The organism is Arthrobacter sp. UYCu723, assembly GCF_054059215.1.
The window spans coordinates 1,871,175-1,927,424 of sequence record NZ_JBSSBW010000001.1 but is presented as its reverse complement, the minus strand read 5'-3'; the positions used below and the strand labels follow the sequence as shown (position 1 = coordinate 1,927,424).

Below are 56,250 nucleotides of genomic sequence, written 5' to 3'. Positions count from 1 at the left end.
GGAGATCGACGGCGTGATGATCCGGCCCGGTGCCATGATCTGGTGCGACCCGGACGGCATGCTCGTCGAACGCTGAGAACGGGGGTTGCTGAGCGCGGGCTGAAGACTGAGGCGCTGGCGGAAGCTGGGAGGTGGCCGTCATCTTTGCTGCAACGGTGGTTGCGGGAACAAAGCAGCACCTCAGATAGTTACTGAAAGCAACTTTCATGCTTGAACCCAAAAACTTCCCCCTGGAGCAGCCATGTCCAAAACCAGCTCTGCACGCTCGGCCGGAGAGGTGCTGACCCACCGTCAGACCATCACCGTCATGGTGGGCCTCATGCTCGGCATGTTCCTGTCCTCGCTGGACCAGACCATCGTGTCCACCTCGATCTACACCATCGCCAACGACCTCGACGGTCTCTCGCTGCAGGCCTGGGCCACGACGGCGTACCTCATCACGTCGACGGTGAGCACCCCGCTGTACGGCAAGCTCAGCGACATCTTCGGCCGGCGCCCGCTGTACCTCGCCGCGATCCTGATCTTCCTCGCCGGTTCGCTGTACGCCGGATCCGTCCACTCGATGACCGAACTCGCCATCGCCCGCGGCATCCAGGGCATGGGCGCCGGTGGCCTGCTGGCCCTCGCCCTGACCATCATCGGCGACATCGTGGCCCTGAAGGACCGGGCCAAATACCAGGGCTACTTCATGTCCGTGTTCGGCATCTCCTCGGTGCTGGGCCCGGTGGTGGGCGGTGCCTTCGCCGGTTCCGCGAACATCCTGGGCTTCGACGGCTGGCGCTGGGTGTTCTTCATCAACCTGCCCATCGGCCTCGCCGCCCTGGCCGTGGTGTTCCTGTACCTGCACCTGCCGGCCAAGCACGTGAAGCAGAAGATCGATTACTGGGGCGCCGCGGCCATCACGCTGGCGATCGTGCCGCTGCTGCTCGTGGCCGAACAGGGCCGCAGCTGGGGCTGGACCTCCGTGAGCTCGCTGCTCTGCATCGGCCTCGGCGTTGTGGGCATCGTGGCGTTCCTGCTGGCGGAGAAGCGCGCGGGCGACTACGCCCTAATCCCGCTCCGGCTGTTCCAGAACCGCACCTTCGGCCTGTCCTCGCTGCTGAACTTCATCATCGGCATCGGGATGTTCGGGGCCATCGCGATGCTGCCGATGTACCTGCAGCTGGTCAAGGGCCTCACCCCCACCGAGGCCGGCCTGATGATGATCACTTTCACGGTGGGCATCCTGACCGGTTCCATCACCGCGGGCCGGACCATCTCGGCGTCGGGCACCTACCGGGTCTTCCCGATCCTGGGCACCGCCGTCCTGACCGCGGCCGCCGCAGTCATGGGCCTCTCGCTCGGCGTGGACACCCCGCTCTGGGTCCCGGGCGCCATCGCGGTGTTCTTCGGCCTGGGCCTGGGCTTCTGCATGCAGCCGCTCACCCTGGCCATGCAGGTCTCGGTGCCCGCGAAGGACATGGGAGTGGGCACGTCCTCGGCGGCGTTCTTCCGCTCCATGGGCGGCGCCGTGGGCACGGCCGTGTTCATCTCCATGCTGTTCAGCATGGCCGCGGACAAGGTCGCCAGCGGCATGAAGGACGCCATGCAGAACGCTGACTTCCTCAAGGTCCTGAAGGACCCCGCCGTGGCCGCCGACGCAGCCAACGCCCCGCTCTACGCCTTCTTCAAGAACGGCGCGAGCAACGATTCGCTCAATGACACGAGCTGGCTGCACGCGGCGAACCCCACCCTGACCCGGCCCATCACCGAGGGCTTCGCCCAGTCGATCGACGCCGTCATGCTCACCGCCGCGGTCCTCACCGGCGTCGCGTTCCTGATCAGCTTCGCCCTGCCGAACAAGAAGCTCACGGACCCGAAGGCCGCGGCGAAGGCCGGCGCCGAGTCCGTGGCCACGCACTAGGGCGGTTCCCTACCCAAGTCACGTCACGGCAGGCAGTCTTTTGGACTGCCTGCCGTTGCGCACCCCCGGAAATCCGGGCCGCCACGGTTCAGCGCCGGTGAAAGTCTGCGTGATGTGACGGCTCACCAGAAACGTTAGAAACGTACGACGGCGGGTGGCCCCCGCAGCGGCGACGCTCACCGGACGCAGGGCTCGCCGTCGTCGCCCTTGTCCGGAAATGAAGTGGAACCGCCGGCGGTGACGTGCCACACTGTTTAGCGCGTGTGCGCCGGCCAGCAGGGCCGACTTCCGACGACGACGTCCGCACAGCACAAACCCAACCCACCCCCAGGGAGCCCCATGTCCATCGCCAAGGAGCAAACCACCGCCAAGATCCCCCAGCGGGTGGTGTGGCTTGCGCTTGCCGGTGCCGTGGGCGGCTTCCTCTTCGGATTCGACTCCTCGGTGGTGAACGGTGCCGTTGATGCCATCAAGGACGAATTTGCGTTGAGTGAAGCGGTCACCGGATTCGCCGTGGCCATTGCACTGCTCGGCTGCGCGGCGGGGGCCTACCTGGCCGGCAAGGTCGCCGACCGCTACGGCCGGATCCCCGCGATGAAGATCGGCGCGCTGCTGTTCCTCATCAGCGCCATCGGCACCGGCTTCGCCTTCGGCGTCTGGGACCTGATTTTCTGGCGCCTGGTCGGCGGGCTGGGCATCGGCCTGGCCTCCGTGATCGCCCCGGCGTACATCTCTGAGATCTCGCCCCGCCACGTCCGCGGACGTCTGGCCTCCCTGCAGCAGCTGGCCATCACCTCCGGTATCTTCGCCGCTCTCCTCTCCGACGCCCTGTTCGCGAACTCGGCCGGCGGCGCGGACCAGAACCTCTGGTTCGGCATGGAGGCGTGGCGCTGGATGTTCATGGCCGCGGCCGTCCCCGCCGTCGTCTACGGCTGGATCGCCTGCACGCTGCCCGAATCACCGCGTTTCCTGGTCTTCCAGGGCAAGGACGAGGAGGCCCTGAAGGTCTTCAAGTCGATCGCCCCGAACGAGGACACGGACCGCCACCTGCGCGATATCAAAAATGCCATCGACGAGGACAATCTCGCGGGCCAGAAGGGCTCCCTGCGCGGTAAGGCCCTCGGCCTGCAGCCGGTGGTCTGGATCGGCATCATCCTGTCCGTGCTGCAGCAGTTCGTCGGCATCAACGTGATCTTCTACTACTCCACGACGCTGTGGAAGGCCGTGGGCTTCCAGGAAAAGGATTCGCTCACCATCTCCGTGGCCACCGCCGTCACCAATATTTTGGTGACGCTCGTGGCCATCGCCCTGGTGGACCGGATCGGCCGCCGTCCCATCATGCTGGCAGGCTCCATCGGCATGGCCCTCTCGCTGGGCACCATGGCGCTGGCCTTCAGCTCCGCCGCCGGATCCGGGGACGCGATCTCCCTGCCCGGCGCCTGGGGCCCGGCCGCGCTGGTCGCCGCCAACGTCTTCGTCATCAGCTTCGGCGCCTCCTGGGGCCCGCTCGTCTGGGTTCTCCTCGGCGAGATCTTCCCGTCCCGCATCCGCGCCCGCGCCCTGGGCCTCGCCGCAGCCGCACAGTGGATCGCCAACTTCGCCATCACCCTGAGCTTCCCGGTGATGGCCGCCGCCTCCCTCCCGCTGACCTACGCCATGTACGCACTGTTCGCGGCGGCGTCGTTCTTCTTCGTGATGTTCAAGGTGCCGGAGACCAACGGCATGTCCCTGGAGCAGGCCGATACCCTGTTCGTCCCGAAGGGCTCCGCCAGGTCCTGACCTTTCCACGACCTCCCGAGCCACCCCCGAGGCGACAGTTAACGCCCATGTTCCTGCCGAGCATGGGCGTTTTCCGTCAGCGTTTTATTGCGCCGGCTGCAACCCTAATGACGACGTTGCCCCTCTTGCGTCCCGCGTCGACAAAGCGATGGGCTTCGACGATGTCGGAAAGCTCGTAGGTCCGGTCGATGACAGCCTGGTACTGGCCCGCTTCCGCGAGGCTGACGAGGAATGCCAAGTCGTCAGCGGTGTACTTGATGTTGCCCGCGGTGACCAGTTTTCCGCTTCGCCGGCTCCGGCCGGACGCGAGAAGGATCGCCCTGAGGTCGGCGATGACGAGCAGCAGAGCCCCGCCCCCGGTTGATGGACGATTCGACCCGCTCGAAAGTGGCGTTGCCGACACAGTCCATGATCACGTCGTAGGTCTGTGTCCCGGCGGTGAAGTCCTCTGTGGCGTAGTCGATCACCCGTTCTGCGCCCAGTGACGTGACCAGGTCCCGGTTGGCGTCGCTGCATACCGCGGTGACGCGCGCGCTCAGGTGTTTGGCGAGCTGTACCGCAGCCGTACCCACGGCACCGGAGGCCCCGTTGACGAGGACGGTGCCGCCGGGCCTGATGGCTGCTCTGGTCAGGAATCCGTGTGCCGTGAGTCCGCCGAAAACCAGTGTCACGGCCTGCTCGAAGCCCATGTTGCGGGGTTTGGACGTGATGGCCCCGTCCTGCGGAACCGACACGTACTCGGCATGGCCGCCGAACCTGGCGCCGAGCATCGCGACCACGTCATCGCCTAGCGTGAATGCGCTCACGCCCGGGCCCACGGCCTCTACTACGCCGGCAACATCCATTCCGAGGACACGGGTCCGGGGCCTGAAGATGCCGAGGGCCAGTGCGGCCAACGCCTGAAGTCCTTTGGGAACGCTGCGGCTGCGGGCGCGGCGGTCTGCGGCGCTGAGCGTGCTGGCATGGACTTTGATGAGCACTTCACCGGGGCGCGGTGCGGGTTTGGGGGTCTCCTCGATGCGGACGACCTCCGGAGGGCCGAACTGCCGGTAGGTGGCGGCCCTCATCGTGAAACTCCTGCGACGACGGCGGTACCGGCCCGCGGGGTGCTGATCCCGGCTAGAGCCGAGGGGGAGAAACCTTTCAGAATGAGCCAGATTGCGAGGGAGACCTCCCAGGCGAACACCGGAAGCGCCACCAGGAACCCAAAGGTGGAGAGCTGTTCGTATGCTCCGAACATCACGGCGATTGCCGAGACGGAGACCAGCGCGCCACCGACGAGGCCCAGCACGGCGATGGTGCGGGGCACGAGGCGGGACGTAAACATCAGGGTCGCCAGCAGCAATGTGGCGGTTCCCAGCGCGAAGTTCGGCCCGAACAGGAAGGTCCACTCATGGATGGCCAGGAGTGACCTGCCGACGGTGACGAGCGTGGCTGCATCGGCGTCGGCCGTACCGGCCAGATCCTGTTTCAGAGTCACGACGGTGAGGAGGCTGATGATGCCGACAACGATGACGGCGGCCTCAAGGAGGCGGGCGCTCAGGTAGCCCAGGGCGAAGGACTCATTGTGCCGCCTGACGACCGGGTACACCGCAACCGCCGTCCCGACGTTGGAGATGGCCAGGATCACTTCGAAGAATGCACCCAGCAGCACGTTGGTGTCGTTGCCCGTGCTGACGATGTAGTCAGTCCCTGTCAGCAGAGGACCGTAGAGGATCATGCCGGCGATTGCGCCGATCTCGGTGAGGAGGAAGAACACGCCGGTGACGACGGCGGCTCGCCTTGTTGCTTTCATGGGAAACTCCTTAGTTCGCGCCTGAGGTGTACGACGTACACCTAGTGAATATGACACTAAGGTGTATGACGTACACCTGTCAATGGCGTAGATTGGAATCGACGGGAAGTGGGGAAATTGGCTCAGCAGATTGAAGTGGGACGGCGAGTGCGCCTGAACCGGGACCGGGTGCTGCGGGCAGCCGTCTTGCTCGCCGACGAGGTGGGTATCGGCCCGCTCAGCATGCGCAGGCTCGCCCAGGAACTCGACGTCGTACCGATGGCGCTCTACAAGCACGTAGCCAATAAGGAAGAACTTCTCGATGGCATGGTTGAAGTCATCGTCGGCGAGATCGATCCGGCAGTCGGCGGTACAGACTGGAGGAGCGCAGTCCGGCTTAGAGTGCTCTCGGCGAGGTCCATGCTCCAGCGCCACAAATGGGCCCGTCAGGTCCTCGAGACCCGCACCAATCAGACCCCTGCCGTACTTGAGTACATGGACTCGTTCATTGGCATGTTCCTGGCCGGCGGCGTCTCGGTCGATCTCACACACCACGTCATGCATGCCATCGGGAGCCGGATGTGGGGGTTTACGCAGGAACTGTTCGATTCGACAGCTAGTCCGGACGGTGAAGCTCAGGCTGAGATGCCGCCGGATGTGCAGGCCGTCAGGTTCCAGCAGATGTCCGTGCTGTATCCGAACATTCTGCAGATTGCCACGGCCGCCAGGCACGACGATGACTCGGTCGTCGGACACGGCTGCGATGACCAGTTTGAGTTCGAGTTCACTCTCGATCTCCTTCTGGACGGATTCGAGCGACTCCACAGGCAGGCCTGGACGTCGAAGCACGCGAGGCCGGAGCGGGGATAGCCTGTGGTTCCCAGTCTCACGCCTGGAAAACGGTGCGGACTATATCTGCTAGGAGAAGCGATTGAGATGCCGCAAGATGTGCTCCGCGGCCTGATCCGGCGCATGTTCGGGAATCCAGTGGCTGATCCCGCTGAGTACTTCGAGTTGGTAGGGTCCGCTGACGAAGCGTTCGGTTGCTCGTGCCCCGTACTCCCCGAGCGCCCGGTCGAAGATGCCCGAGCCGCCGGGGTCCAAGGGCCAAGGTGCTCAGAGGACCAGCTTCATCCCCTCATGGCTTGCCGTGAAGCCCAGCCGCTCGTAGAACCGGTGGGCGCCCGTGCGGGATTTGTCCGTGGTGAGCTGCATCAGGGAACAGTCTCGGCGCCGGGATTCGTCGATGGCCCACTGCACCATCGCGGCGCCCACGCCGTGGCTCCGCAGCTCCCCCGCAACCCGGACGTCCACTCCCCCACCATCAGCAGGTGGGCCGGATCGGCGTCGATCGCCTCGAACGCGGCCACGTACGGGGTGAGATCGGACGGGTCCTCGCGGCGCGACCCCAAGCGGTCTTCGGCCAGCAGCCGGAGAATGGCCGGCAGGTCCTCCCGTTCCGCGGTGCGGAGGCGGAACGATCCGCCGTCGGCGTCCACGAGCGGGCCGAATGCTAGCAGGGCGGGCCGGTCACTTGAATTTGAAGTCACCTGACCAGCCTGCCATCACGGCCTGGCGAACGACGGCGACGCCCCCAAGCTCTTCGGCCGGCTCTCCACCCGCAAGGTCCCGCAGAACGCCCTGTTCCTCACCTGCGTGCTGCTGCTCGCCGGCGTGGCCCTGCTCTACGCCGGCAAGGACGTCGGCGTCGCGTTCGACATGGTCACCACCGTGTCCGCCGTCTGCTTCATGTTCGTCTGGTCCATCATCCTGGCCAGCTACCTCGCGTTCCGGAAGCGCCGGCCGGAGCTGCACGGGGCATCGCCGCTCAAGATGCCCGGCGGCATCCCCATGGTCTGGGTGGTCTTCGCGTTCTTCGCGTTCCTGATCTGGGCCCTGACCACCCAACCGGACACCCTCACCGCGCTGCTGGTCACGCCGGCCTGGTTTGCGGTCCTGGGCGGAGCCCACGCCGCCGTCCGCCGTACGCCGCTGCACGGGGGTCGAGGACCATTCCGCGGAAAAGTAGCGCTAAGGAGCGTTACTGTTCGGCGACCGCGACATCTCGAAGAGCGTGGCCACCGGCTTCCAGCCCGGCACGGAAACGCAAACCGGTTACAACCGGAGGCGCGCCCGCGTAACCTGAGGAGCTCAGGCAGCACTTCGGCCCCGAGTTCCTGAACCGTGTTGACGACGTTGTGGTCTTCCCCCAGCTGACCCAGGACGAGATCATCGAGATCGTGGACAGTTCGTCGGACGGCTGGAGAAGCGACTGGCGGACAAGGACATGGGCATCGAGCTCACGACCGCGGCCAAGGTACTCCTGGCAACCCGCGGCTGCGACCCCGCGATGGGTGCCCGGCCGTGTCGTTCCCGTTAAACTGACGGGCATGGGACAACGCACCGTGTTGATCTGCGGGGCGGGCATCGCAGGCCCGACCCTGGCATATTGGTTGGCGCGCCACGGGTTCCAGCCGACGGTCGTCGAACGCGCCCAGGCTTTGCGCTCCAGCGGCAGCCCGGTGGACGTGCACGGCGCGGCCACCGAGGTGGCCCGGCGGATGGGCGTCCTGCCACGCTTGCACGAGGCCGCCACGCACGCGCCGGGCTTGGTTTTCGTGACCGCATCCGGGCGTCGGGCCGGCCCGCTGCGGCTCGGCCGGCCCCGGGGCGATGACGTTGAGATACCCCGGGCCGACCTCGCGGCCATCCTTTGTGAGGCCGCGAACGATGATGTCGAGTTCCTGTTCGGGGACTCGATCACCGCCCTGCGGGCGGATGACGGCGGCGTCGACGTCACCTTTGAGCGGGCGGCCCCGCGTCGGTTCGACCTGGTCGTCGGCGCCGACGGACTGCACTCCACGGTGCGGGCCCTGGTGTTCGGCCCCGAAAACGGTTTCGTCCGCCATCTCGGCCTCTACATCGCCACGCTATCGCTCGGTCGCCCCGCTGCCGACCCCGGAACGGTGCTCATGTACAACCAGCCGGGCCTGTCGCTGACCATCCATCCGGTACGCGGAACCGCCGGGGCCGGCTTCATCTTCCGCGGCCCGCCCGGCCTGGACTATCGAGACACCCGGACCCAGCAACGGATCGTTCTCGACGCCTACACCGCGCACGACTGGCCCGTGCCCGAGCTGCCCGACCTGCCCGAGCAGGTGCGCACCGCCAAGGACCTGTATTTCGACTCCGTCAGCCAGGTCCGGCTGCCTGCCTGGTCCCGGGGGCGGGTGACGCTGCTGGGTGACGCCGCGTCCTGCGTATCGTTGTTCGGCGACGGGTCCAGCCTCGCCATGACCGGCGCCACCACCCTGGCCGACGCCATGGCCGCTACCCCTGAGGACCCCACCACGGCGCTGCGCGGATACGAAGCCCGCCACCGCAAGCTGGCCAGCTCGCGCCAGCGCGGCCATAATCTGGCCGCCGCGCTGCTCGTCCCCGCGACCCGCACGGGCCTCATTGCCCGCAACCTCACCGCCGGGCTGCTCCCGCGCTGAGGATCGCACCCCCAGTCGCGACCGTCATCTAGGGATACTGTCCTGTTCTGAATGGGACGTGGAGTGGGTGCGGCGGGTCATCTGGCGTGCCGCATCAGGTGTCAGCCGATAATGGGTCGTTCTTCGGGGAGTTGGTACAGGCGGGGCCGTGAGGACAGTGCGAGGGCGGAGGCGACGGTGATGGTCCCGATGCGCCCGGTGAACATGAGCGCCATGAGAACCCTGCGGCCGTATGGTTTTGTGAGACAGCTTGTTAGGAGTCCTTTCTCGCATGACCGAACGTAAGAAGTACACGCAGCAGTACAAGGATGATGCCGTCGAGCTGGTGATCTCCTCGGGCCGGCCGATCGCTCAGGTATGCGTCGATATCGGCGTCAACGAGGGAACGCTGGGGAACTGGGTGCGGACGTACCGGGCGGATCATCCGGAGCGGTTCAGCGGGGAGGAAAAGGCGCCGGTGTCCTGGGATGAGCACCAGAAGGCGTTGGCCGAGATCGCCAAGCTGAAGCAGGAGAACGATTTCCTGGGAAAAGTCAGCGCCTTCTTTGCAGCGAAGCAACGGTAGAGGATTTCTACGAGTTCATCGAAGCTCAGAAGGCGAACCATCCGATTGCCTGGTTGTGCCGTGCCCTGAAGGTTTCCCGGGCCTCGTTCTACCGGTGGCGCAACCCCAAGGGCCCGTCCCCTCGGGCGGTGCGTCACCAGAAGCTGGTCACCGAGGTCACTGACCTGTTCAAGAAGGAAGAAGGCCGGGCCGGCAGGGACCAACTGGCCCTGATGCTCAACGCGAAGGGCGTGGCAGTATCCGCGCCCACGGTCGGGGCCATCATGCGTGAGCACGGTCTGCGGGCCGCCCGGACCCGGGCCTGGAAGAAGACCACCGAGCAGGATCCGCAGGCGAAGACCGCGCACATCCGCAACCACATGCTCGACGAAAACGGTCAACGCGATTTCACGTCCACGGTGCCCGGGACCCGCTTGTGCGGGGACATCACGTACCTGCGCACCGGCGAGGGATGGCTGTACCTGGCCACCGTGATCGATCTGTGCACCGGCATGGTCATTGGCTGGTCGATGGCCGGACACATGCGCGCCAGCCTGTGCACGGATGCCCTGGCCATGGCCCGCGATCACGGCCGCCTCGCTGCCGACGGAGCAGTCTTTCACTCCGACAGAGGCTCGCAGTACACCTCGTCCGAATTCCAAAAATGGTGTGGCGGGAACGGCGTCACCCAGTCCATGGGCGAGGTCGGCGTGTGCCTCTTAACCGGCTAATCGGTTGTTTCGGAGCGGTTCTGCTGCGACACGCCGGCGGGGATGTCGCCCGTTTCGGTCGGGACGGAGCGGATACTTCTGTGTCATGGAGACCGGCAGGGATTTGCGGTTGGAACCCGGTGACGGGCAGTGGCGGCTGGCAGGAGCCGGCGCCGGTCGTTTCGGTCCGGTCAACGAGTATCTGGGATATCTGGGCGACCGGAACTACTCGCCGCGAACCGTACGGACCTACGGCTATGATCTGCTCGCTTTTTGCCGTTGGCTCAGGGAACAGGATATTGAGCTCTCGTCTGTTGGCACCGATGACCTGCTCAACTATTTATCGGCGTGCCGCCAGGCCCAGGTTCCCGGCAGACCAGGCCCTAACGTTGTCACCTTGCAGGGCCGGCGGCCGGACAGGTACGCGCCCACAACAATCAACCAACGCCTCGCCGCCATCTCAGGCCTCTACACGTTTCTGATCATGCGCAATCCGGAGCTGAAGAACCCGGTCCCGAGGGGCAAGGAGGCCCGCCGGCCGGCTGCCGGGGAACGCAACGGGTTGCTCGCCCACGTGGCAAAGCCGAAGCCAAGGTCCGTGTTGCGGCTCCGCGAACCACGCCGGCTCCCACGGGCCCTGAAGCGCAGCGAATCCGCGGACCTTCTGGCCAGCCTGCACTGCTGGCGGGACCGTGCCATTGCCGGGCTGATGCTCTTTTGCGGGCTGCGCTCGGCCGAGGTGCTTACCTTGCAGGTGGGCGATGTTGATATCGGCGGCCGCTGGCTGCTGGTCCAGGGCAAGGGCGCCAAGGAGCGCCGGGTTCCTCTCGATGTCGACGTCGCCGGGGTGATCCAGACCTATCTGCTGGCCGAACGGCCCGAAACCACAAGCCGTTACCTGTTCATCGTGGCCAAGGGACCGACCCGCGGCCAGCCACTGACGGCTGCCGGGTTGCGGACCATCTTCCGGTACCACCGTGAGGTATCCGGTGTTCAGGCCGGAAATCCACATGCCCTGCGCCATACTTTTGGCACCGCTCTGGCAGAGGCCGGCGTGGATCTTGCCGTGATGCAGGCCCTGCTCGGACACACCCATGTTGATACCACCGCCCGCTATATTCATCTGGCCCCCACCCATGTGAAAGCCGAATATGATGCTGCCCGCGCCCGTCAACATCAACGCGACTGATCCGCCGGCTGCACTGTTGGCCTCCTACGCCGCTCACCTTTCCCTGACCGGGCGGGGAAACACTGCTTACACCACCGCGGCCAAAACGTTCGTGGCCCGCTGGCCCCACGTCCAGGACTGGGCGCTGCGGCCGCTGCACCTGCAGCTGGCAGCGAACAACGCCACGAAACCGTTCGTGACCTTCCTGATGGTCAGCGGCCGCCTGCGGCCGGACTACGACTACCTGTTGGCCCGTAAATTCTCCAGCCTCTGGCGCGAAGTCATCGGCACCGGGCTCGAGACCGATTTGGCCCGGTTCAGGACTGCAGCCGGCGAACTGGGATTCAGCGACAGGGTCGCCTCGGCACTGGCCTCACAGGTCATTGGCCGCCTGCTCATCCATACCGGCCGGACCCTGGACACCCTCACGGATGCCGACGTCGACGAGCTTGAAAAGGCCTGCCACGAGCGCCAGGACCGCACCGGCCGCAGCGCGCGCTCCTACCGGGGCCTGATCCAAAGCACCCGGCAAATACTCTTCCATCAGGGAGTGCTGCCGGCACCGGCGACCCGGCCCAACCCCAGGCTGCCTTTCGATAAGCGTATGGCCGCTGTCCCGTCACCGCTCCATGAGGTGTTGGTCCGCTATTTGCAGCGCAAGTCAGTGACCTGCGTCCCCGCGACCGTCAGCGGTATCGCCACCCGGCTGGCCCATTTCGGCCGTGTGATCAGTGACCTGGACCCGGCCCTGACGGGACCGGACGGCCTGGAGCGCTGCCGCCATATCGAGCCATATCTGATCGCCCTGTCCCTGGCAGAGAACACCAAAAGCGGCGGAAGGCTCTCGATCGCCGAGCAGTCCCGAAGGGTAAACGCCGTGGCCAACTTCCTGACGGAGATCACGGAATGGGGCTGGCCCGATGCGCCAACCCGGCGGTTGCTCTTCCGCTCCGACATCCCGCGGCTGCCGCGGCCCCTACCGCGTTATCTGCCCCCGGATGCGGACCGCGCCCTGACCGCCGAGCTCATCCGCTCGCCAAACCGGCTCACCGCGGACGCACTGCTGCTCCAACGCGCCGCCGGGCTGCGGATCGGGGAACTGCTGGACCTTGAAATGGACTGCGTGCACGAGGTCCCCGGCCAAGGGTCCTGGCTCAAGGTCCCGCTGGGCAAACTCGCCACCGAGCGGATGGTCCCCCTTGACGATGATGCATTGGAAGTGCTGGACCGGATCAGCATCACCCGCTCACCGGGCAGGCCCATCCCACACCCAAGGACCGGACGGCCGGCGGATTTCCTCTTCACCCACCACGGCCACCGGCTGGGGCAAAACGCCCTCCGGACCGAACTGGCCCGTGCCGCCCAGGCAGCCGGACTCGGCCACATCACCACTCACCAGCTCCGCCACACCTATGCCACCGCCCTGATCAACGCAGGGGTCTCCCTCCAGGCACTGATGGCGCTGCTGGGGCACGTCTCCGCCGAGATGAGCCTGCGCTACGGCCGGCTTTTCGACAGCACGGTCAGAACCGAATACGAACGCGCCCTGGACATGGCCAAGGCCCGGATCGGCCCGTTGCCCACCGGACGCAGGACATTGCCTCTGGTCGATATCACCAACGGGGACTGGCGCGAGACCCCCATGATCAAAGCGCGCATGGCCGGCGGATACTGCCTGCGCGCACCCGCCCAGGAAGCGTGCCCCTACGCCAACATCTGCGAGCACTGCCCCAGCTACCGCACCGACAACACCCACCTGCCGGTACTCACCGCCCAACGCAACGACGCCGAAATACTCGCCCGCGACGCCGCAGCACGCGGCTGGAGCAGCGAAGCCCAACGGCACCAAAAACTCGTCGAACAGCTGGACATCCTCATCAGCGAAGCCCACACCGGATGAGCCAAAACACCTTCGTGGCCCGCGTCGAACAAGCCCTCGAGCAGAGAGTGGCAAACGGACAACCCGTGACGTTCACCGCCACCGCGGCAGCGACCGGGATTTCCCGGGCGACCCTCTACCGCACCCCGGAACTGCGGGCCCTGATCCAGGAATACCGGCTCCGTGGTGTTCAAGGACCAACGCTCTCCGGGCTGAGCATCGAGATCGCCCAGCTGCGCGCCAGCCTCGAAGCCGTAGCCGACCGCGCCCGGCAACACGAGGAACGCCTCCGCCGGCTCGAACGAGTCAACACCACGACCAAGACCAAAAAATAGCGACCAAAAAAGGACGACAGCGGACAATTCCAGACCCGGATTAGCCGGCTAGTGGGTATCCGGTTAGCTCAGGTAGACTGCGTAAATGTCGAGACCGGACTTTCCGAAGACGATTCTGGAGTTCCAGGCGAGATTCGGCGACGAGCAGGCTTGCCTGGGCTATCTGTTTGAGTGCCGCTGGCCGGATGGCTATTCGTGTCCCCGGTGCAAGGGGGAGTCCGCCTGGCCCGTGGCGGCGCGGGGGCTGTGGGAATGCGCCGCATGCCGTTACCAGGTTTCGCTGACAGCCGGTACCGTGCTCCACAAGACCCACACTGCACTGCATTTGTGGTTCTGGGCGGCCTACCTGATGACGACGGGAACTCCGGGGATCTCGGCCAGGCAGCTGCAGCGCCAGCTCGGACTCAGCCGCTACGAGACGGCCTGGACCATGCTCCACAAACTGCGCCGCGCCATGGTCAACCCCGAACGCACCCTGCTGACCGGCGAGGTAGAGGTGGACGAATGCGAAGTCGGCGGCCCGGAGGTGGGCCGGCGCGGCGGCAGAAATCTCACGGCCCGGGCCGCGCAGATAGTCGTGGCGGTGGAGGTGCGTGGTCAGGGCTCCGGACGCGTCCGGATGAAGGTGATCCCCAACGCGTCCGGCGACACGTTGGGCACTTTCGTGACAGACACTGTGGCTCCCGGCGCCATCGTGCACACCGACGGCTGGATGGGGTACGTCCCGTTGAGGAACAAAGGCTACGACCACCGCCCGCGATCCCAGCGGGCCGCCAAAAGAGCCGGCGACCCCGACCTTGTCCTTCCCCGCGTGCACCGCGCCATCAGCGGCGGTGTCATACCGTCGTAGCAACAACATTGGTTTGAGCGGTGGGAGTTGCTGGTGGTTCGCAGGGCGTTGGCGATGTCTGACAGGGCGGATATTGCGGTAGGCATCAAGGCGGGCTGGACGGACCGGCGGATCGGTGCGGATATTGGCCGTGATCACACGATCGTGTGGCGGGAGCGACGCCGCAATTCCACGAAGACGCGGGCATACCGGCCGGTCACGGCGGACGTGAACGCGGAGAAGCGGAGGTCGCGTCCGCAGACACGGAAGATCGATGGGAATCCGGTGCTGGAAGCCCGGATTCGCGCTGATTTGAAGAGGTCGAGAACGCCACGGCAGATCGCTGGGCGTTTGCAATTGGAAGCGTCAGAGCCCAGCGTTGAGATCATGACCAAATCCCCTGATGCCGACGGCGCTACCGTCTCCCACGAGGCCCTCTACAGGTGGATCTACGCCCTGCCTAAAGGCGAGCTGGCCAAGGCCGGGATACTGCTGCAATCCAAGCGCACGAAGCGGAAAAGCCGTAAGCCCCTGGGTGAGCGGACCGGCGGCCGGATCATCGGGATGGTCAGCATCGATGACCGGCCCGAGGAAGCGACCGACCGGCGTATTCCTGACGCGTGGGAGGGGGATCTCATCGTGGGTAAGGGCGGTAAATCCGCTGTGGCAACGCTCGTGGAACGATCGAGCCGGTTCGTGATCATGCTCGGCCTGCCCGAAGGTAAGAAGGCACACGGCCTGGCGGACGTTCTCATTGACCGGGTCCACGATCTGCCGGCCCTGATGCGTGGCTCCCTGACGTGGGACCAGGGTACCGAGATGGCCCGCCACGCCGCCTTGACCGTGGCAACGGATCTGCCCGTCTACTTCGCCCACCCGCATTCACCATGGGAGCGGCCAACGAATGAGAACACCAACGGGCTCATCCGCGAGTACCTCCCCAAGGGCACAGAGCTGACCAGTCACCAGCCCTACCTGGACTCCATCGCCGACGAACTCAACGACCGCCCACGAAAAGTTCTAGGCTTCTACACGCCACGGGAAGTATTCAACAAGCTACTCAACGACAACGTTGCTTAGACGAGTTGACACCGCCCATAGCTGCGGGGAACCCACCGCTCCGTGGGCAATGAACACCTGCAGGTGTACCTCGACGAGTTCACGTTCCGCTACAACCGGCGCAGCACACCCATGGCGGCCTTCCAATCCCTGCTCGGTCTCGGCGCACAGCAGGCGCCAGCCACCTATCGCCAAATCGTCGCCCACGGTCCGGGGTCGAAAAGCACAACCTGAGCTAACCGGATACCCACTAGCCGGCTAATGCTGGGACAATGCCGTGGCCGAAAATTTCTTCTCGCACCTGAAGACGGAGATGTACCACCACCACACCTTCGCCAGCAGGCTCGCGGCCAGGACCGCAGTCATGGACTACATCGAAGGCTGGTACAACCGCCGCAGGCCCAACCGCCGGGCCGGCGGCATACCACCGGCCAGAGCTCTCGCAAATCATCAGACCGCCGACCACGAACCCGTGGCCGCGTAACCCGAATCAACGACGAAACTGTCTCAAAAACTTGACGAACGCATGGTACCTTCACTATCTTCTGGGCTGGCCGGCTTGTGAGGGGCCGCACCGTCGTTTCTCTTCCCTATCGCTGCAATCGAGGCCATGGTACGTTCAGCGTGATCACGATGTCCTAACGCGGTCCCTCTCCAATCCGGCTCCTGACGCAACTTCAGAAAGCAGAGGCAACGATGCCAACAATAATGATCTTCCACGAGGTCGACGACGTTGAGCACTGGCTCAGCTCACCAAAACGGGAAGAACTCTTCGGGCCTCTGGGCATCACGGTTCGAACGTTCATCGACCCGGCGAAGACCCACCGTGTAGGCCTAATCGTCCAAGTCCCCGACATGGATACGTTCCAGCGAATGATGGAGTCCGAAGCTGCAGCCGATGCGATGAAGTCCGACGGCGTCCGCCCGGAAACAATCCTGACGCTCGTCGAGTCCTAGACACCACCGGGCCGCGTTTGAGGGGAGATAATCCGCCCCGAGTCCTCGAACTCGGCGCTGCGGACGTTCACGTTGCGCCGGAACCCGCTGGCCACCCACTGGCTCCTGGAAAACATCAGCGACGGGCTGCAGCTCCCGCACAACTACTTCACCCTCTGGATGGTCACCCCATCCAGGAATCTGGCCGGAGCCCGCCCCGTCGACCTACTCAAGACCGGCCCCGCTCCCCTGCTTCGCGGGCTGGAATCCTTCTTCATGCGCCCCAAAAGTAGCCCTCGAATCAACCGCCAAGGACCTCACCGTGGGTATCCCCGGGGAATCATGTCAAGATGCCCGCCTGGGCTGATTCGTGGAATCATTTGATTTTGCCCGGATGGCCGGCTGGGTTTTGGGGCCCTGTTTTACGGTGGTCAGGGTCAGCAGTTCAGCGCAGAACGCCTGCACCTGACGTTGAATAGCCGCTGGATTCAGGGGCCTGTTTTCCCTCGTCAACCGGGCCTTCACGCCCTGGCGGACAGTGCCCGTATCGGCCAGGATGCGCTGGTACGGGGTCGCCGGCAGGTCGTACTTCTTGCTGATCTTCGCGCCGGTCCTGACTTTCTTGACGAGTTTTTGCTGGGGCCCGAAGTGGTTGCCCAGCTGCCCCTGCAACGCCCAGATATGGTTCAGCAGCTCCAGCTCTGCCGCCGTGTCGTAGCGGTGGTAGCCGACGGTTTGACGGACAACATGCCAGTTCTTCTGCTCCACGTGCGCTCCGTCGTTTTTGTTCCCTGACCGGGACCGGGTGAACGTCAGTTTCTCCTGTTCGCACCAGCGCAGCAGCTCCCAGTTGATGAACTCGCTCCCGTTGTCCGAATCGATCCCCAGGACCGGAAACGGGAACGCCGCGGTGGCTTCCTTGATGGCGGCGAACACCCACTTCTGCGCCTTGTTCTTCACGGGCCTCGTTTCGGTCCACCCCGTGCAGATGTCGGTGATCGTCAAGGTGAAACAGAACTCTCCCTTGCTGTTTCCGCCCTCGTGGCCGACCAGATCAATCTCCACAAACCCGGGCACCGCGTCATCCCACTCCGCCCAGGTCCGCATCGGGATCGAGTCCTTCAGCAGCGTTCCGGGCTTGGTATGGGACCGCCCCCGCGGATCCAGTTTGACCCGGTCCGCCGCCAGCCGGCGGTCGATGGTCGCCGGGGCGATCTTCAGCAGCAGCGCCGCCGTCCCGTCGTCGATCTGCAGCTCCTTGAGCCGGCGCAACCGCGGCACCAGGTCCGGCAGCGCCGCCGCCAGCAGCCACCCGCAGGGGGTCCCCTGGACGGCCCAGATGAACCGCAGGGCCTCGATCACCGGCTCCCCGTAGAGCGGAGGCCGTGGTGCCCGGGGTGTGACCTGCTTGAGGACCAGGGCCCGCCTCAGCGCCTTGCGCGTGTGGTCGCGGTGCCAGTGCGTCAGGGCGCACAGCTCGTCCAGGATGGTTTTCTTGGCGGCCCGGTCCGCGCGGGCATACCGGAGGGCGGTGGTCTTCGTGACGGCTCTGCGCTGGCTCATCGAAAGCTCCATGGCTCACAGTGCCGGTCCGGCGGGCGCCGTCCCGGCAGACGCGCCGCTACGCGGGCATTGTCAAATGATTCTTCGATAGCAGCTACGCGGGCATCTTTGATGAGTCAATGCGGTATCTGTCATTCTCTGATCGCCAGGGGTACGCTGAGCGTGATCCGATTCCAGGTACCTGGCGCTCCGGCCGTGGCCTGCGCAGGAAGGCAGTATCGATGGAGATGAACCTCAGGGACAACTGGCACAGGCTCAGTGCCGCCACGCGGCAATGGCTTAGCGATAACCCCGGTTGCCTGATCCTGCCGCGGACACTGGTCGCCACCATCTGTGAGGAAACCGGCCTGAGCCCCGACTGCGACCGGCACGGCGAAACCACCCTCTCCCAGGAGGACCGCGACTTTATCCAGGCCCAGGCCAATCCGGCCCCGCCAACCGGGCCGGAGCATCGTTTCTTCGACGCAAACCAGCCTTGAGCAGCGCGTCCGGCCCGATACCGTCCCGGCTTCGGTGCGCTGCGTGCCGCACGGTCACCGCAGGCAAAGGCCCCAGGTGAGCCTCACCCGGCGGCGCCGGGCACCCGGCGGCGCCGGGCACCCGGTCCAATGCCCCGCGTCGCCCGGATGGGCCGGACCCTGAATCGCAGCCGGACCGGACCCGGCGTTCTGCAGTTCTCTACGGTGGGACCGGGGAACTGGACGGGGAGAAGATCCTGGTCCGCACCGACAGCGCCGGCGCGTCCCGGAAGTTCCTCTGGTACCTGCATTCGCGGGGCGTGCAGTTCTCCGCCTCGTACCCGGTGCCGGTCGGCAAGGCCCACATGATCGACTGGATCAACGACAAGAAATACTGGCAGCCGGCCCTGGACCAGGACGGGGTCGAACGCGACAACGCCTGGGTCATCAACGCCACGCAGGTGATCCCGCTCGATGACTACCCGCCGGGGACGAAGATCTTCCTGCGCGCCGAACCGCTGCACCCCGGCGCGACACCGACCCTGCTCGACATCGACGGTCACCGTGTAACAGCGTTTCTGACGAACTCCCCGCGCTGGCACGGACCTTTTCTGGATGCCCGGCACCGGGCCCGCGGCCGGGCCGAGAACCGCATCAAAACCCTAAAGAACACCGGGCTCGGAAAGCTCCCCTTCTTCGATTTCGCCGCCAACCAGGCCTGGGCCAACCTCGCGGTCCTGGCCGCGAACCTGGTCTCCTGGCTCCAGCTCACCGCCCTGCCCGACGGCCAAAAAGCACGGGGCTGGGACATCAAACGCTGGCGCTACAGGCTCTTCGCCACCGCCGGGAAAATCATCACCCGCGCCCGCCGGAACCACCTGCTGCTGCCCGCCGCCGCGCCGGAGCAACCCCTGATCAGCGCCCTGCTCGAAGCCATTGAACGGATCGCCGCAGCCGCGAACCGCCCCGCGGTCCTCCTGCGGGCCTGACACCGCACCCCCCCCCGTCAACCAACGAGCAGGAAAGAAGAACACCAACGGGAACAGTGGAAGCCCGCGCACAGCCCGGCGCCCCCGGGTCCATCAGCCACACCCGAAATCCGATTCAGCCCGCCGGGACGGCAAAACCCGCACCCAACGCCCCGACCGCCGTCCGATGAAAAATCCGGGTTAGCCCGGACACGCTAAGTTATGCCCTGACCTATGGCGGAACGCTTGTCCTGGCGCTGCTGATGTTCATCGGCCAACTGACCGCGGTAGGGATCCTATTGGTTCTTGCCGGCATTACCTGGCTGGCGGCGTACCCGACCCAGGCAATCGCGCGATCGTTCAGCCGACCTGATGTTACGCGTCGCAGTGTTTGGCGGTGTGGGCGTCTTGGCCGGTGACGATGCTGGTTTTTGCTGTGGGGTCTTGATTTCGTGTCGTCGGCGGCGTCAGGCTGACGATGACCGGATTAGACGAACGGCCCGGCGGGAGGTTTCGAAGGTTCACGCCGGGCCGTTCTGACGCGTAAGGCCGCGCTGATGCTCACGGTAAATCATGATGGTGTCTCTGTCGAGTCGGACCTGGCCGGTGGGCGTCTGGTCTGCCCTGGTTGCGAGGGGGTGCTGCGTCCGTGGGGCTGGGCGCGGGAACGACTGATCCGCCACGGCGCCGGGGTGCGACGGTCCCTGGTGCGCCATCGTCCGCGCCGTGGACGCTGCAGCGGATGCGCGGCCACGCATGTGCTGCTCGGTATCGGGCTGGCGGCCCGGCGTGCCGATTCGGCCGTGGTGATCGCTGCCGCCGTCGAGGCCAAGGCGGCCGGCGGGGCAGGGCACCGGCCGATCGCGGCGTGGCTGGGCCGGCCGGTGTCCACGGTCCGCGGCTGGCTGCGCGCCTTCGCCGCTTCCGCCGGTGCTATCGCCGAAGAATTCACCGCCCTGGCCCACCGTGATGGCGCGGACGCGGCCGGGCTCTGGCCTGCCCCGGCGCCGGCACCGGCCGGCCGGGCACTGGCCGCGGTAACGGCGTATGCGGGTATGCTTGCTGCCCGGTTCGGCGTCGCCACCCTGGCGTGGCAATCGGCCGGGCTCACCGTTGCGGGTCCGTTCTTCTTCAGCGCCGGCCGATGGCAGGGTCGGGGCCAACACGGGTTGGCCCTTATGCCCGGTAACCGGGACGGCAAGGGTGGGAAAAGCGCCGACTGATCCTGCCGGGGCCACCGTTTCCTGACCTCTTGAAAAGGACAATGACCCATGACGGAATCCGAACCGCAGCGCGGACCCCTGGCGCGCAAGGACCGGGCGGAAAAGACCGCTTTGTTCCGCTACCAGCTCATCCGCGATGCCGCGGACAAATCCCTGACCTCCCGCCAGCGCGGGCCCATGGTCCGCGCCCTGGCCGCCGCAGAGCACACCGGCCCTTCCGGGCAGAGCGTGCGCTACTCCCGGGAGACCCTGGACCGGTGGATCAGTGCTTGGCAGCGCGAGGGATTCGACGGGCTCAAGCCGCGGGAAAGGGCCGCCGGCCCCGTGACCCCGGTGACCGTCCTGTCCCTGGCAGCGACGCTGAAGCTGGAGCGCCCGCACCGCACCGCGGCGCAGGTGCGGCGGATCATGGCCGAGACCCTCGGCGACGCCCCGTCCGAGTCGACGCTGCTGCGCCACTTCCGCACCCTGGAGATCCCCACCGGCACGCACGCGCAGGCCACCGGCCGGTTCGAAGCGGCCCGGCCGAACGAGATCTGGGTCGGCGACGGGCTCCACGGGCCCCGGATCGGCGGCCGGAAGACCTACCTGTTCGCGTTCCTGGACGACCATTCACGCCTGGTCACCGCCGCGCGCTGGGCGTTCGCCGAAGACGCCGTCAGGCTCTCGGCCGCGCTGCGGCCGGCCCTGCAGACCCACGGAATCCCCGACGCAGCCTACGTCGACAACGGCTCTGCCTTTGTCGACGCGTCCCTGGCCAGGATCTGCGCGAGACTGGGCATCAAGCTGATCCATTCCCGGCCCTACCGGCCCCAGGGCCGCGGCAAGATCGAGCGCTTCTTCAATACGGTGACGTCCCAGTTCCTGTCCGAGATCACAGTGCTCGACGCCCCGGTCCAGACGACCGTCCCGGGCACCGGACCGGCCGGGGAGGATCCTGCCGGGACCGCGGTCGCCAGTCTGGAGGAGCTGAACGCCTTGTTCACGTCCTGGGTGCAGATGGTCTACCACCGCACTGTTCACTCCACCACCGCGATGACGCCGCTGGCGCGCTGGGACGCGGGCTGGGAAAACCGGCGCCCGGACCGCCGGGATCCCGACGTGATCGCCGAAGCGTTCCGCTGGTCCGCGACCCGGAAGGTCACCAAGACCGCGACGGTGTCCCTGCAGGGCAACACCTACCAGGTCGACCCGGGCCTGGCCGGCACCCGCGTCGAGCTGGTCTATGACCCGTTCGACCTGGCCGGGCCCGTCGCGGTCACCGCCGCCGGCGGTGTCCCGGCCGGGGAAGCGGTCCTGCTGGACATCCGCCGGCATGTCCACCCCAAGGCCGTCAACGCCTCCAAAGACGCCGACGCCGGAGCGAGGAACGCCGCCTCCGGGATCGATTACCTGCGCCTGGTCCAGACCCGCCACAAAACCGCGATGACCGGCGCCCCGATCAGCTTCGAGAAGATGGCCACCGGCGCCGGCGCGACCGGAACCAATGGAGGAACCCCATGAGCATCGAGAACCTGCAAACGCACTACGGCTTTACCCGCATGCCCTTCGGCCGCTCCATCCCGGTCCAGGCCCTGCACCCCCACCCCGGGCACCGTGAGGCCATCGCCCGGATCCAGTGGTGCATCAGTCAGCGCCAGATGGGGGTCATCACCGGGGAAGTCGGTGCCGGCAAGACCGTCGCCGTCCGCGCCGCACTGGCCCAACTCGAGGCCTCCCGGCACCAGATGATCTATATCGCGGACCCCACGATCGGCATGCGCGGCATCCAGTCCCAGATCGTCACCGCCCTGGGCGAACGAAGCTGCAGGAAAAAGCACCGAGCGACATGGTCGGAATCCAGCGCGCTCCCCGGGGCGCTTTCCACGGGGGTCAGCAAACCCTCATCATCGGCGGCATGCCCCTGGACGAAGCCGCGAATTTGCCCCGGGATCCGCAGGCGCTCCTAGACGTCATCCATGAGCGGACAAAAGGCGCCGGCAAGTCCCCGGAGATAAAGGCCCTGGGTACCATCACGGCTGCCCTGCGCACCGGAGTTATCCCCGCCGACCTGCGCGCTGCCTTCTACAAGGCAGCCGCGCTTATCCCCGGAGTCACCGTCGTGGATAAGCAGGCAACAGTCGACGGAAGGACAGGCATCGCCATCGGCATCCCGTCCCCGGATGGAGGATCCCGGCAAGAAACCATCATCGATCCGACCACCGGACTGATGATCGGGGAACGGAACGTCCTGCTGAAGGACTATCCGGGCTTCCCCGCCGGAACAGTCACGACCTGGACCTCCGTACGGACGTCCGTGGTGAACACCGCTCCCTAAGCTCCTGACGACCAGGGTGGCCGCGCTACGCGGCCACCCCTTGGTCAACACTCGCAGGGTCATCGTTCAACCACAGTTGCAACGGCCGGTCACCATTGGGGGTTACCGGCCGTCTCTTGACTGCTCTAACTCCACGGGAAACCGCCACTATGAACTGCCATTTAACCGCCATTCTCGGCTAACAGTCACAGGGGTCAGCTCCGCATAATCCTCGTCCACCTCTTTCGGCCCCCTTACTTTGACTTCATACACGGACCCCAGCGCATGGCCCTTGTAGGGGTGGCTTGTGAAAAAGTGAAATATCCGACGCTAGGGTTTTGCCGTGCGTCGTAGCGGCTCCGACCCCCGCCCCCGCCCCCGGTAGGTTGTAGCGCTGTACGGGACGGGAATCAATCGTCAGGGGTGCAGGCCCCAGTTGCGCGCACAGCCCTGAACGGTACGTTCGGCACCGGCGCTCGGAGTGCGGCATCATGCCGCGTTTCATGGAAACCATCGAAGGATCAGAGGCGCATTCATAACATCGAATGGCGGCGCCCCGGAAGTTCAGTGAAAGCGGGCTGAATGCATTTTGACTGCGCATGATTGTTCTGTCTTACCCGACTTGAACCGGGTGGGGCCGAGTTTAGGCGGGTGGGTCAACTGTAGGGAGACGGAATGAATGCCGGTGTCTCACTACAGCTGACCCAGATAGCTCAATCCTGTCTTGGTTAGCGGGCGGAGGTAGCTGATTTCTGGTGCTTGTCCCAGGCGGCGTAGCTGCCGTCGAGTTCGACGACATCGAAGCCGGCCCGGCGCAGGGCGCTGGCCGCGACGGAGTTGCGGACGCCGCTCTGGCAGTAGGTGACTATGGTTCCTTCGGCCGGGAGCTGGTCCAGGTTCCAAATGACGTTGCCGCCGCTGAGCTGGGTGGAGCCGGGGATGTGGCCGGCTGTGTGCTCTGTGCGGTTGCGGACATCGAGCACCATGGCGGCGTTGAAGTCTGCCAGTTCGGCGGGCTGGATCAGCCTCGGGGTGAACGAGGGCAGGCCTTCGAGACTGGTGACGTAGCCCGCGACGTTATCGATGCCGACGCGGACCAGGTGGTCCCACGTGTCCTGCGCGGCGGCCTGGGTAGGGGCCAGCAGGACGAGGGGGTTCTTGTCGGTTTCCGGGTTCACGACCCAGGCGCCGTAGCTGGCAACGGACTTGCCGGCCGGGATGTTCAGGGAGCCGGTGACGGTGCCTTCGTGGACTTCGACATTGGGCCGGGTGTCGATGAAGGTGACTTTGTCCTGGGCGAGGTCCTGGGCGACGGCGGCGGTGTCCAGTTCCTGCAGCGGGGTCCGTTCGCCCATGACGGCGGGACCTTCACGGTTTTCGCGCTTCATCCGGCCGAAGTAGGCGTGCGCGTCCGGCTGGCCCTCAAGGAGCTCGTTGATGAAGCTTTCCTCGTCGTTGGCGGCCAGGTAGGGGCCCCACCAGGCGTAGAGCCGTTCGTAGCCGACGGTGGAGGAGGGAATGGCACCCAGGGCCTTGCCGCAGGCGCTGCCGGCGCCGTGGGCCGGGTGGACCTGGACGTGGTCCGGCAGGGTCAGGAACTTCTCCCGCAGGCTGGCGAACAGCTGCTTGGCGCCCTTGAAGCGGGTGTCGGTGCCGCCGGCTGCCTCATCGAGCAGGTCCGGGCGGCCCAGGTCGCCGGAGAAGACGAAGTCACCGGAGAGCATGTAGCCGGGCTGGTCACTGAATGCGCCGTCGGTGACCAGGAAGGACAGGTGCTCGGGGGTGTGGCCGGGGGTGTGCAGGGCCTGGATGGTGATGTTGCCGATGGTGATCTTGTCACCGTCGTAGAGCCTTTCACCGTCGAATTCGTACTGCCAGTCCGGCCCGCCCTCACCGGAGACGTAGATCTTCGCGCCGGTCGCGGCCGCGAGTTCCCGGGTGCCGGAGAGGTAGTCGGCGTGGATGTGGGTCTCGGTGACGGCCACGATCTTCATGCCGTTCTTCTCAGCCAGATCCTGGTAAACCGCGATGTCCCGTCGGCCATCAACCACGACGGCGGTACCGTTGGCCTGGCAACCGATCAGGTAGCTGGCCTGGGCGAGGTCTTCATCGTAAATGCGCTCAATAAGCATGGGTCCTCCTGGTAAAAGTATGGGGACGGTTTGTGGTGCGGTTCTTCGGCTGCTGTCCGGGGCGCGGATGCGGCCGGGGTCAGCTTTGCTGTTGGGCGGCTTCGGCGCGCAGGGCGTCCACGTCCAGGTTTTTCACGGCGTCGATGACCTGCTCCAGGCCTGCGGCGTTGAGCGCCCCGGGCTGGGAGAAGACCAGGGTCTTGTCCTTGAAGGCCATCAGGGTCGGGATGGAGGTGATGTTCGCGCCGGCAGCCAGAGCCTGTTCGGCTTCGGTGTCGACCTTGGCGAAGGTTATCTCCGGGTGCTTCCCGGCGGCGGCACTGTAGGTCGGGGCGAACAAGCGGCACGGGCCGCACCAGCCGGCCCAGCCGGCCCAGAAATCAACGAACACAATCTCGTTGCTCTCCAGGGTTTCAGCGAAGGTCTTTTCGGTGATGTCGATGGTTGCCATGACTAAATTATATACCCCCCAGGGTATCCGGTAAAGCTGGTTAGGTTGCGGTCCTCCACAAGGGAGGGGCGGTAGGTGGCGGGAAGGCCGGCGCGGGTCCAGGCGGTCATGCCGCCGGCCATGGTGTCGGCGGTGTAGCCGGCGGCGTTGAGGGCGTCGGCTACGGTGGTGCTGCGGTTGCCGCTGCGGCAGACGGCGATGACGGGAACTGCCGGGTCCAGTTCGGACAGGCGGGCCTGCAACTGGCCCATGGGGATGTGCAGGGCGCCGGGGATCATGCCGTCGGCGACTTCGAAGTTTTCGCGGACGTCAAGGATCCGGGCTGTGGTGCGGCGCTGGTTGGTTTCGGTGACGGTGATTTCTGCCATTGTTTTCTCCTTCTGCGGGGTGTTGGTGTTTCGTTACTGTTCAGCGGACGGGTTCGCCGGCCTGGCGCCAGGCGCCCATGCCGCCGCGCAGTGAGTAGGCCTGGTAGTCCTGGGCGGCGAGGAGCCGTGCGGCGGAGGCCGAGCGGATGCCGGAGGCGCACATTGCGACGACGGGCCGGGTTGTCCGGATTCCGGTTGTGCTGGTCTGCAGCCGGTCCAGGGGGACGTGCTTGGCCTGGGGTGCCCGTCCTGACCGCCATTCGGCGGCGGTGCGGACATCGATCAGGGTGGCACCGGAGGAGATGAGTTCCTTCGCTTCAGCCACGGAAACGGTTTTGTAGGGTTTGCTGAATGCCTTTTTCAGGGAGTTGATCAGTCCCATGGGGTTCTCCTGAGGTAATAGTGGGCGTGTTAGGCGGTGAGCGTGCCGGCGGTGACCCAGGCCGCGACGGCGAAAATGAGGACCGCGAACGAGACGCGGACGTGCTGGTCCTTGAGGTGGCGGGCAAACCTGGCTGCGATGACCGATCCGAGGATGGCAGGGACCGCGAAGGCCGCCGTGGTGGCCCAGTTGATGCTGAATCCGGCGGCGTGGGCGCTGAAGCCCGCGGCCGAGTTGATGACGATGATCGCCAGTGACGTTCCGACGGCCTGTTTCATGCGCAGGCCCAGGAAGATCGTCAGGGCCGGGGTGATCAGGAAGCCGCCGCCCACGCCCAGCAGACCGGTCAGGAACCCGACGAGCAGTCCCACCCCCACGGCCTTGGGGGCGCAGGAACGGAAAGCCCGCGCGGGTCCGGTGCTGCAGAAGCCCTCGGTTTCGGTAGTGCCGGTGAGCATCCGGATTCCGGCGATCACCATGATGGCGGCGAACGCCAGCATGAGGATGCCCGGGTCCAGCAGCCTGCCCACCGCTGCGCCGGCCCAGGCGGCCGGGATGCCGGCCGCGCCGACCAGGAGCACCACGGGCCAGTTCAGGCCCTCCCGCACCCGGGGCAGCAGCGCAGCGAGGGAGGACAGGCCCACCACGATCAGCGAGGTGGGGATGGCCTCGGCCGGGCTCATGCCCACCCCGTAGACCAGGGCCGGGACGGCGATGATCGACCCGCCGCCCCCGACCACGCCCAGCACGGTCCCTACGAGGAGCCCCAGTGCCAGGGCCGGGATCATGCCGCTTGGGTCTCTTCGGACGCGCCGCCGCGGACGGGAAGCTGCAGGATGGCCGTTTCGCGGGTGGGCTCCTTGGCTGCCTTGTTCCACGGCATCACCGAGAGGGCCTTGCCCATCGCGCAGGTATTGGTCGCCGCGGAGAACGTCAGGCCGGTGCCGATGGCCCCGGCGAGCAGCCGGACCTTCGGGGAAACGAACCTGCCACCGGCCAGACCAAGGACAACGAGGGATCCGGCTGCCAGGCGGACCTGGCGTTCGAGGTCCCAGCGTCCCTGGCCCCGGATGACGTCGCCGCCGGCGGCGGCGAAACCAGGGGCGCCGCCGGTGAGCACGTATGCGGTGTCGATGCCCGCGGTGGCCAGGCGCTGGCGGGCCTGTTCGGCACGCACACCGGACTGGCAGACCAGGACCACCCGGTTGCCCAGGCGGGCGGCGAGCTCTTCGGTGTGCTCCGAGAGCAGCGGCAGCGGCACGTTGTAGGAACCGCGGATATGCATCGACTCAAACTCGGCAGCGGACCGGACATCAATCACCATGAGGTCCTGGTACTCCCGGAACCAGTCCCGCAGGGTCGCCGGTGCCAGGGACGTCACGGCCAGTGAGGAAGGCGAAGCGGAAGTGGAAGGGGGTGTCATGAAGGTCCTCTCAAAAAATGTGAACAGCGCGATACCCTACCGAGTATCACAGATACCCCCGGGGGTAGTCAAACACCCCCCAGGGTATCTGCTTGTGTAGAAACTTCCCCGGAATTGGAGATCCCCATGCAACTCGACACCACTGAGCTGACCCCGGTCGTGAACCGGCTCAAGCGCGCCCAGGGCCAGCTCGCCGCCGTCACCCGCATGCTGGAGGAGGGGCGGGACTGCAAGGACATCGTCACCCAGCTCGCCGCCGTCTCGAAGGCACTGGACCGGGCAGGCTTCGCGATCATCGCCAGCGGCCTGGAGCAGTGCATCAGCCGCGAAGACACCAGCCTGGACAAGAAGGACTTGGAAAAGCTTTTTCTCTCCCTCGCCTGACCCTGCGCCGGCACCAGATCGGCCAACCGAGCATCAGAAGTTCCGCAGGGGCTGCACACCGTCGCCGTCCCTCTGGGACGGGACGAAGCAGTTCATCGCACCCCCGGGGCCCTCAGTGAACAGGGCTTCGGCATCCTCGCGGAAGCGTCCGTACCACTTTCGAGGCCAGGCTCGGAGCCGATGCTGCAGAGACCGTCGGCGACTACGTGATCCTTGGCGCCGGCAACCCCGCTCTGGCCAGCCGCGTCTCCGCCGCCGAACCTGAGCTCGGTGCGCGGCTTGCGTGCAAAGCCGCTGTCCGCCGCGGCATGATGGGGGCAAGACCGCCCTCGCTGCCGTGATCGCCGCCTACGAACGGACATCGATCGCACGAGCTGGCGGAACCGGTACGGCGATACCCCCGAGGGTAAATCAGCATACCCCAGTGGGTATATGATTGGCGTCATGAGCAACCCCTATTACATATCGAAAGAGCGGTTCATCGCAGCCTCAGCCGATGACATCTTCGACCTGCTGGCCCGCCCCGACATGCACTCGGTGATTGACGGATCAGACACCGTGCGAGGACCACAAGCCGGCGCGGCCGAGCGACTGAGCCTGGGCGCACGCTTCGGCATGGGCATGAACATGGTCGTTGGCTACAAGGTGGTCAACGTCGTCTGTGAATTCGAGGAGGGTCGCCGGATCGCTTGGGAGAATGCCGATAAGAACATCTGGCGCTATCTCCTGAAGGCTGTCGACGGCGGCACCGTGGTGACGGAGGAATGGGATGCCCGAAAGAGCCCCCGGCGGTTCTTCATGCGTCTCATGCGATTCCCGGCCCGCAATGCGGCCGGCATCGAGCGCACCCTGGCCAACCTCGAGACCCAGATGACCACGTCGGTATAGTCCGAAAGAGCGCAGGGCCAATCATCATCCCGGACAGCACCGAGGGCTGCAACCGAAAACCGTGATGGTATTGATCCCGTTCTCCCGCAGCCAGGCTTCGAAGTCGGTGCCGGCGAAGACGCTGGCATAGTTCTTGACAATGTGCTTCCAGGAATCCTCGCGGCGGGAGGAAATCTCCGGGTGCAGCTTCCATCCCTCGGGGCCCTCGGCGAATACCGGCGCCCCGGCAGGGTATTCATCATCTGGGCTGCGGCATTAGAAGGCAGGCCCGGGCCCGGACCGGCGACGGCAAGCTGGAAACTACCTTCACCGACTTCAATCATGCCGCTCAGCAACGGAACCCACGTCCTCGACGCCGGTGTGGTCGCCAGAAAACCTGTTGGCCCTAGGTTGCTCCCAACCCATCTGCGAACCCAGCAGGCGCATGTCTGTCGAAACCGTAGGCGCCGGCGCTCCTCGTTGGTGGTCTTTTAGGTCAGGATGGAGTGGAGGATTTCGTCGGCTGCCCGGCGCCCGGAGCGGATCGCGCCGTCCATATAGCCATTCCAAGTCGAAGAAGTCTCCGCGCCTGCCCAGTGGATCCGGTCCACGGGGGCTGCGAGGGCTTTTCCGTACTGTGTCCAGGCGCCGGCACCAAGCCGTCCGCCGTAGCAGCCGCGAGTGAATTCCTCAGCTGTCCAGTCCTGCTCAACGATGTCGAACGGTTCTGCGGCCTTTGGTCCGAAGTACTTCTCCAGCGTCTGGAGGACGAGCCCGCGGCGTTCCTCTGCGCTCATCATACTGGCGGTGCGGGCGTGGGAGCCTTCAAGAAAGCCGACCAACACACCACAGGAGCCATCATGCGGGCTGTTGTCCAAAACGACATTGAACGCGTCGTCAAAACTCCACACACTGCCGCTGAGTCCATCCTCGCGCCAGAACGGTTTGTCGTAACCGATTTGGAACTTAATGACGGCTCCGGCCGGCATCTGCTGGGTGAGACCGTCACGAAGCGCGGGAAGAGGCGGGACGTAGCGCAACCGACCAGCCAGGGTTTGCGGAACGGCGACGATGACGTGCTGCGCCGTGATGCTACCGCCTTCATACTCGACGACGACGCCGGTCCCATCCTGACGGATCGTCCGGACCACGCTATTGAGCCGTACCGCGTCGCCCAGTGCGGTGGCCATCCGTTCAGATATTAGGTGGGTTCCGCCAATGACTCGCCTTTCCTGAGCGCCCCCAGTGGTGTTCATCAGTGAATCCAAGCTGGTTCCGGATTTGACGTAGAAAAGAAAGTGCAGGAGTGAAAGTTCGGGAGACTCAGCCGAAAACAGGGCCGGGACGAGGATCCGGAAGAACCGCCGAGCTAGGCTATCTTCCGTGTGGGAAACAAGCCAAGAATCAAGAGTCTGTCGGTCCAGATCCTCCGCTCCCGCCGTTTCCCAGGGTTCTCCAGTCGCTACCGTTGAGGACAAGACCTCCAGCTGTTCCCAGAGCTGGCCGACCTCCACCGCCGACTCAGGCGGAAGACCATACGTCCTGTCCGAGAAGCGAACGATGTTGCCGTCGAAAACGCTCAGGGCATCGCCCTGATCGAAGCTGCGGAACGTCTCAAGGCCTAGTTCCTCGATGAGCTCAAGTACCACGTCCTGTGTAGGACCGACCCATTGGCCACCCATCTCCACTGGAACTCCGTTGCTGAGAAAGCCTCCCATATTCCGGCCCGCCACCCGGTCACGCGCCTCAAGCACGACCGCTGTCTTACCAGCCGCTACCAACTTTCGGGCAGCACTGAGACCGGCGAGGCCCGCGCCCACAACCACTACGTCCACATCGAACATTCCAAGATCCTCCAAGTAAAAATTTGGGCCTACGACCATGGCCAAGGACACGATCGGTTTCTCCGCCGTGCAAATATGCGAACAATGTCATTGCCCCGAGACCCAGGGCAATGACATTGCATCGATCAGGCGACCGGCGCGAACGCTGCCCGGCCCTGGACGGCCGAGGTGCCCAGGTCGTTCTTGGGTACGGCGGTTCCGGCCTCGACGGCCTTGACCCACGCGTCCGTGGTGGCCACCGCGGCGAAGTTGGAATGCAGCAGCACCAGCAGGGTTTCATGCAGTTGCTGGGCACTGACCGCTCCGGCTTCATTGGCCAGGTGGATCGCACCGCTGGCATCGGACAGCAACTCAACAGCGATGCCCAGTGGTTCGGCCGCGGCGGCGGTGGCGAGGTCGCAGTTGTTCGTCATGTAACCGATCACCGTGATGGTATCGATCTCGTTCTCCCGCAGCCAGGCTTCGAAGTCGGTGCCGGCGAAGACGCTGGCATAGTTCTTGACAATGTGCTTCCAGGACGGCTTGACCCGGGATTCGATTTCCGGGTGCAGCTTCCAGCCCTCGGACCCTTGCGCGAACACCGGCGCCCCGGCAGGGTACTCGTGCTTGACCACCGCGAGGGGCAGCCCCTGCTGCTCGGCAAGATCGATGGCCCGGGTGATGTTGGCCAGGGATTCGTTGCGGTCCGGGTACTGGATCTCCAGCGGTCCCCCTGCTGCAAAGTAGTCGTTCTGCACGTCGACAATCACGAGTGCGCGGCGCAATTCAGCCATGGTGGCTCCGTTTCCTTGATGGTTTTGGTTGGTGATTTCAGCTTGGCAGCGCCCGAACAGGTACAGTGAGGGGCGTATACGCATACTTTCGATGGAAATAGGCCAACATGAAGATCGCCGTTCACGCCTTCGACGGAATGACCATGTTCCACCTGGCGACCCCGCTGCTCGTGTTCGGTGAGGTGTCCCGGTTGGGCCTGGCCGAAGACTGGGAGGCGCGGGTGTTCACGGAGACAGGCCTGCCGGTGCGCAGCGTCGAGGGATACGTGATTGGCGAGGTGTCCGGGCCGGAAGTCGCACAAGGTGCCGACATCGTGGTGTTCCCCTCGTGGCTGTCCCACCTTCCGGATCCCTCCGGGGACCTGCTTCGGTTGGTGCGTCAGTCCCATGACCGCGGAGCCGCGATCGCGGGTCTGTGCCTTGGCGCCTATCCGGTGGCGCGCAGCGGCGTGCTCGATGGCCGCACGGCCGTGACGCACTGGGAGGCCGCCAGGACCATGGCCGCCAAGCAGCATGCCGTCAAATTCAACGACTCGGCCCTCTATATCGACCACGGAGACGTGCTGACCTCGGCCGGCACGGCCTCTGCCCTGGATGCTTGCCTGCACATTGTGCGCACACGCCTGGGATCGGCGGCCGCGGCCACCCTCGCCCGCCACATCGTGGTCGCCCCGCACCGCGAAGGCGACCAGGCGCAATACATTATCCGCCCGCTGCAGGACCCCGAGCTTGACGGACCGCTGGGCAAGACCATCGAATGGGCCCTGGCGAACCTGGACCAGGACCTTGAAGTGGAGAGCATGGCGGCGCACGCCACCATGAGCAAACGCAACTTCACACGCAGGTTCAAGGAAGTCACCGGCCTGTCCCCGGCGCGCTGGGTGCTCGGCCGGCGGCTCGACGACGCCCGCCAGCTGCTGGAAACCACGAGCTGGAGCATCGCCCGCATTGCCGAGGCCTGCGGGTTCGGCAGCCCGGTGACCTTCCGGCAGAACTTCATCACCGCCTATTCCACCACGCCGACCTCCTACCGCACCCGCTTCACCAGCCGCTGAGCCCCGGGGGCTCAAATCCCGCAAACGTTCGAGCCGAAGCCGATCGCCGTCGACCCGAGATCCGGCAGGTACACGCTGTGACACGCGGCTTCGCCCGCGCTGGCCGGAGAGGCCGGTATTGGCCCCTCGTGCCATCACGTCCCGGGGCAACACCAAAACGCCGAGGGAAATCCGCATGAGTCAAAGCTGCCAATCATTCACTCAACATATACCCCCGTAGGGTATTCGACTTTATACCCCCTAGGGGTATAGCATGCTGTTATGGAAACCGTTGCTGCTCCCGTTGATGAACATCTAAACCACGCCTACACCACCAACAAGGAGGCCCTGCTGAAGCGGCTGAGCCGCGTCGAGGGCCAGGTGCGCGGGGTCAGTCGCATGGTTGACGAGGAAAAATACTGCATCGACATCCTCACGCAGATCTCGGCGATCAACGCCGCCCTGCACAAGGTCAGCCTCGGCCTGATCGAAGACCACGTTTCCCACTGTGTGGTCAACGCCGCAGCCCAGACGATCGAAACCGGAGACCAGAGCATCGTTGCGGACAAGGTCAGCGAAGTGACAACCGCGATCGGCCGCCTGCTGCGCTAAGCGCCGGCACACATCGTTCAACACCCAAAACACCCCCAGGAGAACACGTGAGCAACGAAACAGGCTGCGGTTGTGGCTGCGGAAGCAACTCAAACGAAGGCCACACCATCACCACCCGGTCCACCGAGGAAGCCATGAACCAGAACAGCATCACCCTGAAAATCGACGGCATGACCTGCGGGCATTGCGTCGCCTCCGTCACCGAGGAGCTCAGCGAAGTCCCGGGCGTCAGCAACGTAGAAATTGACCTCGCCGCCGGCGGAATCTCCACCGCCACCGTCACCACCAGCGCTCCCGTTGAGAACTCGGTTCTTGAGGCAGCCGTCACGGAGGCCGGCTACACGCCCGTCTCCGTGAGCGCCTAAGCACCCCTCTACTAACCCGGAGACAGGGGCCGAGCCCAGCGCTTGGCCTCTGCCTCCGGTTTTGAGACAAGAAATGGAATCATGAGCAACGACATCACGTTCCCCGTTAACCAACGCATCGTCGAACTGGACATCCAGGGCATGACCTGCGCTTCCTGTGTGGGCCGGGTCGAACGCAAGCTGGGCAAGATCGAAGGGGTCGAGGCCCTGGTGAACCTGCCGCTGGAATCGGCGCGCATCACGGTCCCCGAGAAAGTCACGGACGACCAGCTCATCGCCACGGTCCAATCGGCCGGGTACCAGGCCAGCGTCAAGGCTGATCAGTACGCGCCGGCGGTTGCCCAGACCCAGCCGGCTTCCACAGGAGCTGTCGAACCACGCAAGGCACCGGGCAAGGCCAAGGGCCCCGACCACACCACCGCGCACGGCGGAAGCGACGTGAAAAAACGGGCTCTCCTGACGTGAATGTGGGTTCGGTTATTTCTGGTATGGGAGTTCGATCTCGACGGGGCCGCAGGCGAGCATTATCAGGGCGAGGGCGGCTTCGGGTGTGTGGAATCCGTAGGAGCGGCGGGTCATGGTGCGGATCTTGTTGTTCAGTCCTTCGTGGCGGCCGTTGGAGAGTTTCCTGGTGACGGCGGCGTAGATCCCTTCGGTGTGGGATCGGATCGTGGCGGCGGCCCTGGCGAACTCGCGGATGTTGGATTTGGCGGCGAGGTCGCACCAGGTGGTGATCATCTCCATCACGTCATTGGGGTTGAGGTCGCCGGCGAAGACTTCCCGGAGGGATTCCTTGAGCTGGTAGGCGTCCCAGAGCAGCCCTCCGGTGCGTTCGAGCCCGGCCAAGGTGACTTGTTGCTTTTCGGTCAGGTTCTGCGGGTTTTTCAGCAGCACCCAGCGGGTTCCCTTGAACTTCTTCGCGATGTGCTGATCGGGCAGTTCACGGGCGCGTTGCCAGATGGAACGGCGGAAGGATTCCAGCGCGTTCGTGGCTAGCTGGATGACGTGGAACGGGTCGTAGCAGATGACCGCGTCCGGGGCGTTGGTCTTCACGGACTTGGCAAAAGCGGGCCCCATGTCCATGCTGACGGCCTCGATGGCCGTCGTGTTCACCGGTCCGATTTCTTTGAAGAATCCATCCAGTGTCGCCGCGTTTTTCCCCGGTGCACCCCAGACGATCTTCGAGGTGGAGTGGTCGGAGACGAGGGTGAGGTAGCGGTGGTGTTTGCGCCAGGAAATCTCATCCACCCCGATATTGAGCAGGCCTTCGAAGCGGCTCTCGTCGAGCTGTTCGGCCACGACGCGTTCACAGATCGCCCCGACGGTCCGCCACGCTATCCGGGCGAACTGGGAGACGGTGGTCTTGTCCGCCCGGATGACCAGCCAGGCGATCATGTCCTCAAAGTCCGTGCTGAACCGGGAGCCGGGCCGGGCGAACGGCACGCCCTGCACCACGACGCCGTGGCCGGGGCAGACCAGGCGCCGGCGGAGCATTGTGAGCACCAGGACCCTGCCGGAGAAATCCAGATGCCGCCACGTGGATTCCGCCCAGCGGGTGTCATATCCCGCCATCGTTGAGTAACTGCAGTGCGGGCAGTCAAGGCGCTTGCGGGCCTTCAACGCCACCCGCACCAGCATGGGACCACCGGAGCCGGGATCAACATCAACAACCCGGACCCCCGTCAGGTTCAAGACGCGGTTGAGTAGAGTAGTAGCACGCATGGGTAGCTCCGAAATTTGGACAGTGTGAGAACTCCCAAATCTACCGGGCTACCCATGCCCTCATAGCACACAAACCCTGACCCACACGTACGTCAGGAGAGCCAAAAAACGCCTCGTCGTCGGCGCCATCTTCACCGTGCCGTTGTTCATCATTTCCATGGTTCCCGCCGCCCAATTCCCCCACTGGGGCTGGGTGGCACTGGTACTTGCAACCCCGGTGACGTTCTGGTCGGCTTGGCCGTTCCACCGCGCGGCGGCCATCAACGCCCGCCACTTCGCCTCCACGATGGACACCCTGGTGTCCATCGGCGTGCTGGCCGCCTACTTCTTCTCCCTGTGGCAGCTCATTGCCGACCCGAACATCACCGCCCATGTGGGCATGTCAATGAGCGAACACGCACTGTACTTTGAGACCGCCGGCGTGGTGGCGACCTTCCTGCTGCTCGGGCGCTGGCTCGAAGCACGCGCCAAGTCACGGGCCGGGGACGCACTGAAAACGCTGCTGAATTTGGGCGCCAAGGAAGCAGTGGTGCTGCGCGGGGGCATCGAAGTGAAGATTCCGGCCTCGGATCTGGTACCGGGCGATGAGTTCGTCGTCCGCCCCGGCGAAAAGATCGCCACCGACGGCTTTGTCGTCACCGGCCACTCCGCCATCGACACCGCACTGGTCACCGGCGAATCGGTGCCCGTCGAGGTCGGCCCGGATGACACCGTCATCGGTGCCACCATCAACACCTCCGGCCACCTGGTGGTTCGCGCCACCCGCGTGGGCAAGGACACCACGCTGGCCCAGATGGGCCGCCTGGTTTCCCAAGCCCAGACCGGCAAGGCACAGATCGCCCGGCTGGCCGACCGCATCTCGGCGGTCTTCGTGCCGATCGTGCTGACCATCTCCGTCATCACCTTCGTGCTCTGGCTGATATTCACCGGGGACCTGAACTCAGCCTTCACCGCGGCCGTCGCAGTGCTGGTCATCGCCTGCCCGTGCGCGTTGGGCCTGGCAACACCCATCGGGCTGCTGGTGGGCACCGGGCGCGGCGCCCAGCTGGGCATCCTGATCCGCGGCCCCCAGGTCCTCGAGGACACCCGCAAGATCGACACGGTATTGCTGGACAAGACCGGCACCATCACCGAGGGCAACCTCGCGGTCACCTCGCTCACCCCGGCCCAGGGATTCGATGAAACCGAGCTGCTGGCCCTCACCGGAGCCGCCGAGTCAGGCTCCGAACACCCGATCGCCCATGCCATCGTCGAGGCCGCACGCGCCAAGGCCCCGCTGGCCGCCGCCACCGCGTTCAACTCCGCCCCCGGCGGAGGGGTCCGCGCCACCATCGGCACCCGCACCGTGGTCGCCGGCCGGGAAAGCTGGCTGAAGGAGAACGGCATCGAACTGACCGGCTCGCACCGCGCCGCCCTTGCAGCCGCACAGCAGGCCGGTGCCACCTCCATCATCGTCGGCATCGACGGGACCTTCGCAGGACTGGTCAACCTCACCGACACCATCAAGGACACCTCCGCCGCCGCCATCGCCAAACTGAGGGAACTGGGCCTGCGCCCGGTCCTGCTCACCGGCGACAACGCAGCCGTGGCCGCGCAAGTTGCGGCAACGGTCGGCATCGCCGAAGGGGACGTCTTCGCCGACGTCTTCCCCGAGGGCAAGGTGCAGGCCGTGCGCAAGCTGCAGGCCGAAGGCAAGGTCGTGGCCATCGAGGCAGCGGACGTGACCATCATGGGCAACGACCTCACCCACGTGGCCCAGTCCATCGAGCTCTCCCGCAAGACCCTGGCCACCATCAAGACAAACCTGTTCTGGGCCTTCGCCTACAACACCGCCGGCATCCCGATTGCCGCACTGGGCTTCCTGAACCCGATGATCGCCGGCGCCGCCATGGCCGCCAGCTCAGTCCTCGTGGTGGCCAACTCGCTACGCCTGCGCAGTTTCGCCAAGCGCAAGTAAAAGAGGGCATCTCCCGTCACCATCCGGGCAACGGGTTGCGGCACCCACTCATGGTGTCGTGCTCCGACAAGGGCCCGCCCAACGGGGAGTGCCGTTTACCTTTCTCATCGGGCGCATCGCGCGGACCTGCGGTTTCGGGAGCGTGGTGGCTTTAGGCAAACTTTGTTGCGCCTACGCCACCAGCCCAACCTCACACAGAGGTTCACCAACCCCGCCTCGTGACCGGGGCGTCCGGTCAAGTTCTTTGCCGTGGCATGCTGGCCAGCTTCTCCCTGAGAAGAGTCTCACGGTAGTGACTGCTTAATTCCGTGAGGGTCATGATAATGTGGATATCATGGCAAAAAGATACAGTTTCCGTGAGAAGTGGAGTTTCGCATGATGCGCACATCGCCCTCGGGCACCGCCCCGTTCGTCCTTTCGGTGCTCGATAACGCGCACACCGGTGTCGGGCAGACTGTCCATGAAGCGTTTGGTGAGATCATCACCCTGGCTCAGCTGGCAGAGCGGCGGGGGTATCACCGGTTCTGGATGTCTGAACATCACGCCATGCCCGGGGCGTCAACCTCGTCTCCGCAGATAATGCTGGCACGGTTGACCGCTGCAACGGACCGGATCCGGCTTGGTGCGGGCGGGGTGATGTTGCCAAACCATGCGCCGCTGGTGATCGCTGAACAGTTCGGCATGCTGGATGCCCTCGCCCCAGGGCGGATCGATCTGGGGTTGGGTCGCGCCCCCGGCACAGACCTGCCGACCGCCGCCGCCCTACGCCAACATCATGACGCCAACGACGGGTTCCCGCAGCAGGTACTCGAGCTGCTCGGCTTCCTGGGCGATGACTTCCCGGTAGGCCACGCGTACGGGAACGTGCACGCGGTGCCCGGCCCATGGCAAGCCGAACAGAACCGCGTGGAGCGTCCCGAGACTGCACCGGATGTTTGGATCCTGGGCTCATCACCGTACTCAGCCCGCCTGGCCGGACAGCTCGGCCGGCCGTACGCCTTCGCGTTGCAGTTCGGTGATGCTGACGTGGAGACGGCCATGCGCTTATACCGGGAGAGTTTCCAGCCGTCCGCTGTCCTGGACGAGCCGTACACCCTCGTCAGCGTGAGCGCCGTTGCGCACGACGACCCCGACGAAGCCAAGCGCCAGGCTGCCACATCGGCGATGGCCATGCTGCGGATGTTCCAGCGCAAGCCCTACAGCCTGCTCCCGCCGGAGGAAGTCGAGGCCTACCCCGCCACCCTCCAGGAGCAGCAGATCCTCGACAGCTACACCCGGCGTGTCCTCCACGGTACAGGTCCCGAGGTGGCCCAGGGCCTCGAACAGCTCCATGCACAAACCGGGGTCAACGAAATAATGCTCGTGGTCACGGGGCACTCACGCCGGGCCCAGGCCCGCACAGTCGAGCTCATCGCCGACCATTACGCGCTCCCCGCGCAGTGACACCGGCACGCACTGGGCGGCGGTCTCACCGAAAACCGTGGTGGCTGCGAAGTCGCGGCCTGATCATGCCGGAAGGCGGAAAGGGTGACGGAGCAGCTGATCGGTACCGAACCAACTGCCGACCGGCCCCATAAAAAGGTGTCCGACGGCACCAAGCAGTGAACCGGTTGCCGGGTGCGACACCAACGTGCCGGGCGCTCGTTCCGCCCCTCTGTGGCGGTGCTGGCCAAGGCGACATCTGACGGCGCCGCCTTCCTGCTCGTGCGACGCGCCTGCGGGAGCGCGGTCATCCCGGGGAGGCCGCGTTCCCCCGGCGTGCGGCATCGAATCGAACAACATCGTCCTTACCGCCATCGGCGAGTAAGTCGTCAGTTGAGAAGCACATACTCGGTTTCCTGCCCGCCGGGCGGGCAGGACCCTGCGCTGACAACCTGCCGCTCCCGCCGTCACCAAAATTTGCCCGCCGGTTACAATGAACCTTGTCGACGAATACGAGCGAGGCTTCGCCTAATACTGCGCCAGCGTAACTGCGACTCCCAAAAGCGGTGCTGAGAAGGGTAACTTACCTCCACCGATACTTCCGACGGGCAGCTGCTTACCCAACCTTGGCCAGCCGTTCTTTTCGAAGGGCATATGAGCGTGCTGCACGCACGCGGTCGCCGCACCGTTTTGAGCACCAGTGACGCCGCGCGTGGGTGCGAATCATGTACCGGTTGCATTGTTCGGCACCGCAAGCGGCCAGCAGTTCGGCTTCGGGACCGGTGAGCAGTACGACTGCGTCACCGGCAATCGCGGCCAGGGCGTGCTCGACGATCCGGCTGGTCGGATGAGTCGGCTGGTCCCTGAAACCGGAGACAGGGTCCCATCCCAGCAAACGAGCGCTGGGTGTGCGCGTTAGGGCTTCGTTCACCGCCTCCACTGCCGACGTCTCGGGCGGGCGGCCGAAGGCGGCGGCTTCGAACAAGTCGCGGATGTGCCGGCGCATGGAAATGAGCAAACCCGAGCAATGCTCCTGCAGCTCCGTCTCCTGCGGGGCGAGCCCGTGCTCAATGAGCCAGCTGGTTGCCACAGCCGGCGAGTTCAGCATTTCAATGCGGCCGTTCGGCATCTGCACCGAGCTGTTAGCCAGCTGAAGGGACGCATGCTCATCCTCTCCTGGTGCTGGCGGCGGAACGTCAGGGGTGAAACGCATCGAGGACATACTTCACGTTACCACTTTGGTTTTGACGTGAGACCGATCATGTTCCTATCAGCAGGCACGAAACCCGCTTCACCCCGGTGCTCGGAACCGAGGCGAAGGAATACTCACGGGAAGACTTTGCATGTGACGTGAGACCTTGGTAGTGTGTACCTCACGGCAAAAATGCGTTCCGTCCGTTAGAGACCCGCACGACGTGAGCGTCTGCCACGTCCAGTACTTTGTGGCGCCAGGTACAGCGGTTCGGGCCGTCGATAAAGTTTCAGGAGAGACAATGAAGCTCAAGCACATCCGCAACGCCACCATGATGCTCGAACTAGGAGGCGCGCGGATCCTGATCGACCCTATGCTGGGCGCCAAGGGATCTATTGAATCTTTCGCCAACTCCGCGGGCAACTCCGTTCGAAACCCTACCGTCGACCTTGTCGTGCCGCTGGAGGAACTGACCGGCGTTGACGTTGTCGTTGTCACCCACACCCATGTCGACCACTGGGACGATGCCGCAACATCGCTGCTTCCACGCCAAGTGCCGCTGCTGGCCCAAAACGACGCCGATGCGAAAGCCATTGCCGCCCACGGCTTCAGCGATGTTCAGGTCATGGCTGAGCCCATCGTCATAGGTAAAACTTCATTCACCAAAACGAAAGGCCAGCACGGCTCAGATGCCACCCTGGCCGCCTGGCCAAGGCTTGGCGAAGTCAGCGGCGTTGTCGTTCGCCATCCAGGGGAGCCAACTGTCTACATCGCCGGTGACACCGTCTGGAATGAGCAGGTGCGTCAAGCGCTCCTCGAGCATCGCCCCGACGTCATCGTGCTGAACACGGGCGAAGCACGTTTTCCTGACAACAGCGCCCTGATAATGGGGGCGCGGGAGATTCTAGAGGTGCATGAAGCCGCCCCTGAGGCGAACATCGTTGCCGTGCACATGGAAGCGCTGAACCATTGCGTCGTCACTCGCGCCCAGGCCAGGAAGATCGCTGAAGACCACCGCATCTCAGCGCAGGTCTTCGTGCCCGAAGACGGTGAAGTTCTCATTTTCTGAGCTCCCCTTGGCGCCACGCCTCCGTGTCACCCGAGGTGGCATGCACCCACGGTCGGAGCCTTGCACTGAGCACAAGGGTGACCGGCCCTTGAGGCAGGACCGTGCCCCTGGCGGGCAAAACATGCGGCCGTCAAGAGCCCTGACCGCACCGACAGGCCTGCAGCAACAATGGCTCTGCACTCCTGGGGACTTTCCCATGGTCGGACAGTTCAGGACCTTCATCGAGGGCATGAAAACAGCCTGGAGCTGACCCGAGCCCGACGGACGAGGTGCCTTGCCAGTTCAACAGGAAACTGGAGTTTCTCTGTGTGCCCCCAACCTGCAAGAAAGACATCTAGTGGGTATCCGGTTAGCTCAGGTAGACTGCGTAAATGTCGAGACCGGACTTTCCGAAGACGATTCTGGAGTTCCAGGCGAGATTCGGCGACGAGCAGGCTTGCCTGGGCTATCTGTTTGAGTGCCGCTGGCCGGATGGCTATTCGTGTCCCCGGTGCAAGGGGGAGTCCGCCTGGCCCGTGGCGGCGCGGGGGCTGTGGGAATGCGCCGCATGCCGTTACCAGGTTTCGCTGACAGCCGGTACCGTGCTCCACAAGACCCACACTGCACTGCATTTGTGGTTCTGGGCGGCCTACCTGATGACGACGGGAACTCCGGGGATCTCGGCCAGGCAGCTGCAGCGCCAGCTCGGACTCAGCCGCTACGAGACGGCCTGGACCATGCTCCACAAACTGCGCCGCGCCATGGTCAACCCCGAACGCACCCTGCTGACCGGCGAGGTAGAGGTGGACGAATGCGAAGTCGGCGGCCCGGAGGTGGGCCGGCGCGGCGGCAGAAATCTCACGGCCCGGGCCGCGCAGATAGTCGTGGCGGTGGAGGTGCGTGGTCAGGGCTCCGGACGCGTCCGGATGAAGGTGATCCCCAACGCGTCCGGCGACACCTTGGGCACTTTCGTGACAGACACTGTGGCTCCCGGCGCCATCGTGCACACCGACGGCTGGATGGGGTACGTCCCGTTGAGGAACAAAGGCTACGACCACCGCCCGCGATCCCAGCGGGCCGCCAAAAGAGCCGGCGACCCCGACCCTGTCCTTCCCCGCGTGCACCGCGCCATCAGCAACTTCAAGACATGGCTGCGGGGAACCCACCGCTCCGTGGGCAATGAACACCTGCAGGTGTACCTCGACGAGTTAACGTTCCGCTACAACCGGCGCAGCACACCCATGGCGGCCTTCCAATCCCTGCTCGGTCTCGGCGCACAGCAGGCGCCAGCCACCTATCGCCAAATCGTCGCCCACGGTCCGGGATCGAAAAGCACAACCTGAGCTAACCGGATACCCACTAGACATCTTTTGAACACTTCACACACCGCTACTTCCCAGAACCGTGAGGCTCCCGCCAGCGCCCGGCCCGAGCAAAGGCGCATTATTGCCGTTCTCATTGCAGGGCAGATCCTGGGCGGAATCGGTATGGGCGCCTCCCTTTCCCTGGGATCGCTGCTCAGTGTCGAGGTGTCGGGGTCAGCGGCGTGGTCGGGAATGGCCGCGACAATGAACACGTTGGGGGCTGCCGCCTTCGCCATCCCCCTGGCACGCGCGGCTGCCGCCCGCGGACGGCGCGTCTCACTCGCGCAAGGCGCCCTCATATCAGGAATCGGGGCCGGCATCGCAGTCGCAGCGACCGCCCTGTCCACCTTCCCCGGTCTGCTCATCGGCCTCGCCCTCCTCGGCGCCGGAACGGCAGTAAGCTTCCAGGCGCGCTTCGCGGCAACCGACCTGGCCACCGCCAAAACCCGCGCACGGGACCTGTCAATCGTCATCTGGTCAACCACTATCGGCGCCGTTGCCGGGCCGAACCTGTTCGAACCTGGCGAAGCCTTCGGCAAGCTCCTCCACATGCCGCCTTTGACCGGAGCATTCGCCTTCACCGTCGTCGCGCAACTGCTGGCCGCACTCGTTTACGTCACGGGACTACCTGCAAAGTCGGTGAAAGAACCCACGGACACCGCACCTGCCCGGCGCCAAGCCTCGGGGTTCGCGGTCCTCCGTTCCAACACCAAGGCCCGCTTCGCTGTCACAGCCGTGGCGCTCAGCCACGGCGTCATGGTTGCCCTGATGTCCATGACGCCGGTGCACCTTCACAGCCACGGTGCGAGCTTGGCCGTCGTCGGAATAGTCATCAGCCTTCACGTTGCAGGCATGTACGGTCTTTCACCGGTCTTCGGATGGCTCGCCGAGAAGGCCGGCCGACTGCCTGTTCTGCTCACAGGTCAGGGGATGCTCCTGGCAGCGCTGCTGCTGGCCTGGTTCGCCCCGCACACCATGGTGACCCCGAGCCTTATTCTCCTCGGCCTTGGCTGGTCTGCCTCCCTTGTCGCGGGCTCAGCGCTCGTCGCCGACGCAGTCCAAGCAACCGAACGGCCCGCCGTCCAGGGTGTCTCAGACCTGATCATGAATCTCACCGGCGCTACCTGCGGCGCCCTCGCCGGACCTGTCCTGGCAGCTCTCAGTTACTCGGGCCTTGCCACAGTGATGACTGCCCTCGTAGTAGTCGTCACCGCCTGGGCGACACTGCGCCTCGTCACATCGCGACATCAGAAAACAGCGTGACAGCCAGGACAAACACATCAAGCACGACGTACACCGATTTCGTCCTGAGGCAGCGAAACAGGGCATGGAACTTCGCTACACCCTCCTGTGGTGCGACATCACTGGGAAACCTCCCCAACGGCGTCGTGGCCGCAATCAGCACCCAGGACGAGCGGCATCCGGCAAGTCGGTCGCCGAGCACCTCACCGCTCATCACCACGCATGCTGGGGACTTTCTCCGGCCGCAACATCAGCCGGATCAGCTCCGGGCCAGCAGCAACGGTCGTTACTCTGGCTAACGGAACGGACGTGAGCGCGATATTCGTTGATGCCGGATTCCTGCTCGCCGTAGGCCGTACTGCGGGGCCCAGTCACTTTTGCTGTTCCCTGCCGTCGCCCATGCCCCAGCACATGGTCGCTGGCATCATCTCTTTCGCTCCTCGTGTGGGCACACATTCTATTGGGGTGGCTTGTGAATTCGTCAAATACCGGACGCTAGGCCCGGTACAGCGTACGGTAACGATCATTCGCAAGACACTTCAGGGCATGTTTGAAAAGGCGCGGAAACACAGAGCTCGTTTTGTAATACTTGCCGTGTACTCGCCTATGTAACGTTCTACCCGGTTGGTGATACGTTTCCGGTATGCGAATCGGATACGGACGTGTCTCAACACGCGATCAGCACCCCGAGGCCCAACACGACGCCCTGTCCGTGGCCGGCTGCCAGCAGGTCTTCCTCGACACGGCCTCCGGAAAGCTCGCCCGCAGACCCGAACTCGACAAGGCCCTGCTCTCGGCCAACCGGGCAGGCGATCAGCTCGTCGTCACCAAGCTCGACCGGCTCGGCCGGTCGTTGGAAAACCTCATCGACTTGTCCAACACGCTGCAGGAGCGCGGTGTTGACCTCGTCGTCCTTGACCAGGGCATCGACACATCCACCGCCACCGGGCGGATGTTCTTCCAGATCCTTGGCTCAATCGCCGAGTTTGAGCATGCTCTGATGTCTGAACGGACGATGGACGGTCTGGCCGCCGCCAGGGCACGGGGGCGGACCGGCGGCCAGAAGCCGAAGCTGACTCCCCGGCAGGTGAAGATCGCCCGGGAAATGTACGAAGAAACCGGCGCCGACGGCAAACGGGTTCACACGGTGGCGCGCAATCGCGGCCGAGTTCGGTGTCACGAGACCCACAATCTACCGTCATTTCGAGACCCAGAAGGGGTAGCCGGGGTTCTCCATCCCGGTTACTCCTGGTCGGGTCCGTTTCCGGCATCACTGCTGTCAGGGTCCCGGAATGCCCGCCACGACCCGCCGAGGTCGGGGAGCTGGAACGAGTAGTGCCCGTGGACGTTGATGTGCCGGCGCTGGTATGCCGACAGCCGGGCCACGTCTTCCTCGGCAATCGGGTGGCGCTGTGCCCGTAGCGTCTCCAGTGCCCGGTCGAGATAGACCGTGTTCCAGAGCGTCACGCAGTTCAGCACGAGGCCTAAAGCGCCGAGCTGGTCTTCCTGTCCCTCGCGGTAGGCCCGGTGCAGTTCGCCTTTGCGCCCGTGGAAGATGTGCCGGGCCAGGGCGTGGCGGCCCTCCTGAAGGTTTCGCATGCCTTTCATCTCCCGCCGGTATTGGGGGTCATCGACGAATGTCAGGACGTGGAGCGTTTTGAAGATCCGTCCGTAGTGAGCGAGAGCTTCGCCAAGGTCGGTGGGACGGCCGTCGCGCTGGAGAATGCGGATGATGTCGTGGGCGGAGACTTCCCGGGTATGCACGGAGGCAACCACGCGGAGGATATCGGGCCAGTGGCGGCGGATCTTCCCCACATCGATCCTGCCCCGGGCGGCCTTGTCCAGAGCGCCATAGTCGGCGCCGCCGTTGATCCGCCACAGCTTTGCATCCGGCAGATCGGCCAATACGGGCCTGTAGTCAAAGCCCAGGAGAGTAACGAGGCCGAACACGATGTCTGAATATGACCCCTGGTCGGTGACCAGCACCTCCGGGCGTTGACCGCTGTCGGGGCTGATAACCAGATCCACGAAATGGAGGGTATCTTTGGGTGTTCCGGAGACAACCTTGCCGGACAACCCCACGGACTGGTCAGAAATCATGTTCAGCCAGGTCACACCTTTCTTGCGGTGGAAGTATTTCGGGTTGGGCCGGGCATCGATTGTCCGCACGGGCACGAGGAACCGCATCCCGTCGACGGCGGCGACCATCCCCCCGCCCCAGGCCTGAGGCAGGGTAAGTCCGGCCTGGGCGTCGATGAGTACGGTGTTCGCTGCGGCGTAGGTCTCCGGACGCAGGTAGTGCTGATCAACATGCGCCAGCCGGCCGGCGGTCAGGGCAGCCACCTCGCCGATCACCGGGGAGAGCCCGACGTTCAGTGCGTGCGCCGTCAGCAGGGCCGCGACCGAAACATGGAGATCAGCAAGTCTTGTCCTGGCCCCGGACACGGCCGTGAACGAGGCCGCGAACGCCGGTTGCCATGCCATCACCTCCAGGATCTGCTCGGAAAGGTCAACCTGAGGGATCATGCCGGACAGACGTCTGCGCAGGTCGAGCAGGCTCGGGCCTTCGACCAGGGCCTCATCCTCGCCGAGGTGCAGTCTGCCTCCCGTGTCAACGGAGATACCGGTGTTCGTGACCATGCCGCCTGCGGTTGCGCGCCACGCCGCGTCCAAGTCCTCCGCATGTTCGGCCAGCAGAGCGTCCGGACTTTCCGGGAGCAGCAGCGCCCCCAGCGCCGGCCCCTTAGCGGCCTCCCACGCAGGACCCGACAGTAGCTTGGCCCGGGGGTCGCAGAACCGTTCGGAGGTCAGTGCGAAGATGTCACGGTGTCTGAGACGGGCGTGGAAAAGCTCCAGCACGCAGAACACATAGGCATTGCGGTCAACCGTGCCCTCTGGCCGGTCCTTGGCGAAGACGAGTTTCTGCCACCAGCCTGACGGGACGAGCTGCACATCAACCTTGCGGGCATCGAGGTATCCCTTGGGAACCCGCACCGTCACCTTCACCTCGAGCAGCTGCGCGAGATCCTCCATGGCCCGCAGGACCCGCTGTGCGTCGGTGGTGGCGCCGAACCTGATGCTTTGGCACAGCATTTTCACGAAACCTCTCACCGAGTTGTATCTCTCCAGGACCGTTGCCCGCCATGCCCCGTCCGGCCCGGCCTGCGGTGGCGGGGCGATCAGTTCCAGTCCCGCTACAGCCGCCCGGATCTTCGCCCTGGATCCCACCGCCTTTTCGATCATTGCCCAGACCATGCCCAGTGGAATGTCCTCGCCCAGCTCTTCGGCCTCGAACAACACCTCCACCACGGACTTGACCAGCGCGGCGTCTCTGGCCACACGGGGGTAGCGCTTCACGGTCTCCTTGTCCGCGGACTTCGCCGCCCGCCCGAAAAGCTCATTGGCCATGAGCGCGTCGAAGAGTTCCAGGGCGTCATCGGTGGCCTTCGTTTCAAGCCATGTCAGCGTGGCCAGCAAGGTCGCGGTTCGCATGCTGTCCGGATGCCGGGCAAGTTTCGGCGCTTTTTCGTTCATTCCGGACCGGGCCAACTGCAGCATTCGCCGCCTGGAAACGCCCGTGCCCGCGATATCGATCTCTCCCAGACGAAGGGCCGCGATTTCGGACACCCGCTCCAGCGCCTTCATCATCGACCGGCCCGATGGATCTCTGCGTGGCGGATGACGCCACAAATCCAATTGGGACCGCCGCCCCTGTCCAGGGGCCAGAAGCACGCCATCCAGTGCCGCTGCCTGCTCGCTTGTCACCACCGCAGCGAGAGCATCATGTAACCGGGATTCGGCCTTCTTCCTGACGCCGGCCACCTGGTCTCGGAGGGTGCTTACTCCCGGCAACAGCACGCGGCGCCCGCGTAGCCAGGCCACCGCCGCGAAAAACAGCGTCTTCGGCCCCGCGTCACTGGTCCACGCCTGCCGGTCCACCCACTCCAACAGCTCCGTCTCCATCGAGGCGTAAGTGACGAAACCGTATACCTCGGCGATCTCCCACTGGTGCTCTAACCGAGTCTGCTTCCGTTCCACGTACCGCTTCACACACGACGGATCGGCCACGCCGACCTGCACCGCAACAAAATCGACGACAGCGGCTGGAACATCCACGGGATCATCCATGAAAGCACCCAGATGACGAACGGTCACAAGCTGGAGTCCGAACCCAAGCCGGTTGTGGTCGCCCCTCCGCTTCGCCACCAGCTCGCGATCCAAGTCATCGAGAAAGAAAAACCGCTCCAACACCGACTGTTCCGGAGCTTCATGCGCATACCGCCCGTACGCCGCCTCTTCGGCAGCCGTTAAATATTCACCAGCCATGCTCTCTCAACGATCGACGCTGGCAATCGTTGCGGTCGGATTGATCCTTAGCGCTACTTTTCCGCGGGATGGTCCTCGACCCCCTGCACCAGGCGCGCATCGCGGAATGGAAGGCAATGTCCGACGCGGAAACCGTGACCGCGTCCTCGTGAAGCGAGCGACTGGCTGGACGACGCACGACGCCGACGCCGGAACTCGGGTGAGTTCCGGCGTCGGCGGCGTGTTCGTCGTTCGGGGAATGCTTAGACGTTTGCCTTGGCTTCCTCCACCAAGGCAGACACTGCCGGGAAGAGCGGGTGGTTCGGCTCCAGCCCGGTGATCTTTTCCGTTGCCTCCTCCGGCGAGGAGACGGCGAGGATCTTCGCCAGCTCCACCGCCTCGGCGTCGGCCGGATCGGTGAAGCGCAGGGCCGCGGCGATCGCACCGAGCAGGGCCTCCGGGACGATCCCGCGTTCGGCCAGCTCGGCCGCCGGGCCGATGAAGCGTTCATGCCGGCCGAGCTTGCGCAACGGCGCCCGGCCCACCCGGTTCACGGTGTCCGGCAGGTGCGGGTTGGAGAAGCGGCCCAGGATCTTCTGGACGTAGGCCTCCTGCTCGTCACGGTTGAAGCCGTGCTTGGCCACCAGCAGCTCTTTGGTCTCGTCCAGGACCGCGCGCACATCCGCGGCGACATCCTGATCGGCCATGGCCTCGGATATCTTCTCGAGGCCGGCCTCGAAGCCGAAGTAGGCTGCCGCGGCGTGTCCAGTGTTCACCGTGAACAGCTTCCGCTCGATGTACGGCTCGAGGTTGTCCACAAAGGTCGCACCCGGAATCACCGGCTCCTTGCCCCGCGAACGGGGTCCGGTCGATGACCCATTCGTAGAACGTCTCCACGGTGACGTCCAGGCCCTGCCCTGCCTCCTGGTTGGGCACGATCCGGTCCACCGCCGTGTTCGCGAACACGGCGGCGGCGTCCAGGGAACCACATGCCGGATCCCACTGGGCCGCCACTTCGTCCTTGAGGATGTCCGTGGCGTTGATGGCGTTTTCACACGCCATCACCTGCAGCGGGGCCAGTCCTGCCGGCCGGGCGGCGATCCCCTTGGCGATCACGGGGGCCACGAACTTGAGGATGTGCGGCCCCACCGCGGTGGTGACGACATCCGCCGTCGCGATCTCCGCGATGACGTCCGCCTCCTGGCTGCTGGAGTTCAGCGCACGGAAGTTCTCCACGGTGCGGACGGTGGGGTGCTCCCCCACCTCGTGGACCTGGTAGCTGTCCGCGGCGGCCAGCTGGGTGATCAGGGCGTCCGCAACATCCGCGAACACCACGTCATACCCCGCCTCGTGCAGCAGCAGGCCCACGAATCCGCGCCCGATGTTTCCGGCTCCGAAATGAACAGCCTTCACTAGGAATTGACCTTTCCGAACAGGTCCAGGACTTCCTCGACCGTGGTGGCCGCCTCAAGCTGCGCCACCTGCGCCTTGTTGGTGAAGACCTTGGCGATCGAGGACAGGATGTGCAGGTGTTCATTGTTGATGCCTGCGACGCCGACCACGAACTTCACTTCCTTGCCGTTCCAGTCGATGCCGTCCGGGTAGCGGACCACGGAGACCGCGGACTTCATGATGTGGTCCTTGGCGGCGTTGGTGCCGTGCGGGATGGCGAGGTAGCTGCCCATGTAGGTGGACACGGATTCCTCGCGTTCGTGCATGGCGTCCAGGTAGCCGGTATCGACGGCGCCGCGGTCCAGCAGGAGCCGGCCGGCCTCGTCGATGGCGGCGTCGCGGTTGGTTGCCGTGCCGTTGAGGACCACGCTTTCGGCCACCAGGATCCCGGCGGGGCCGGCCTCGGCTTCCGGCCGGTCTTCCGTGCCGGTGGCCGCCGCGGTTTCTGCGGCGGCGTCCGATGCAGAGGCTGCGGCGACGTGCGCGCCGTGGCCTGCTTCCGCCGATTCCGTGTTGCTGCTCTTGACCAGCTCCACGATCTCGTCGTACCGCGGGCTGTTCATGAAGTTGTCCACGGACACGTGCACGGCGCTGCCGGTCACGGGCTTGGCCCGCTCGGTCAGGTCCTGGTGCGTGATGACGACGTCATACGTGTCATTGAGGTTGGCGATCGCGGAGTTGGTGACCAAGACGTCCGGGAAACCGGCCGCCCTGATCTTGTTCCGCAGCACCGAGGCGCCCATCGCGCTGGAGCCCATTCCGGCGTCGCACGCAAAGACGATGTTCTTGATGGGTCCGGCCATGACGGCGGTGCCTCCGGCGCCCACGAGGGTCGAGGAAACGGAGCTCTTCTTGCCCTTCATGGCTTCCATCCGGGACGTGGCGGCGCCGAGGCTGTCCTCCTCGGTCTCGCCCACGGGGGTCTTGCTGGACTTCAGGATCACCGAGGCGATCAGGAAGGACACTGTTGCGGCGAGCACGACCGCCAGGATCACGCCGATGTAGCTGTCACGGGATGTCTGGGCGAGCACCGCGAAGATGGAGCCCGGAGCCGCCGGCGCCACGAGTCCGGCGTTGGTGACGGACAGTGTCGCGACCCCCGTCATGCCGCCACCGATCGCGGCGAGGATGAGGATTGGCTTCATCAGCACGTAGGGGAAGTAGATCTCGTGGATGCCGCCGAAGAACTGGATAAGGGCGGCTCCGGGCGCCGATGCCTTGGCCAGGCCCTTGCCGAAGAACATGTAGGCGAGCAGAATGCCGATACCCGGGCCGGGATTAGCCTCGAGAAGGAACAGGATGGACTTGCCCTGCGCAAGCGACTGCTGGATGCCCAGCGGGGTCAGCACGCCGTGGTTGATGGCGTTGTTCAGGAACAGCACCTTGGCAGGTTCAATGAAGATGCTGGTCAGTGGCAGGAGGCCGTTGTTGACCAGGAACTGGACCACGTTGCCCGCGGCCGTGCTGAAGGCCTGGACCAGCGGGGAGATGCCGTAGAAGCCGAGCATGGCCAGCAGGGCGCCCCAGATGCCGGCGGAGAAGTTGTTCACCAGCATCTCGAAGCCGGGCCGGATCTTCCCCTCCCAGATCGAATCGATCTTTTTCATGGTCCAGCCGCCGAGGGGACCCATGATCATGGCGCCGATGAACATCGGGATGCCGGCGCCGACGATGACGCCCATGGTGCCGATGGCGCCAACGACGCCGCCCCGGTGGCCGTAGACCATCTTGCCGCCAGTGAAGGCAATCAGGAGCGGCAGCAGGTACGTGATCATGGGGCCGACGAGGCCCACATTCGGCGCCCCCGCGGCGTTGGTGCCGAAGCCGCCAAGTTGGGGAACGGGTATCCAGCCCTTCTCGATGAAGAGAGCGGTGATGAGGCCCCAGGCGATGAACGCTCCGATGTTGGGCATGATCATTCCGGACAGGAACGTCCCGAACTTCTGGACGCCCACCCGCACGCTGGTACGGGGTTTCGCAACTGTCTCTGTTGCCATGTGATTTCCTAACCGTGATTCCTGCTGCTCCGCAGGATGATCCGATGATTTCGACGAGCTAGCTGGTGGAGCTGGTGGAGATTCGGTGGAGCCATTCGAGGAACAGCTTGAGTTCCGAGCTGGAGAGCTGGTCCGAGTGCGACGACTGGAGAGCTGCGTTCAATGCGATGGCCGCCACGACCACTGACGATTTCCCTGAATCTTCAGGGCCGTTGTCCCGGGCCTGTTCCGTGGAAACCGCAAAGATCATGGCGTCGCGGGTCATGGCGGACAGCTCGAGGTTCCGCTCGGGCGCCTTTTCCGCGATCAGCATGAGCGTCACGCCCACGTTGGCCGCCAGGATGCTCCTGGCCGCTTCCCGGGGCGGAACGTTGAGTTGGCCGGCGACAGCGGCCTTGGTCAGCAGCTCCTCCATGAGCGCCTCGGCATCGGCGACGATAACCGGGCGGCTCTCAGGGCGGATATTGCCGAACATGACCAGGTACAGTTCCGGCTGCTTGAGGCCGAACTGCACGTGCTTGTCCCACATCCGCCGGATATCCTCCAGCGGCTGTCCGGACGGGGCGAAGTCGCGTTCGTCCGCCACGTACTCTTCAAAACCGGCCGCCACGACGGCATCGAACAGCCCTTCCTTGTCACCGAAGTGGTGGTAAAGGGTGGGGGCCGTCACCCCCGCCAGCTTGGTGATCTGGCGGGTGGAGACCGCCGCCCCGGCTGAGTTGGCCAGCAGCTCGGCGGCTGCACGAAGCAGCCGTGTTTTGGGGGGAAGCTGGCCATCGAAACTCATAACCGCTACCCTAGCACCTATAGCAACGCTATATGAAGTGCATCACATACAATTTTTTCAGGTGCCGCGATCCCGGGGTTGACGTAGCCGTCAGCCGCTTGCGCGGAGGATTCGCCGGATCAGCGGCGGCACCTGAACCGGCCCCCGGCCACGGCAGAGAATGAGGACTTTCAGTGCAGAACTTCCCAGGCGTAGGCGTCAGCCCCGGCCGCATCATCGGCACCATCCGCCAGATGCCCAAACCGATCAGTGAACCCCCGGCCGGCGAGCAATTGCCGGCCGGCGTCACGGCGGAAGCGGCCACGGCGGCGCTGAAGGCCGCGGCCAGGGCGGTCCACGACGACCTCAAGGCCCGGTCCATGACCGTCAGCAGCGACGGGAAGGCGGTCTTGGAGGCCACCGCACTGATGGCCACGGACACCATGCTGTTGAAGAGTGCCGCCAAGCTGATCGGCCGCGGCACCTCCGGCCAGCGGGCCATCTGGGAGGCCGGCGCCTCGGTCTCGGAAATGCTGCACAACCTGGGCGGCTACATGGCCGAGCGCGCCACTGACGTCCTGGACGTCCGCGCCCGGATCGTGGCGGAACTGCGCGGCGTGCCCGCCCCGGGCATCCCCACCTCAACTTCCCCGTTCATCCTCATCGCCGAGGACCTGGCCCCCGCGGACACCGCCACCCTGGACCCGGAAAAGGTCCTGGCGCTGCTTACGGCCGGCGGCGGTCCGCAGTCCCACACCGCCATCATTGCCCGCTCCCTCGGCCTGCCCGCCGTCGTGGCGGCGGCCGGTGTCGACCAGCTCCCGGACGGCACGGAGGTCTATGTCGACGGCGCCGCCGGCCTCATCACCGTCGATCCGGACGAATCCCAGCGCGCCGCCGCCGAACACTGGGCCGCCACCGCCTCGCTGCTGGCGGACTTTGACGGTACGGGCGCGACGGCGGACGGTCACCTCGTGCCGCTCCTCGCCAACGTCGGCGGGGCCAAGGACGCCGTGGCCGCCGCCAAGCTGAATGCCCAGGGCGTGGGCCTGTTCCGGACCGAGTTCTGCTTCCTGGAACGCGACACAGAGCCCACCGTGGACGAGCAGGCCGCCGCCTACAAGGGCGTCTTCGATGCCTTCCCCGGCAAGAAGGTGGTGCTCCGGACGCTCGACGCCGGAGCGGACAAGCCCCTGCCCTTCCTGACCGACGCCACCGAGCCCAACCCGGCCCTGGGTGTCCGCGGCTACCGGACCGACTTCACCACGCCGGGCGTGCTGGAGCGCCAGCTGCAGGCCATCGCCCGCGCCGAGCAGGAATCCGGGGCGGACGTCTGGGTGATGGCGCCGATGATTTCGACGGCGGAGGAGGCCGCCCGTTTCGCCGCCCTGTGCACCGAGGCCGGGATCAAGACCCCCGGCGTCATGGTGGAGGTCCCCTCCGCTGCCCTCACGGCCGAGGCCATCCTCCGGGAAGTTGGCTTCGCCAGCCTGGGCACCAACGACCTCACCCAGTACGCCATGGCCGCGGACCGCCAGCTCGGTCCGCTCGCGGCCCTGAACACCCCCTGGCAGCCCGCCGTGCTCCGGCTGGTCGGCCTGACGGTCGAAGGCTCTGCCGCGGAGGGCCACAACAAGCCGGTGGGAGTCTGCGGCGAGGCCGCAGCGGACCCGGCCCTCGCCGTCGTCCTCACCGGGCTCGGCGTCTCCACGCTGTCCATGACGGCGCGTTCGCTCGCGGCTGTGGCCGCCGTGCTCAAGACCGTCACCCTCGCCGAAGCGCAGGAGCTTGCCAAGCTGGCGCTCTCGGCGCCGAGCGCCACCAAGGCGCGGGCCTGGGTCCGGGAGAAGCTGCCGGTGCTGGAGGAGCTGGGGCTGTAGCACCGCGGTCAGGCGGAGGCGGTGTGAGCCTCCACCCGGGGCGCTAGGATGCACTCCATGGCACTGATAGCTCCCCGGGTAACGGCCGGCCTTCCGGCCGAGGACGCGCAGAAACTCAAGTACGCCCTGAACGGCAGCCACGACATCACGGTGTTCGTGGACGGCACCGTGCACCGGCTGCCGCCGGAGGCGCGGGACGCCGTCGTCGATCTGCTGGGCAGGTTCAGCCGGGGCGAGGCGGTCACGGTCAGCAGCGTCGAGGAAATGCTCACCACCTCGAAGGCGGCGGAGCTCGCCGGCATCTCGCACACGTACCTGCGGAACATGACGGACCGGGGCGAGATCCCGGTGGAATACCGCGGCACGCACCGCCGGATCAGGCTGGCGGACATCATGGCCTGGCTCGAAACGCAGAAGAAGAACAGTACTGCCGACGGAGCCGCCGGCCCCGAGCATGACGGCGCCGCGGATGCTTCGTGAAGCCGTGATAAGGATCAAGCAACGATCACGGCCCTGCGCGGAAACGCGGAGAAGGCCGGGGTTACGCTTGAATCGTGGGTAAGTTCAGAGGGTGGCACATCGTGGCCGGCATAGCCGCCATGGTGCTCACCGGCATCCTCGGAACCGCGATGGGGCTGAACAACACGGCCACCTTCATGTCCAGTTGTGTCGCGTTCGTGGCAGTCTCCATGTGGATGGACAGCAGGATTTCGCGCCGCCGGCGGGAAACAGCGCGAGAGACAGCGCGGGAAACAGCGCGGGAGGCAGCGCGGGAATCCGCGCGCCAGGACGCCGCCGACACCCCCAAACGGGACGGCCACGCCGGCTAGATCCTGGGCCGTCTGGATCCCGCTGCGGCTAGATCCTGGGCCGGCTAGATCCTGGGCCGCCCGGCCCAGCGCCGCGCCTTGAGCGCCGCATGGAGTTCCAGGCGCACCATCCCCTTGAGCGGATCCACACCCAGGAGCTGGCGGATCCGGCCCAGCCGGTTGTAGATGCTGCTCCGGTGCAGGTGCAGCTTGTTGGCCACTTCCTGGACCGAGCCGTCATTGTCGTAGAACAGCTCGAGCACGGGCAGCAGTTCGCCGTTCCGGTCGTGGTCCTCCAGGATGCGGAAATAGACCGAGCCGGAATCCGCCCAGGCCCCGGCGCCCCCGCCGGCCGAGGCCAGCAGCTGGTAGAGGCCGGTGGCGCGAGAGTCGACCAGTTCGCCCAGCTGGGGGTCCACCGCCGCGGCCTGCGCTGCCTGCCGGGACTGCCGGTAGGCCTCGGCCAGCTCCCGCGGTTTCGCGAAGCCCTCGGAAGTGCCCAGGATGATCCGGCGGACGGGACGGCCGGAACGTTTGGCCAGTTCCAGCTGGTAGTGGACCAGGACCTGGGCGTGGTCGGCCCGGCCGGTGGATTCCTTGAAGAGGACCGCGGCGTGCGTTTCAGTGCCTGCACTGAACAGGGCCGCATCCACGCCGATCGTGGCCTGCAGCGCGGCGGAGCGGTGGATCAGGGTGGCGGCGATCGGGTCCGAACCCTCGGCCCAGCCGTCGGCGTCGAGCACGGTCACCAGCTGCCATGGTCCGCGCCCCTGCACCTCCTTCCAGCCAGCCACGGCCGCTACGGCGTTGGCCTCGCCCCGGCAGGCGGCCAGGAACTCCTGCTCGCGGCGGCGGCGGAACTCTGATTCGGCGGTGTTGGAATCCAGCAACAGGGCGGACAGCTGCTCCACTTCGCGGGCCACCTCCGGCAAGTGGGCGAGGACCGACCTCGCATTGGGCTCTTCGGCGTCCAGCTGGACCCACAGGTATCCCACCCGGAATCCACGCACCAGCAGGGGCACACAGACCCGGCCCAGCATGCCCAGCTCCTCGTTCGCCGGCACGACGACGGGCCGCACCGCCGTCGCGATCCCGTGCGAGAGCTGCCAGGCGCTGACGTCCACCGGCACCCGCTTGCTGAGCAGGAAGTTCACCCGGACCCGGTCTGCGTGCGATTGGTTGGAGCTGTAGGCGAGCAGGAGCCCGTCGAGGTCTTCGAGCGAGAGGCCGCGGCCCAGCCTGAGCGCCACCTGTTCCACGAGCTGTTCCACGTCCGGCTGCTGCATGCTGCCAGACTACTGCCGGTCGCCGCCGCGGAGCGAAAGCCATGACGCTTCCGCTGCGAGCGGACAGCAGGCGACACCTGACGCTTAGTGGTTCGACAAATGTCTATCCGACGAACTCCGGAACCCCGGAAATCCGCGGGTGGACCACGACGGCGGGTATCCGGGCGTGTCACCTGCCTCACAGCAGGATTTATTCTGGAAGTACGACTTCCCCGCACACCCAGGCCAATAAGGCCGTCAGCACTGGAGCCA

General features: G+C 65.3%; 49 protein-coding genes and 11 pseudogenes (1 of these 60 cut by a window edge). 39 read left to right on the top strand and 21 right to left on the bottom strand.

All coding sequences use genetic code 11. From position 1 onward, the window contains the following. From rraA to ACVWZ8_RS09040, 3 genes are all read left to right on the top strand, one after another. Positions 1-76, top strand: partial view of a ribonuclease E activity regulator RraA gene (gene rraA, locus ACVWZ8_RS09050; RefSeq protein ID WP_456504436.1) — the 3' end only. It extends 401 nt beyond the left edge of the window; only the last 76 of its 477 coding nucleotides appear in the window; the start codon falls outside the window, past its left edge; it ends in the stop codon at positions 74-76. Between the two features lie 165 nt (positions 77-241). Then, complete coding sequence (locus ACVWZ8_RS09045; protein ID WP_456504435.1) at positions 242-1,903, top strand: MDR family MFS transporter; 1,662 nt, start codon at positions 242-244, stop codon at positions 1,901-1,903. Between the two features lie 339 nt (positions 1,904-2,242). Beyond that, positions 2,243-3,682 (top strand): sugar porter family MFS transporter, encoded by a 1,440-nt coding sequence (locus ACVWZ8_RS09040; protein ID WP_456504434.1) that lies wholly within the window; start codon positions 2,243-2,245, stop codon positions 3,680-3,682. Between the two features lie 76 nt (positions 3,683-3,758). On the opposite strand, the pseudogene ACVWZ8_RS09035 reads toward ACVWZ8_RS09040, so the two are convergent. Together ACVWZ8_RS09035 and ACVWZ8_RS09030 are read right to left on the bottom strand one after the other, a co-directional pair. Next, a pseudogene (locus ACVWZ8_RS09035) lies at positions 3,759-4,749 on the bottom strand (NAD(P)-dependent alcohol dehydrogenase). Next, on the bottom strand, positions 4,746-5,477 hold the full coding sequence (locus tag ACVWZ8_RS09030) for a DUF4386 domain-containing protein (protein ID WP_456504433.1): 732 nt from the start codon (positions 5,475-5,477) through the stop codon (positions 4,746-4,748). The pseudogene ACVWZ8_RS09035 and the gene ACVWZ8_RS09030 overlap by 4 nt, the downstream one beginning before the upstream one ends. A 117-nt stretch (positions 5,478-5,594) precedes the next feature. Here ACVWZ8_RS09030 and ACVWZ8_RS09025 point away from each other — a divergent pair, with 117 nt between their 5' ends. Beyond that, positions 5,595-6,326: a TetR/AcrR family transcriptional regulator gene (locus ACVWZ8_RS09025; protein WP_456504432.1), complete on the top strand. Its 732-nt coding sequence runs from the start codon at positions 5,595-5,597 to the stop codon at positions 6,324-6,326. A 246-nt stretch (positions 6,327-6,572) separates the two neighbouring features. On the opposite strand, the pseudogene ACVWZ8_RS09020 reads toward ACVWZ8_RS09025, so the two are convergent. Then, positions 6,573-6,976 (bottom strand): annotated as a pseudogene (locus ACVWZ8_RS09020) (N-acetyltransferase family protein). A gap of 46 nt (positions 6,977-7,022) precedes the next feature. On the opposite strand from ACVWZ8_RS09020, the pseudogene ACVWZ8_RS09015 reads away from it, so the two are divergent. The 13 genes and pseudogenes from ACVWZ8_RS09015 to ACVWZ8_RS08955 form a co-directional block, all read left to right on the top strand. Continuing rightward, positions 7,023-7,463, top strand: a pseudogene (locus ACVWZ8_RS09015) (amino acid permease); the annotation flags it as partial. A gap of 43 nt (positions 7,464-7,506) precedes the next feature. Beyond that, positions 7,507-7,827: pseudogene (locus ACVWZ8_RS09010) on the top strand (NDP-hexose 4-ketoreductase); the annotation flags it as partial. Positions 7,828-7,846: 19 nt separating this feature from the next. Beyond that, positions 7,847-8,953 (top strand): FAD-dependent monooxygenase, encoded by a 1,107-nt coding sequence (locus ACVWZ8_RS09005; protein ID WP_456504431.1) that lies wholly within the window; start codon positions 7,847-7,849, stop codon positions 8,951-8,953. 271 nt (positions 8,954-9,224) lie between these two features. Beyond that, positions 9,225-9,518, top strand: coding sequence for a transposase (locus tag ACVWZ8_RS09000; protein ID WP_456504430.1), 294 nt, complete (start codon positions 9,225-9,227; stop codon positions 9,516-9,518). A gap of 17 nt (positions 9,519-9,535) precedes the next feature. Next, entirely contained in the window at positions 9,536-10,228 is a 693-nt protein-coding gene (locus ACVWZ8_RS08995) for an IS3 family transposase (RefSeq protein WP_456505924.1), read from the top strand. 85 nt (positions 10,229-10,313) lie between these two features. Further along, positions 10,314-11,396, top strand: coding sequence for a tyrosine-type recombinase/integrase (locus ACVWZ8_RS08990; protein ID WP_456504429.1), 1,083 nt, complete (start codon positions 10,314-10,316; stop codon positions 11,394-11,396). After that, positions 11,359-13,275, top strand: a complete 1,917-nt coding sequence (locus ACVWZ8_RS08985; RefSeq protein WP_456504428.1) for a tyrosine-type recombinase/integrase — start codon at positions 11,359-11,361, stop codon at positions 13,273-13,275. The genes ACVWZ8_RS08990 and ACVWZ8_RS08985 overlap by 38 nt, the downstream gene beginning before the upstream one ends. Beyond that, positions 13,272-13,589, top strand: coding sequence for a hypothetical protein (locus ACVWZ8_RS08980; RefSeq protein ID WP_456504427.1), 318 nt, complete (start codon positions 13,272-13,274; stop codon positions 13,587-13,589). Before ACVWZ8_RS08985 ends, ACVWZ8_RS08980 begins: the two co-directional genes overlap by 4 nt. 85 nt (positions 13,590-13,674) lie before the next feature. Further along, positions 13,675-14,418 (top strand): annotated as a pseudogene (locus ACVWZ8_RS08975) (IS1595 family transposase); the annotation flags it as partial. A gap of 54 nt (positions 14,419-14,472) precedes the next feature. Continuing rightward, on the top strand, positions 14,473-15,498 hold the full coding sequence (locus tag ACVWZ8_RS08970; protein ID WP_456504426.1) for an IS30 family transposase: 1,026 nt from the start codon (positions 14,473-14,475) through the stop codon (positions 15,496-15,498). A gap of 21 nt (positions 15,499-15,519) precedes the next feature. After that, positions 15,520-15,711, top strand: a pseudogene (locus tag ACVWZ8_RS08965) (IS1595 family transposase); the annotation flags it as partial. Between the two features lie 40 nt (positions 15,712-15,751). Continuing rightward, positions 15,752-15,961: pseudogene (locus ACVWZ8_RS08960) on the top strand (IS3 family transposase); the annotation flags it as partial. A gap of 212 nt (positions 15,962-16,173) precedes the next feature. Continuing rightward, complete coding sequence (locus tag ACVWZ8_RS08955; protein WP_456504425.1) at positions 16,174-16,434, top strand: hypothetical protein; 261 nt, start codon at positions 16,174-16,176, stop codon at positions 16,432-16,434. 324 nt (positions 16,435-16,758) lie between these two features. On the opposite strand, the gene ACVWZ8_RS08950 is transcribed toward ACVWZ8_RS08955, so the two are convergent. Beyond that, positions 16,759-17,976, bottom strand: a complete 1,218-nt coding sequence (locus ACVWZ8_RS08950) for a DDE-type integrase/transposase/recombinase (RefSeq protein WP_456504424.1) — start codon at positions 17,974-17,976, stop codon at positions 16,759-16,761. A gap of 221 nt (positions 17,977-18,197) precedes the next feature. Here ACVWZ8_RS08950 and ACVWZ8_RS08945 point away from each other — a divergent pair, with 221 nt between their 5' ends. The 6 genes and pseudogenes from ACVWZ8_RS08945 (at position 18,198) to ACVWZ8_RS08920 (ending at position 22,942) form a co-directional block, all read left to right on the top strand. Then, a complete protein-coding gene (locus ACVWZ8_RS08945) occupies positions 18,198-18,455 on the top strand; it encodes a hypothetical protein (RefSeq protein ID WP_456504423.1) in 258 nt (85 codons plus the stop codon). Positions 18,456-18,655: 200 nt separating this feature from the next. Beyond that, positions 18,656-19,423 (top strand): annotated as a pseudogene (locus ACVWZ8_RS08940) (transposase); the annotation flags it as partial. Positions 19,424-20,160: 737 nt separating this feature from the next. Next, positions 20,161-20,625 (top strand): hypothetical protein, encoded by a 465-nt coding sequence (locus ACVWZ8_RS08935; protein WP_456504422.1) that lies wholly within the window; start codon positions 20,161-20,163, stop codon positions 20,623-20,625. A 48-nt stretch (positions 20,626-20,673) separates the two neighbouring features. Then, positions 20,674-22,128, top strand: coding sequence for a DDE-type integrase/transposase/recombinase (locus ACVWZ8_RS08930; RefSeq protein WP_456504421.1), 1,455 nt, complete (start codon positions 20,674-20,676; stop codon positions 22,126-22,128). Further along, positions 22,125-22,574, top strand: a complete 450-nt coding sequence (locus tag ACVWZ8_RS08925) for an AAA family ATPase (protein ID WP_456504420.1) — start codon at positions 22,125-22,127, stop codon at positions 22,572-22,574. The genes ACVWZ8_RS08930 and ACVWZ8_RS08925 overlap by 4 nt, the downstream gene beginning before the upstream one ends. Further along, entirely contained in the window at positions 22,523-22,942 is a 420-nt protein-coding gene (locus ACVWZ8_RS08920) for a hypothetical protein (protein ID WP_456504419.1), read from the top strand. Before ACVWZ8_RS08925 ends, ACVWZ8_RS08920 begins: the two co-directional genes overlap by 52 nt. A 707-nt stretch (positions 22,943-23,649) precedes the next feature. Here the strand turns inward: ACVWZ8_RS08920 and ACVWZ8_RS08915 are convergent. The 6 genes from ACVWZ8_RS08915 to ACVWZ8_RS08890 form a co-directional block, all read right to left on the bottom strand. Continuing rightward, positions 23,650-25,053 carry an MBL fold metallo-hydrolase gene (locus ACVWZ8_RS08915; protein WP_456504418.1) on the bottom strand — a complete coding sequence of 468 codons (1,404 nt, stop codon included), beginning with the start codon at positions 25,051-25,053 and terminating at the stop codon, positions 23,650-23,652. A 79-nt stretch (positions 25,054-25,132) separates the two neighbouring features. Beyond that, positions 25,133-25,504 (bottom strand): thioredoxin family protein, encoded by a 372-nt coding sequence (locus ACVWZ8_RS08910; protein WP_456504417.1) that lies wholly within the window; start codon positions 25,502-25,504, stop codon positions 25,133-25,135. A gap of 2 nt (positions 25,505-25,506) precedes the next feature. Then, positions 25,507-25,872, bottom strand: a complete 366-nt coding sequence (locus ACVWZ8_RS08905; protein WP_456504416.1) for a rhodanese-like domain-containing protein — start codon at positions 25,870-25,872, stop codon at positions 25,507-25,509. A gap of 40 nt (positions 25,873-25,912) precedes the next feature. Further along, positions 25,913-26,254, bottom strand: a complete 342-nt coding sequence (locus tag ACVWZ8_RS08900; protein WP_456504415.1) for a rhodanese-like domain-containing protein — start codon at positions 26,252-26,254, stop codon at positions 25,913-25,915. A 29-nt stretch (positions 26,255-26,283) separates the two neighbouring features. Further along, positions 26,284-27,042, bottom strand: a complete 759-nt coding sequence (locus tag ACVWZ8_RS08895; protein WP_456504414.1) for a sulfite exporter TauE/SafE family protein — start codon at positions 27,040-27,042, stop codon at positions 26,284-26,286. Then, complete coding sequence (locus ACVWZ8_RS08890) at positions 27,039-27,677, bottom strand: rhodanese-like domain-containing protein (RefSeq protein ID WP_456504413.1); 639 nt, start codon at positions 27,675-27,677, stop codon at positions 27,039-27,041. Before ACVWZ8_RS08890 ends, ACVWZ8_RS08895 begins: the two co-directional genes overlap by 4 nt. 126 nt (positions 27,678-27,803) lie before the next feature. On the opposite strand from ACVWZ8_RS08890, the gene ACVWZ8_RS08885 reads away from it, so the two are divergent. From ACVWZ8_RS08885 to ACVWZ8_RS08875, 3 genes and pseudogenes are all read left to right on the top strand, one after another. Further along, on the top strand, positions 27,804-28,061 hold the full coding sequence (locus ACVWZ8_RS08885) for a metal-sensitive transcriptional regulator (RefSeq protein WP_456504412.1): 258 nt from the start codon (positions 27,804-27,806) through the stop codon (positions 28,059-28,061). A 51-nt stretch (positions 28,062-28,112) separates the two neighbouring features. Then, positions 28,113-28,366, top strand: a pseudogene (locus ACVWZ8_RS08880) (DUF302 domain-containing protein); the annotation flags it as partial. Between the two features lie 139 nt (positions 28,367-28,505). Continuing rightward, a complete protein-coding gene (locus ACVWZ8_RS08875) occupies positions 28,506-28,949 on the top strand; it encodes an SRPBCC family protein (protein WP_456504411.1) in 444 nt (147 codons plus the stop codon). 24 nt (positions 28,950-28,973) lie between these two features. Here the strand turns inward: ACVWZ8_RS08875 and ACVWZ8_RS08870 are convergent. From ACVWZ8_RS08870 to ACVWZ8_RS08860, 3 genes and pseudogenes are all read right to left on the bottom strand, one after another. After that, positions 28,974-29,162: pseudogene (locus ACVWZ8_RS08870) on the bottom strand (isochorismatase family protein); the annotation flags it as partial. 257 nt (positions 29,163-29,419) lie between these two features. After that, positions 29,420-30,823 (bottom strand): flavin monoamine oxidase family protein, encoded by a 1,404-nt coding sequence (locus tag ACVWZ8_RS08865; protein WP_456504410.1) that lies wholly within the window; start codon positions 30,821-30,823, stop codon positions 29,420-29,422. A gap of 74 nt (positions 30,824-30,897) precedes the next feature. Then, a complete protein-coding gene (locus ACVWZ8_RS08860; RefSeq protein WP_456504409.1) occupies positions 30,898-31,545 on the bottom strand; it encodes an isochorismatase family protein in 648 nt (215 codons plus the stop codon). 107 nt (positions 31,546-31,652) lie between these two features. Here ACVWZ8_RS08860 and ACVWZ8_RS08855 point away from each other — a divergent pair, with 107 nt between their 5' ends. From ACVWZ8_RS08855 to ACVWZ8_RS08840, 4 genes are all read left to right on the top strand, one after another. Then, on the top strand, positions 31,653-32,600 hold the full coding sequence (locus ACVWZ8_RS08855; RefSeq protein WP_456504408.1) for a GlxA family transcriptional regulator: 948 nt from the start codon (positions 31,653-31,655) through the stop codon (positions 32,598-32,600). Between the two features lie 261 nt (positions 32,601-32,861). Beyond that, positions 32,862-33,191, top strand: a complete 330-nt coding sequence (locus ACVWZ8_RS08850) for a metal-sensitive transcriptional regulator (RefSeq protein ID WP_456504407.1) — start codon at positions 32,862-32,864, stop codon at positions 33,189-33,191. A 47-nt stretch (positions 33,192-33,238) separates the two neighbouring features. Beyond that, positions 33,239-33,556 carry a heavy-metal-associated domain-containing protein gene (locus tag ACVWZ8_RS08845; RefSeq protein ID WP_456504406.1) on the top strand — a complete coding sequence of 106 codons (318 nt, stop codon included), beginning with the start codon at positions 33,239-33,241 and terminating at the stop codon, positions 33,554-33,556. 81 nt (positions 33,557-33,637) lie between these two features. Continuing rightward, positions 33,638-34,021 (top strand): cation transporter, encoded by a 384-nt coding sequence (locus ACVWZ8_RS08840; RefSeq protein WP_456504405.1) that lies wholly within the window; start codon positions 33,638-33,640, stop codon positions 34,019-34,021. A 12-nt stretch (positions 34,022-34,033) separates the two neighbouring features. Here ACVWZ8_RS08840 and ACVWZ8_RS08835 read toward each other — a convergent pair whose 3' ends face one another. After that, a complete protein-coding gene (locus ACVWZ8_RS08835) occupies positions 34,034-35,278 on the bottom strand; it encodes an ISL3 family transposase (protein ID WP_456503559.1) in 1,245 nt (414 codons plus the stop codon). A 157-nt stretch (positions 35,279-35,435) separates the two neighbouring features. Between ACVWZ8_RS08835 and ACVWZ8_RS08830 the strand changes: the two genes are divergently transcribed. Both ACVWZ8_RS08830 and ACVWZ8_RS08825 read left to right on the top strand, forming a co-directional pair. Continuing rightward, complete coding sequence (locus ACVWZ8_RS08830; protein WP_456505923.1) at positions 35,436-37,235, top strand: heavy metal translocating P-type ATPase; 1,800 nt, start codon at positions 35,436-35,438, stop codon at positions 37,233-37,235. A 375-nt stretch (positions 37,236-37,610) separates the two neighbouring features. Next, positions 37,611-38,678 carry an LLM class flavin-dependent oxidoreductase gene (locus ACVWZ8_RS08825; protein ID WP_456504404.1) on the top strand — a complete coding sequence of 356 codons (1,068 nt, stop codon included), beginning with the start codon at positions 37,611-37,613 and terminating at the stop codon, positions 38,676-38,678. A gap of 595 nt (positions 38,679-39,273) precedes the next feature. On the opposite strand, the gene ACVWZ8_RS08820 is transcribed toward ACVWZ8_RS08825, so the two are convergent. After that, positions 39,274-39,870 carry an ABATE domain-containing protein gene (locus tag ACVWZ8_RS08820; protein WP_456504403.1) on the bottom strand — a complete coding sequence of 199 codons (597 nt, stop codon included), beginning with the start codon at positions 39,868-39,870 and terminating at the stop codon, positions 39,274-39,276. A gap of 280 nt (positions 39,871-40,150) precedes the next feature. Here ACVWZ8_RS08820 and ACVWZ8_RS08815 point away from each other — a divergent pair, with 280 nt between their 5' ends. The 3 genes from ACVWZ8_RS08815 (at position 40,151) to ACVWZ8_RS08805 (ending at position 43,524) form a co-directional block, all read left to right on the top strand. After that, positions 40,151-40,918, top strand: a complete 768-nt coding sequence (locus ACVWZ8_RS08815; protein WP_456504402.1) for an MBL fold metallo-hydrolase — start codon at positions 40,151-40,153, stop codon at positions 40,916-40,918. Between the two features lie 371 nt (positions 40,919-41,289). Beyond that, positions 41,290-42,240, top strand: a complete 951-nt coding sequence (locus ACVWZ8_RS08810) for an IS1595 family transposase (RefSeq protein WP_456504401.1) — start codon at positions 41,290-41,292, stop codon at positions 42,238-42,240. A 27-nt stretch (positions 42,241-42,267) separates the two neighbouring features. Next, complete coding sequence (locus ACVWZ8_RS08805; RefSeq protein WP_456504400.1) at positions 42,268-43,524, top strand: MFS transporter; 1,257 nt, start codon at positions 42,268-42,270, stop codon at positions 43,522-43,524. On the opposite strand, the gene ACVWZ8_RS08800 is transcribed toward ACVWZ8_RS08805, so the two are convergent. Next, positions 43,496-43,717: a hypothetical protein gene (locus ACVWZ8_RS08800; RefSeq protein WP_456504399.1), complete on the bottom strand. Its 222-nt coding sequence runs from the start codon at positions 43,715-43,717 to the stop codon at positions 43,496-43,498. The genes ACVWZ8_RS08805 and ACVWZ8_RS08800 overlap by 29 nt on opposite strands. Positions 43,718-44,146: 429 nt before the next feature. Between ACVWZ8_RS08800 and ACVWZ8_RS08795 the strand changes: the two genes are divergently transcribed. Continuing rightward, positions 44,147-44,839: a recombinase family protein gene (locus tag ACVWZ8_RS08795; RefSeq protein ID WP_456504398.1), complete on the top strand. Its 693-nt coding sequence runs from the start codon at positions 44,147-44,149 to the stop codon at positions 44,837-44,839. On the opposite strand, the gene ACVWZ8_RS08790 is transcribed toward ACVWZ8_RS08795, so the two are convergent. The 4 genes and pseudogenes from ACVWZ8_RS08790 to ACVWZ8_RS08775 form a co-directional block, all read right to left on the bottom strand. After that, complete coding sequence (locus ACVWZ8_RS08790) at positions 44,746-47,829, bottom strand: Tn3 family transposase (protein WP_456504397.1); 3,084 nt, start codon at positions 47,827-47,829, stop codon at positions 44,746-44,748. The genes ACVWZ8_RS08795 and ACVWZ8_RS08790 overlap by 94 nt on opposite strands. A gap of 242 nt (positions 47,830-48,071) precedes the next feature. Next, positions 48,072-49,221 (bottom strand): annotated as a pseudogene (locus ACVWZ8_RS08785) (mannitol-1-phosphate 5-dehydrogenase). Next, complete coding sequence (locus ACVWZ8_RS08780) at positions 49,221-51,257, bottom strand: PTS mannitol transporter subunit IICBA (RefSeq protein ID WP_456504396.1); 2,037 nt, start codon at positions 51,255-51,257, stop codon at positions 49,221-49,223. Before ACVWZ8_RS08780 ends, ACVWZ8_RS08785 begins: the two are co-directional and overlap by 1 nt. 58 nt (positions 51,258-51,315) lie before the next feature. Beyond that, positions 51,316-52,044, bottom strand: coding sequence for a TetR/AcrR family transcriptional regulator (locus ACVWZ8_RS08775; protein ID WP_426979660.1), 729 nt, complete (start codon positions 52,042-52,044; stop codon positions 51,316-51,318). A 173-nt stretch (positions 52,045-52,217) separates the two neighbouring features. Here ACVWZ8_RS08775 and ptsP point away from each other — a divergent pair, with 173 nt between their 5' ends. The 3 genes from ptsP to ACVWZ8_RS08760 all read left to right on the top strand — a co-directional run bounded on the left by ptsP (position 52,218) and on the right by ACVWZ8_RS08760 (position 54,733). Continuing rightward, positions 52,218-53,903, top strand: coding sequence for a phosphoenolpyruvate--protein phosphotransferase (gene ptsP / locus ACVWZ8_RS08770; protein WP_456504395.1), 1,686 nt, complete (start codon positions 52,218-52,220; stop codon positions 53,901-53,903). A gap of 57 nt (positions 53,904-53,960) precedes the next feature. Beyond that, entirely contained in the window at positions 53,961-54,383 is a 423-nt protein-coding gene (locus ACVWZ8_RS08765) for a helix-turn-helix domain-containing protein (RefSeq protein ID WP_426979662.1), read from the top strand. 74 nt (positions 54,384-54,457) lie between these two features. Continuing rightward, on the top strand, positions 54,458-54,733 hold the full coding sequence (locus tag ACVWZ8_RS08760; protein WP_456504394.1) for a hypothetical protein: 276 nt from the start codon (positions 54,458-54,460) through the stop codon (positions 54,731-54,733). A 44-nt stretch (positions 54,734-54,777) separates the two neighbouring features. On the opposite strand, the gene ACVWZ8_RS08755 is transcribed toward ACVWZ8_RS08760, so the two are convergent. Further along, the gene (locus ACVWZ8_RS08755; RefSeq protein ID WP_456504393.1) at positions 54,778-55,998 is read right to left on the bottom strand and encodes a PucR family transcriptional regulator; all 1,221 of its coding nucleotides are present in this window, start codon (positions 55,996-55,998) and stop codon (positions 54,778-54,780) included. Between the last annotated feature and the right edge of the window lie 252 nt (positions 55,999-56,250).

Bases quoted from the DNA above. Each gene is read 5' to 3' on its own strand.
- ACVWZ8_RS09045 (WP_456504435.1), top strand. From the start codon at position 242: ATGTCCAAAACCAGCTCTGCACGCTCGGCCGGAGAGGTGCTGACCCAC.
- ACVWZ8_RS09040 (WP_456504434.1), top strand. From the start codon at position 2,243: ATGTCCATCGCCAAGGAGCAAACCACCGCCAAGATCCCCCAGCGGGTG.
- ACVWZ8_RS09030 (WP_456504433.1), bottom strand. From the start codon at position 5,477: ATGAAAGCAACAAGGCGAGCCGCCGTCGTCACCGGCGTGTTCTTCCTC.
- ACVWZ8_RS09005 (WP_456504431.1), top strand. From the start codon at position 7,847: ATGGGACAACGCACCGTGTTGATCTGCGGGGCGGGCATCGCAGGCCCG.
- ACVWZ8_RS09000 (WP_456504430.1), top strand. From the start codon at position 9,225: ATGACCGAACGTAAGAAGTACACGCAGCAGTACAAGGATGATGCCGTC.
- ACVWZ8_RS08990 (WP_456504429.1), top strand. From the start codon at position 10,314: ATGGAGACCGGCAGGGATTTGCGGTTGGAACCCGGTGACGGGCAGTGG.
- ACVWZ8_RS08985 (WP_456504428.1), top strand. From the start codon at position 11,359: ATGATGCTGCCCGCGCCCGTCAACATCAACGCGACTGATCCGCCGGCT.
- ACVWZ8_RS08980 (WP_456504427.1), top strand. From the start codon at position 13,272: ATGAGCCAAAACACCTTCGTGGCCCGCGTCGAACAAGCCCTCGAGCAG.
- ACVWZ8_RS08955 (WP_456504425.1), top strand. From the start codon at position 16,174: ATGCCAACAATAATGATCTTCCACGAGGTCGACGACGTTGAGCACTGG.
- ACVWZ8_RS08950 (WP_456504424.1), bottom strand. From the start codon at position 17,976: ATGAGCCAGCGCAGAGCCGTCACGAAGACCACCGCCCTCCGGTATGCC.
- ACVWZ8_RS08945 (WP_456504423.1), top strand. From the start codon at position 18,198: ATGGAGATGAACCTCAGGGACAACTGGCACAGGCTCAGTGCCGCCACG.
- ACVWZ8_RS08930 (WP_456504421.1), top strand. From the start codon at position 20,674: ATGACGGAATCCGAACCGCAGCGCGGACCCCTGGCGCGCAAGGACCGG.
- ACVWZ8_RS08925 (WP_456504420.1), top strand. From the start codon at position 22,125: ATGAGCATCGAGAACCTGCAAACGCACTACGGCTTTACCCGCATGCCC.
- ACVWZ8_RS08920 (WP_456504419.1), top strand. From the start codon at position 22,523: ATGCCCCTGGACGAAGCCGCGAATTTGCCCCGGGATCCGCAGGCGCTC.
- ACVWZ8_RS08915 (WP_456504418.1), bottom strand. From the start codon at position 25,053: ATGCTTATTGAGCGCATTTACGATGAAGACCTCGCCCAGGCCAGCTAC.
- ACVWZ8_RS08910 (WP_456504417.1), bottom strand. From the start codon at position 25,504: ATGGCAACCATCGACATCACCGAAAAGACCTTCGCTGAAACCCTGGAG.
- ACVWZ8_RS08905 (WP_456504416.1), bottom strand. From the start codon at position 25,872: ATGGCAGAAATCACCGTCACCGAAACCAACCAGCGCCGCACCACAGCC.
- ACVWZ8_RS08900 (WP_456504415.1), bottom strand. From the start codon at position 26,254: ATGGGACTGATCAACTCCCTGAAAAAGGCATTCAGCAAACCCTACAAA.
- ACVWZ8_RS08895 (WP_456504414.1), bottom strand. From the start codon at position 27,042: ATGATCCCGGCCCTGGCACTGGGGCTCCTCGTAGGGACCGTGCTGGGC.
- ACVWZ8_RS08890 (WP_456504413.1), bottom strand. From the start codon at position 27,677: ATGACACCCCCTTCCACTTCCGCTTCGCCTTCCTCACTGGCCGTGACG.
- ACVWZ8_RS08885 (WP_456504412.1), top strand. From the start codon at position 27,804: ATGCAACTCGACACCACTGAGCTGACCCCGGTCGTGAACCGGCTCAAG.
- ACVWZ8_RS08875 (WP_456504411.1), top strand. From the start codon at position 28,506: ATGAGCAACCCCTATTACATATCGAAAGAGCGGTTCATCGCAGCCTCA.
- ACVWZ8_RS08860 (WP_456504409.1), bottom strand. From the start codon at position 31,545: ATGGCTGAATTGCGCCGCGCACTCGTGATTGTCGACGTGCAGAACGAC.
- ACVWZ8_RS08855 (WP_456504408.1), top strand. From the start codon at position 31,653: ATGAAGATCGCCGTTCACGCCTTCGACGGAATGACCATGTTCCACCTG.
- ACVWZ8_RS08850 (WP_456504407.1), top strand. From the start codon at position 32,862: ATGGAAACCGTTGCTGCTCCCGTTGATGAACATCTAAACCACGCCTAC.
- ACVWZ8_RS08840 (WP_456504405.1), top strand. From the start codon at position 33,638: ATGAGCAACGACATCACGTTCCCCGTTAACCAACGCATCGTCGAACTG.
- ACVWZ8_RS08835 (WP_456503559.1), bottom strand. From the start codon at position 35,278: ATGCGTGCTACTACTCTACTCAACCGCGTCTTGAACCTGACGGGGGTC.
- ACVWZ8_RS08830 (WP_456505923.1), top strand. From the start codon at position 35,436: ATGGTTCCCGCCGCCCAATTCCCCCACTGGGGCTGGGTGGCACTGGTA.
- ACVWZ8_RS08825 (WP_456504404.1), top strand. From the start codon at position 37,611: ATGATGCGCACATCGCCCTCGGGCACCGCCCCGTTCGTCCTTTCGGTG.
- ACVWZ8_RS08820 (WP_456504403.1), bottom strand. From the start codon at position 39,870: ATGCGTTTCACCCCTGACGTTCCGCCGCCAGCACCAGGAGAGGATGAG.
- ACVWZ8_RS08815 (WP_456504402.1), top strand. From the start codon at position 40,151: ATGAAGCTCAAGCACATCCGCAACGCCACCATGATGCTCGAACTAGGA.
- ACVWZ8_RS08810 (WP_456504401.1), top strand. From the start codon at position 41,290: ATGTCGAGACCGGACTTTCCGAAGACGATTCTGGAGTTCCAGGCGAGA.
- ACVWZ8_RS08800 (WP_456504399.1), bottom strand. From the start codon at position 43,717: ATGAGCGGTGAGGTGCTCGGCGACCGACTTGCCGGATGCCGCTCGTCC.
- ACVWZ8_RS08795 (WP_456504398.1), top strand. From the start codon at position 44,147: ATGCGAATCGGATACGGACGTGTCTCAACACGCGATCAGCACCCCGAG.
- ACVWZ8_RS08790 (WP_456504397.1), bottom strand. From the start codon at position 47,829: ATGGCTGGTGAATATTTAACGGCTGCCGAAGAGGCGGCGTACGGGCGG.
- ACVWZ8_RS08780 (WP_456504396.1), bottom strand. From the start codon at position 51,257: ATGGCAACAGAGACAGTTGCGAAACCCCGTACCAGCGTGCGGGTGGGC.
- ACVWZ8_RS08775 (WP_426979660.1), bottom strand. From the start codon at position 52,044: ATGAGTTTCGATGGCCAGCTTCCCCCCAAAACACGGCTGCTTCGTGCA.
- ACVWZ8_RS08765 (WP_426979662.1), top strand. From the start codon at position 53,961: ATGGCACTGATAGCTCCCCGGGTAACGGCCGGCCTTCCGGCCGAGGAC.
- ACVWZ8_RS08755 (WP_456504393.1), bottom strand. From the start codon at position 55,998: ATGCAGCAGCCGGACGTGGAACAGCTCGTGGAACAGGTGGCGCTCAGG.